This is a genomic window from Streptomyces sp. DH41, assembly GCF_029813785.1.
In the GTDB taxonomy this organism is placed as follows: Bacteria; Actinomycetota; Actinomycetes; order Streptomycetales; family Streptomycetaceae; genus Streptomyces.
The window spans coordinates 1-56,923 of record NZ_JARVKY010000033.1 but is presented as its reverse complement, the minus strand read 5'-3'; the positions used below and the strand labels follow the sequence as shown (position 1 = coordinate 56,923).

The window sequence follows — 56,923 nt, the reverse complement described above, 5'->3', positions numbered from 1 at the left end:
TTCAGCTTCACGCGGGGGATGCCCTGCTCCACCCATCCGGTGAGCTGGTCGGCGAGGCGGTTCGGGGAGTAGTTGGTGAAGCCGCCGCTGCCGTAGACCGGTACCCGGTCGTGGTGGGCCGGCAGGAGGTGGACCAGCGGAAGCCCCAGCAGCCTCGCCTTGAGGTCCCACAGGGCCACGTCGACGGCGGACAGCGCCATGGCGCCGGCCCCGGGGCGGCCGGCGTTGCGCATCCGCTCCCCCATCCGCTCCCACGAGGCGGGCGGCGAGGAGACCGGCCCGCCCTCGATCACCGGTGCCAGTACGGAACTCACGCAGGACGCCACCGAGACGTCCCCGTAGGTGTAGCCGAGGCCGCTCCTGCCACCGGCGTGCACCCGCACGAGCACCAGGGTCGTGGAGTCCCACTCCAGGGTGCCGTCCTGTTCCCGGCCGTCGGGGCCGTCGGTGGGGACCTCGAAGGCGTGCACGTCGACGGCGTCGACCACGTACTCGTCCAGCGCCGTCGCGTCGAAGCCGGAGGCCGGCGTCATCGCGTTCTCCCTCGGGTCGTCCCGTGAGCGGTCAGTGCGCGCCGCCCTCCAGCATGATCACCGTCTTGATGTCGTCGGCGCTCCGCTCGAACGCCCGTGTCGCCCGTTCCAGCGGTTCGCGGCGGGTGAGGAGCCGGTGGAGCCAGTCCCGGTCGGCTCGTGCCAGGGCGTCGGCGGCCTGCCGGAAGTGGCGCAGGTTGGCGTTGACGGAACCCACGACGACGTCGTTCTCCAGCACGATGTCGCGGTTCACCGTGCCCGCGTCGACGGTCAGGCTCCGCCCGGCGGTCGAGACCCCGGTGAGGCAGACGATGCCGTACGCCGCCGTTCCGCGGATCGCGTCGAACACCACCCGGGCGGCACCGGTGGCCTCGACCACGACGTCCGGGCGTACGGCGGCGCACACGTCGTCGGCCGCACCGCTGTGGTACGTCGCCCCCAGGGCCCGCACGAGGTCCGGTTTGGGCCCGTCCGTGACCCGGTCCAGGACGTGCACGTCGAGGCCCCGCTGCCGGCCGAGGAGCGCGGCGAGGAGGCCGATGGGGCCGGCGCCGGTCACCAGTACGCTGCGGGGCTCGAACCAGGCCCTGGCGCCCACCCTCTCGATCTGCTCCCACGCCTTGGCGACGACACTGGCCGGCTCCATGAGCACGCCCGCGAGGCCCAGCCCCGCGTCGATCCGCACGGCGTAGCCGGTCTCCAGGCGCCACAGTTCGGCGCCGTACCCGTCGAGTTCCCTGATGCCGCGTTCGCGGTAGCGGCCGTTGCGGCACATGTCGAACTCTCCGTGCGCGCAGGCTCCGCAGGGCTCCGGGTCGGGGCGCCGCACCACGCCGGCCACCAGGTCACCGACGGCGAATCCGCTGCCGGGCGGCGCCTCGGCGACGCGCCCGAGGGACTCGTGGCCGAGGACGAGCCGGTCGCGGCCCGGCGCCGCCCTGCCGTACTCGCCCGAGGCGATCTCCCGGTCCGTGCCGCACACGCCCAGCGCCACCCCGCGGACCAGGAGTTCACCGGCGGCCGGCTCGGGGTCCGCGACCTCCTCCACCCCGAGCGAGCCTGGCCGGCCGGGACGGACGGTCAGTGCGCGCATGGTGCTCATCCTCTCGGCTCGCCCTCCCGGAGCCGGTTCCCCGCATCGCCCGGCCCATGCGGAGGCCGTCCGGAGGGGGCGGGCGGCGGCCGTCCGGGGGTGCGGGCGACCGTCCGGGTGCGCACGACCGCCGTCCGGGTGCGCGCGGCGGCCGTCCGGGTGGTGCCACGTTTGTCCGGCCCGTCGGCGGGTCACACAGTTCCGCGTCCGCGAGCCATCGAAGGGACCGCCCGAGGAGCACCCCGTGAACCGCTTCCGGCAGCCGTTCCACCGTGTGTGGGACCGGTTGGCCGCGTCCTCCCTCGTCCGGCGCGGCCGGGACCTGGAGCTGATGCACCGGGCCATGGGGTTCGCCACGCTCGCCCTGGTGACGCTGGCCCCGCTGCTGATCGTGGTGGCCGCCTTCGACCCCCTGGGACGTGGCGGTTTCGGGTCCTGGCTGGCGGACGGCATGGGGCTGTCCGGCCGCTCCGCCCGGGTGCTGACCGGCATCATCACTCCGCCGACCAAGATCGTCGGCACCACGAGTGTGTGGGGCGGTATCGCGCTCGCCGTGTTCGGTGTGTCCTTCGCGGCGAGCGTGCAGAACGGCTACGAGCGGATCTGGGAGCTGCCCTCCGGCCCGTGGCACCGCGTCTGGCGCCAGATGACCTGGGTGGTCGCGCTGACCGCGTACCTCTACCAGGAGGTGCAGACGCGGACGGCTGTGCACGGGTCGGTGCGGATCGTGCTGTCCACGGCGACGGGCGTGCTGTTCTTCTGGTGGGGCCAGCATTTCCTGCTGGGCAGCCAGGTCCGCTGGCGGGACCTCCTGCCGGGCGCGATCGCGACCATGGTGGGCCTGATCGGCCTGCGCGGATTCTCGTTCCTCGTCTTCACGCCCCTCATCCTCGACAACGCGATCAGTTACGGCACGGTCGGCATCGTGCTGGTGGTGGAGTCCTGGCTGATCGGGGTCGGGTTCGTGGTCTTCGGCGGCGCGATGGTCGGCCACTGGTTCTGCGAGCACCACTGGTGGACACGCACCATCGACCGTGAATGACCCGTCCGCCGCCGTCACAGCGGCGCGTGCGGTGCGGGGCACGATCCGGCGCTGTGACGATCACCACCGGGCCGGCGGCCCCGGGCGGCGGCCCTCGTCCGTTCCGGGGACTTTGTCCGCGGCCTTTGGCGGGGACGCCTTGGTCCACTTCACCGGGAGCGCCGGCGCACGCCGTCGGCCAGTGCCGCGGCGGCCGTTCCGGTCACGGCGGCGGCCAGCGCGAGCGGGCGGCGGTGGCGGGAGAGCCAGAACTGGAGGCTGCGCGCGTGGGACTCGTCGTCGAAGACACCGTGCGCGCCGTAGTCGGCCGGTGCGGTGTCGTCCGGGGGCTCGTAGAGGTTGACCGGGCGGGACGGGTCGACGGGCTCGTCCGTCTGCTGCCCGTCGTAGCCGGTCCGGGCCAGATAGCGGTCCAGCAGGCTCGGGGCGAGCTTCTGCCCGAGCAGGGTGGCGACGGTGGATCCGCCGACCCAGTACTCGCGCCGCCCGGGATGGTCGGCGGCGTACAGGACCGCCTCGGCGGCGACCTCGGGCTGGTAGACGGGAGCCACCGGGCGCGGATGCCTGGGCAGCCGGCTGAGGACCCAGCTGAACTGGGGCGTGTTGAGCCCGGGCATCTGGACCATGGTCACCCGCACCCCGCTGCGGTCGTGCAGCAGCTCGCAGCGCAGGGACTCGGTGAAACCCTGGATGGCGTGCTTGGCCCCGCAGTACACCGCCTGGAGCGGGACGCTGCGCCGGGCGAGGGCCGATCCCACCTGGACGATGGTGCCGCGATCGCGCGGCGTCATGTGCCGCAGGGCGGCCTGGGTGCCGTGGACGAAGCCGAAGTAGGTCACCTCGGTGGCCCGTTTCAGCTCCTCGGGCCTGACCTCCGGCACGGGCGCGAAGACGGTCGCGAACGCCGCGTTCACCCAGACGTCGATCGGGCCGAGCTCCGCCTCGGTCCGGGCGGCCGCCGCGTCGACGGCCTCCGGGTCGCAGACGTCCACCACCAGGGGCAGCGCGCGTCCGCCGGCCTCCCGGACCTCCTCGGCCGCCTGCCTCAGGGCGTACTCGCCGCGCGCGATCAGGGCCACGGAACTCCCGCGGGCGCCGAAGGCCCGGGCGACGGCCCGGCCGACGCCTCCGGTCGCCCCGGTGACGACCACGACTTCGGTGCCGCCCGCCCGGCGGTGCCGCCCGCCTCGCCGGGCCCCTCGTACGCCCCTCACTTCTTGCCCCGGCCGGGGAGGTGTCCGGCGTACTCGGTGAGTTTCCGGCGTACGCCCTTGGCGGCGATCCCGGTGAGCTCCGGGTCGTGCAGCGCGGCCTTGACGGCCTTCTTGCCCTGCTCCCTCATGATGTGCGGCGGGATCGGCGCGATCTCCGCGTCGACCTTGAACTCCAGGACCACCGGCCGGTCGGGATACGCGAACCGGACGCAGCACCCCACCTCGCCGGTGAACTCGGCGTGGGCGCAGGCCATGAACGCGGCCATCTCCTCGTGCCGGGCCTGGATGAACTCCGGGTCTCCGTCGGCCCGGTCGAAGGCGCCGAGGAGGCCGTTGACGCCGTCGCCCGGATAGCCGTACACCCGCTGGACGCCCCACTCGGACAGGCGCTGGAGCACATGGTCGGCGACTTCGGTCATGGAGCTCTCCTGGGCGTGGGGGACGGACGACTGCCGGCTTGTGGAGTTGCCTTCCCCGGCAGGCCGTAAACCGGGCGGTACCCATCCGTTCAGACAGGAATCACCGCGGTCGTCACGCTGAGTGAACGAGGGCGGGCCTTCCGCAGGACACACCTGTGGCTACGGCCGACCCGCCCTGGACCGTGGCTCCGGCCCCACCCCTGCCCCCTACTCCGGTGGTCCCGCCGTACTCGCCCGGGTCACCAGCCGGGTCGGCACGAGCGTCGTGCCGCGCTCCGGGCCGTTCTGGCGCATCTTGCGCAGCACGGCCGCCACGCAGAGCCGCCCGACCTCGGCGAAGTCCTGGTGGACGGTGGTCAGCGGGGGCAGGAAGGAGCCCGCCTCGGGGATGTCGTCGAAGCCGATGACGCTGACGTCCTCGGGAACGCGCCGGCCGTGTTCGTGCAGGGCGCGCATCAGGCCCAGGGCCATCTGGTCGTTGGCCGCGAAGACGGCCGTGCACTCCTTACGGGCGGCGAGTTCCAGGCCGGCCCGGTAGCCGGACTCCGCCGACCAGTCACCCCGGGTGAGGGGCGGCGGGGTGCGGCCGGCCTCGGCCAGCGTCCGCCGCCAGGCGTCGGTGCGGCGCTGGGCGGCGAAGGAGCCCTCGGGCCCGCCGAGGTGCCACACCGTGTCGTGCCCGAGGTCCAGCAGATGGCGGACGGCCGCGCGGGTGCCGCCGGCCTGGTCGGTGTCGACGACCGTGTAGTGGTCGCCGGCGTCGGAGTCGACCACGACCACCTGTACGTGGGGTGGCAGTCTGAGGGACGCCGCGTCCAGCAGGTGGACCTCCATGATGACGATCACCGCGTCGACGGCGAGTTCCTCCAGCCGGGAGAACGCGCCCCGCACCTCGTCCTGGGTCGGGACGGCGACCGGCAGCAGCGTCACCGCGTACCCCTCGCTCGCCGCGGAGGTGGCGATGGCCTCCAGGGTGCGTACGTTGCCCGTGGTGGCCAGCGAGAAGGTGATGACGCCGATGGTGCGGAACTCACCGCGCTTCAGCGCCCGGGCCGCGCTGTTCGGCCGGTAGCCCAGTTCCTTCATGGCCGCCAGCACCTGGTGCCGGGTCTCCTCGGTCACGCCGGCGTAGCCGTTGGAGACGCGGGAGACGGTCTGCGAGGAGACCCCCGCGAGCCGGGCCACGTCCGCCATGGACGCCGTCGGCACCCGGCCGCTGCGGCGGCGCCGCGTCCCCGCGTCCCGCGCGTCCGCGACTTCCTCAGCGGTGTCCACTGCCGTTCGCCACCTCTCCACAACTGTCCTGGCCCCGGCTCCGGAAGGACCCTTGACCGTCGTCCTCGGGGCAGTGTAGACATGCCGCCATCGAATGTTTACGTAAACATAACAGCCCCCTCGATCAGCGGAACTCCCCTTCCGCGCTGCTCGATGTTTACGCAAACACGCCGAGGCTCCAGGACTCTCAGGACGTGGACGAGCCGGACATGGACGAGCAGGACGTGGACGAGCGAGGAACGACATGACGACGCTGCAACCCCCGGTCGCCGCCGAACCGCGGCCCGCCCCACCGCCGGCGAGGCGGGAGCGCCGCTCCTGGACGGGGTGGGGCTTCCTCGGTCCCTTCGTGGCCGTCTTCGCCCTGGTGTTCCTCGCGCCGATCGCGTACTCGGTCTATCTCAGTCTCTTCCGCGACCAGCTCATCGGCGGGACGACCTTCGTCGGCCTGGACAACTACAGCCAGGCGCTCGGGGACGAACGGTTCTGGGCCTCGCTCGGCCGGGTCTCGCTCTTCCTCGCCGTGCAGGTGCCGATCATGCTCGGCATCGCGCTGCTGGTGGCGCTGGCGCTGGACAGCGGACGCCTCTACGGCCGGGACTTCTTCCGCGTCTCGATCTTCCTGCCGTACGCCGTGCCCGCGGTGGTGGCCACCCTGATGTGGGGCTTCATGTACGGCACCCGCTTCGGCCTGCTCGGCGACATCAACAGCGCGCTGGGCGTGTCCCTGCCCGACCCGCTCTCCCCCGACCTGGTGCTGGCCTCCATCGGCAACATCGTGACCTGGGAGTTCGTCGGCTACAACATGCTGATCTTCTACTCGGCGCTGCGCGTCGTACCGAACTCGCTGTACGAGGCGGCCCAGATCGACGGCGCGGGCCAGATCCGCGTGATCACGGCCATCAAGCTCCCCGCCATCCGCGGTGCCCTGGTGATCGCGACGATCTTCTCGATCATCGGCAGCTTCCAGCTCTTCAACGAGCCGAGCATCCTGCAGCCGCTGGCCCCCAACGCCATCACGACCGACTACACGCCGAACTACTACACGTACTCGCTGTCCTTCAACGGCCAGCAGCACAACTACTCCGCGACGGTCGCCATCGTCATGGGGCTGATCACCATGGTCATCGCCTACGTCGTCCAGCTGCGCGGCATGCGCAAGGGAGTGTGAGCAGCGTTGACCAGTCCTGTCGTCACCGCCTCCGACCGTTCCGCGACCGCCCCGTCCAACACCACGGGGCCGGTGCCCCGGCTGCGTACCTCCCGGCGCCGGCACTCACCCGGCAAGCCCCGGCGCAGCGTGCTGCTGACCGTACTCACCGGGCTGGTGCTGCTGTACAGCCTGGTGCCGCTGATCTGGCTGGTCATCAGCGCGACCAAGACGCAGGAGGGGCTGTCCCGTTCCTTCGGCCTGTGGTTCGACGGCGACTTCGCCCTGTGGGACAACATCGGTCAGACCTTCACCTACGACGACGGCGTCTTCACCCGCTGGCTGCTGAACACCCTGCTGTACGTGGGACTGGGCGCGGGCGGTGCCACCTTCCTGGCCGTCCTCGGCGGCTACGCGCTCGCCAAGTTCGACTTCCCCGGCCGCCGTGCCGTCTTCGCCGTCGTCATCGGCGCGGTGGCCGTGCCGGGTACGGCGCTGGCGGTGCCCACCTTCCTGATGTTCAGCGAGATGGGACTCACCAACACCCCCTGGGCGGTGATCGTCCCGTCCCTGATCTCGCCGTTCGGCCTGTACCTGATGTGGGTGTTCGCCACCGACGCCATCCCGACCGAGCTGATGGAGGCAGCCCGCATCGACGGCGCCGGCGAGGTGCGCACCTTCTTCCAGGTCGCCCTGCCGCTGCTGGCGCCCGGCGTCGTCACCGTCCTGCTCTTCACCATGGTCGCGACCTGGAACAACTTCTTCCTGCCGCTGGTCATGCTCAAGGACCCCGACTGGTATCCGCTGACCCTCGGCCTGAACAGCTGGAACGCCCAGGCCGCGACCGCCGGCGGCGAGGCCGTCTTCAACCTGGTCGTCACCGGTTCGCTCATCACCATCCTGCCGCTGATCGCCGCGTTCCTGCTGCTCCAGAAGTACTGGCGGTCCGGACTCGCCGCCGGAAGCGTCAAGGAGTAGTGCCGAACCCGGACACCCCCGAACAGCCCGCCCCGCTCCCCCGACGTCCCTCCGACCCTCAACGGTGCCGGTTCCGGCCACGAAGAAGTGGAAGCAATCCCATGCCCAAGCACTCGCGCCGCCTCCTGCGCGGCATCGGCCTCGTCTGCGCCCTCGCCCTGGGGACGACCGCCTGCGGCGACTCCGACGACGGGGGATCGAGCCAGAAGGCGGTCTCCGAGGCGGACATCCAGGCGGCCCTCGAGAAGGGCGGCACCGTCACCGTCTGGGCATGGGAGCCCACGCTGAAGCAGGTGGCCGCCGACTTCGAGAAGGAACATCCCGGCGTCGAGGTGGACCTCGTCAACGCGGGCACCAACAACGACCAGTACACCGCGCTGCAGAACGCCATCTCGGCGAAGAAGGGCGTCCCGGACGTCGCCCAGATCGAGTACTACGCGATGGGTCAGTACGCCCTGACCGAGCAGCTCACCGACCTCAAGGCCTTCGGCGCCGACAAGCTCTCCGCCAAGTTCTCCCCGGGCCCGTGGAACGGTGTGAAGGCCGGCTCGGACGGCGTCTACGCGCTGCCCATGGACTCCGGTCCGATGGCGCTGTTCTACAACAAGAAGGTCTTCGACAAGTACGGCATCGAGGTGCCCACCACCTGGGCCGAGTACCTGGACGCCGCGCGCGACCTGCGCAAGGCCGACCCGAAGGCCTACATCACCGCAGACACCGGCGACGCCGGGTTCGCCACCAGCATGCTCTGGCAGGCCGGTTCGCGTCCCTACACGGTGAACGGCACCAAGGTGAAGGTCGACTTCTCCGACGAGGGCGCCAGGACGTTCACCGCCACCTGGCAGAAGCTCATCGACGAGAAGCTGCTCGCCCCCGCCACCAACTGGACCGACGAGTGGTACAAGGGCCTCGGCGACGGCACCATCGCCACCCTCGCCACCGGCGCCTGGATGCCCGCCAACCTCGCCTCCGGCGTGAAGGACGCCGCCGGTGACTGGCGCGTCGCCCCGCTGCCGCAGTGGACGGCGGGCGGCAAGGCCAGCGCGGAGAACGGCGGCAGCGCGCTCGCGCTGCCGGAACTCGGCAAGAACGAGGCGTTGGCGTACGCCTTCGTCGAGTACGCGAACGCGGGCGACGGCGTGCGGACCCGCCTGGACAGCGGCGCCTTCCCGGCGACCACCGCGGATCTGGAGTCCACGGAGTTCCAGGACACCGCGTTCCCCTACTTCGGCGGCCAGAAGGCCAACAAGATCTTCGCCGAGTCGGCCGCGAACGTCGCCGACGACTGGTCGTACCTGCCCTACCAGGTGTACGCGAACTCGGTCTTCAACGACACCGTCGGCAAGGCCTACGTCTCCGGCACCACCCTGGCCGAGGGCCTGAAGTCCTGGCAGGAGGCGTCCGTCAAGTACGGCACCGAGCAGGGCTTCACCGTCGAGAAGTAGCCGTCGGGCAGCAGTACCGGCAGCACACGACGCGGCGGCCCGCGGGGCGGCGGCGCGACTCACCGACCGCCGCTCCCGACCGCACGCACCCCACCGGAAGGACCGCCATGATCTCCACCCTTCTGTCCCGCCTGCGGCGCGGGCCGGACGGTGCCCCCGCCCCCCGTCTCGCCTTCGGCGCCGACTACAACCCCGAGCAGTGGCCCCGGGAGGTGTGGGAGGAGGACGTACGGCTGATGGGCGAGGCCGGCGTCAACGTCGTGTCGCTGGCCATCTTCTCCTGGGCCCGCGTCCAGCCCGGCGCGGACACCTGGGACTTCGCCTGGCTCGACGAGGTCATGGACCTGCTGTACGAGAACGGCGTCGGTGTCGACCTGGCCACCGCCACCGCCTCCCCGCCGCCCTGGCTGACCACCGCGCACCCGGAGATCCTCCCGGTCACCGACCGTGGCGAGACCCTGTCGCCGGGCGCGCGCCAGCACTGGCGCCCGACCTCGCCCGTCTTCCGCGAGCACGCCCTGCGCCTGGTCAGGGAGATGGCGACCCGCTACGCCGACCACCCGGCCCTGGTCGCCTGGCACGTCAACAACGAGCTGGGCTGCCACAACGTCTACGACTACTCCGACGACGCGGCCCGCGCCTTCCGCGACTGGCTGCGCGCCCGGTACACCACGCTGGACGCCCTCAACCACGCCTGGGGTACGGCGTTCTGGTCGCAGCGCTACAGCGACTGGGAGCAGATCCTGCCGCCGCGGCTGGCCGCCTCGCACCCGAATCCGACCCAGCAGCTGGACTTCAAGCGGTTCTCGTCGGACGCGCTCAAGGACCACCTGCGCGCGGAGCGCGCGGTCCTGCGCGAGGTCACGCCCGACGTACCCGTCACCACCAACTTCATGGTGATGCCCGGCACCAAGGGCATGAACTACGCGGACTGGGCGGACGAGGTGGACTTCGTCGCCAACGACCACTACGTCGTGCCGAGCCCCCAGGCCCGCGACGAGCTGTCGTTCTCGGCGAACCTCACCAGCGGCATCGCCGGCGGCCGCCCCTGGTTCCTGATGGAGCACTCCACGAGTGCCGTGAACTGGCAGCCCGTGAATCTGGCCAAGCGGCCGGGTGAGATGGCCCGGGACTCGCTGACGCACGTGGCGCACGGCGCCGACGCGGTCTGCTTCTTCCAGTGGCGCCAGTCGGCGGCCGGCGCCGAGAAGTACCACTCGGCGATGGTCCCGCACGCCGGCGCCGACAGCGACCTGTTCCGCGCGGTCACCGCGCTCGGCGACACCCTGAAGACGCTGGCACCGGTGGCCGGGAGCGAGCGGGAGCCCGCCGGGGTCGGCATCCTCTTCGACTGGGAGTCGTGGTGGGCGAGCGAGCAGGACTCGCACCCGACCTCGCTGCTCGACTACCACCAGGAGGCGCTCGACTGGTACTCGGCGCTGCTCTCCCTCGGTATCCGCGCCGACGTCGTCACCAGCGCAGCCGACCTGAGCCGGCACCGGGTGCTGATCGCGCCCGTGCTGCACCTGGTCCCGGCCGAGCTCGCCAAGGTCCTCACCCGGTACACCGAGCAGGGCGGGCACCTGGTCACCACGTACTTCTCCGGTGTCGTCGACGAGAACGACCACGTCTGGCTCGGCGGCTACCCGGGCGCCCTGCGGGACCTGCTCGGCATCCGCGTCGAGGAGTTCGGCCCGCTGCCCGCCGGACAGCGTGTGGAGCTGGACGACGCGAGTACGGGTGGCCTGTGGACCGACCACATCACCGTCACCGCACCCGGGACGGAGGTCCTGGCCCGCTACCGCACCGGTGCGTACGCGGACCGTCCGGCCGTCACCCGGCGTCCGACGGGCGACGGTTCGGCCGCCTACGTCTCGACCCGGCTCGGCGCGGACGGGCTCGCCTCGCTGCTGCCGCGGCTGCTGGAGCCGGCCGGCGTGGTGAGTGAGCTTCCCGCCGCGGTACGTGGATCGGTCGAGACCACCGTGCGCCGCGGTCCCGGCGGCCGGTTCCTGTTCCTGGTCAACCGGACCGACGAGACGGTGACCGTCCCGGGCGTCACCGGAGAGGTCCTGGTGGGCGGCAGCGACGCGGACGGCGCGGTCGTCCTCGCGCCCCGGGGCGTCGCCGTCCTGCGCACACCCACCGACTGAGCCATCCCGGCAGCACACTCACGACTCCCCGGAGCGGCACGCACGCTCCGGGGCCACCCCCTTCCGCCCGGACCGGGCGAAGGGGCCACCGCAGCGACCACATCTTTCAGTTGGGAGCACACGATGGCACGCCGTACCCGCAGCAGACGCCTCCTCACAGGCGCCGTCCTGACCGCCCTGGCCACGGGGGCCGCTCTGCTCGGCGTCCCCGCGCAGGCCGGACCGGCCACGGCGGCCGCCGCCTCCGTCACCGTACGGCCGGACCCGTCGTACCAGCAGGAGGAGTTCAAGGGCTGGGGCACCAGCCTGGTCTGGTTCGCCAACGCCACCGGCGACTACCCGCCCGAGATCCGCGAGAAGCTGGCCCGGCTCCTCTTCGGCGACGACGGCCTGGGGCTGAACATCGCGCGCTACAACATCGGCGGCGGCAACGCACCGGACGTCAAGGACTACCTGCGTGCCGGCGGCGCGGTCGAGGGCTGGTGGCGGGCCCCCGCGGGCACCACCCGCGAGGACACCGACTGGTGGAGCGCCGACGACCCGGCCGACTGGAACGAGGACGCCGACGCCACCCAGCGCTGGTGGGTCGAGCGCATCAAGGACGACATCGACCACTGGGAGACGTTCAGCAACTCCCCGCCCTGGTTCATGACCGTCAGCGGCTATGTCTCCGGCGGCTTCGACTCCTCCGCCGACCAGTTGAGGTCCGAGTCGGTCGAGGACTTCGCCGCCTACGTGGCGGGTGCGACGAAGCGGCTGGAAAGGGCCGAGGGCATCAAGGTCGACACCGTCGACCCGTTCAACGAGCCCAACACCCCCTACTGGGGAACACGACTGGGCGCGGACGGCGAACCCGTCGGCGGCCGGCAGGAAGGGGCCCACATGGGTCCCGAACTCCAGCGCGAGGTCCTGCGGGCCCTGGCCCCCGCGCTGAGGAAGGCGAAGGTCAAGGCGGACATCTCGGCGATGGACGAGACCAACCCCGGTACCTTCGCGACGAACTGGAACGCCTACTCCCGGGCCGACCGCTACCTCGTCGACCAGATGAACGTCCACACCTACGGCACCGGGCAGCGCACCACCGTGCGGGACCTGTCCAAGGCCGCGGACAAACCGCTGTGGATGAGCGAGGTCGGCGGCGACTGGGGCGACGGACAGGACTTCGAGGACATGCGGCCCGGCCTCGGCCTCGCCCAGCAGATCGTCGACGACCTGCGCGAACTGGAGCCCCGCGCCTGGGTGTTCTGGCAGCCCGTCGAGGATTACGACAACATGAAGCCCGGCGGCGAGTCCGCCGAGGGCGGCAACTGGGGCAGCATCCAGCTCCCGTTCGACTGCACCGCCGAGGACACCCTCGAGACGTGCCCGATCCGGACCAACACCAAGTTCGACACCGCCCGCAACTTCACCCACTTCATCCAGCCCGGCGACCGGCTGATCGGCACGGACGACACCTCCAGCGCCGCCGCCGTCACCCGTGACGGCAAGGGCGCCTCGCTCGTCCACGTCAACCGCACCACCGCGCCCCGCACGGTCACGATCGACCTCTCGAAGTTCCGCGACGTACGCCGGAGCGCCACCGTCACCCCGGTCGTAACCGACGCCGACGGCAAGCTCGAACGGCAGGCCCCGATCAGGGTGAGTGACCGCGCGGCCACCTTCACCGTGCCCGCCGAGTCCGTGACCTCCTTCGAGATCAAGGGCGTCCACGGCGTCGCGAGGGACGCCGCTCCGCTGCGCAAGGGCCACACCTACACGCTGACCGGCGTGCAGAGCGGCAAGGCCGTCACCGTCGCGGCCGGCGGTGCGAGCCTGGTCCTCGGCAGCGAGGCCGGCGCCAGTGCCCAGCGCTGGCGGCTCAGCGCGGTGCGCCACGACAGCGGCGTACGCGACCGCTACGTCTTCACCGATCCCGCCGGTGGCACGCGGCTGGCCGTACGCGACGACGTCCCGGTGGCCGAGCCCGACACCGGCAAGCGCGACAAGGCCGCCGAGTGGCTCATGTCGACCACCGGTGACGGCACCTGGACGCTGGTCAACGCGGCAACCGGGCGCCTGCTCGAAGTAGGCGGCCAGGCGACGCACGAGGGCGCGGCGGTCACGACGTGGCCGCCCAACTCCGGCTCCAACCAGCGCTGGACGGTGACGGACGTGTCCGCCGCGAGCACCGGCTGACGGCCGCCACGGCATCCACGGGTCGCGCCCGCACCGCACCGGCCCCGGGGCGGTGCGGGCCGGCCCCCCACACGCGTTGGCTGAAGGAGGCCATATGACGACCGACCCGCGCGAGACCGAGGTCCGCCGCAGGATGGCGGCGCGGGAGCTCTACTCGGACGGCGCGCCGGGCCTGGAGGGCCTGGCGGAGGAACGGCTGCGGGGCAAGGAGCTGGCCGACGCCTACAACCGGACCGGAGCCCGGGACGAGGAGGGCCGCCGGACGATCCTGAAGGAGATGTTCGCCTCACTGGGCACCGGGGTGTGGATCGAGCCTCCGCTGCACGTGGCCTACGGCAACCGTGTGCACCTGGGCGACGACGTGTACGCCAACTTCGGCCTCACCCTCGTCGACGACGTCGAGGTCTTCGTCGGGGACCGGGTGATGTTCGCCCCGCACGTGACCGTCAGCACCACCGGACACCCCGTCCACCCGGAGCTGCGCGGGGACGGTACGCAGTTCTCGGCGCCGGTGCGCGTCGAGGACGACGTGTGGATCGGGGCCGGCGCGCTGATCATGCCGGGGGTCACCATCGGCCGGGGCTCGGTGGTCGGCGCGGGCAGCGTGGTGACGGCGCACGTGCCGCCCATGGTGGTCGTCGCCGGGACTCCGGCGCGGATCGTACGCGAGATCACCGACGCCGACCGGGAGTGGACCTACCGCCCGCCCGGCACCCTGCGCCCGGATGCCGGGTGACCCTCGCGGAACGACCGGCAACTCCCTTATGTCGCCCGGTACATGGCACGGTCCGCAGGACAGTACGATGATCGGAAATTGCGGCGGAGCGTCACCTCCCGGAGCACGGAGCCTGCCATGACGACGGACCATTCCCAGCCTCCCCACATCGACACCGGCCGGGCCCACCCGGCACGTGTCTACGACTGGCTGCTGGGCGGCAAGGACAACTACCCCGTCGACGAGGCGGTGGGCGAGACGCTGCCGCCCCAGGCGCGGGACGCGGCGCGGCAGAACCGCGCGTTCATGAACCGTGCGGTGGCGTCTCTCGCCGCTCGGGGCATCGACCAGTTCCTGGACATCGGCACCGGTATCCCGACCGAGCCCAACCTCCACCGGATCGTCCAGCGGACGGTACCGGCGGCCAGGGTCGTCTACGCGGACAACGATCCGATCGTCCTGCGCCACGCGGAGGCCCTGCTGGTCAGCAGTCCCGAGGGGGCCACGGACTACATCCAGGCCGATGTCCGGGAGCCGGACGGGATCGTGCGGCACGCCCGGGAGATCCTGGACTTCGACCGGCCGATCGCCCTGTCGCTGATCGCCCTGATGCACTTCGTCACGGACGAGCAGGACGCCCACGGCATCGTCCGCCACCTGGTCGGGGCTCTCCCGTCGGGCAGCCACCTGGTCCTCTCGCACGCCGCGATCGACCTCTTCCCGGAGCTGGCCGAGCAGGTGATCGCCCAGTACGCCAAGGGCGGCATCCGGCTCGGCTTCCGCACCCGGGACGAGGTCGCGCGCTTCTTCGAGGGACTGGAGCCGATGCCGCCCGGCCTGGTCACGGCCACCGAGTGGTACGGCGCGGACCAGGAGCCGCCCGCGCCCGAGGAGAGCGGTATCTACGCGGGCGTGGCGCGTATCCCCTGACCGGGAGGGGCCCGGGGGCGGCGGCTCAGCGGCGGCGTCCGCGCGACGCCCAGCCACTGCCGATGCCGGCTACGTGCAGGGCCAGCAGGGCGAGGCCGATGAGCATGACGTTGGTGGAGGTGAAGATGTCGTTGGTCGAGATCTCCGCCGCGTTGATCAGCCAGGCGATGAGGAACAGGACCGCCGCGATGATGGCGAGCACGGTGTACATCCCTTCGGATCGGGGGCACCGGACCGGTGCCGTGTCACGCGTATGCCCCCGACGGGGTGCGTGACACGGCGGAAGACACCGCGCGCTTCGTACAGTGGAGGGACGGGACCGTCCGCGGCGCGTCGAAGCCGATTCCGGTCCGCCGCGCACTCTCGTACCGGAGCCCTCATGCACGACCCGTCCACCGCACCAGACGACGGCTCCGGCACCCTCTTCGGCCTCGACGCCCTGGCGCCCGGGCCGCCGGCCCCGCGGCCGGTCGCCGGACCGCTCTTCCGGGACTCCGCCGCCGCCCGCCGTCTGCTGCCGGTGCGGGAGATCCACGCCGAGCCGGCGGCGGCCGCCTCCGAGCGCGGCCGGCAGGTGATCGCCCGGTTCCCCGAGGCCCGCGTCGTCGAGGTGGACTCCCACTGGCGCATCCCCGGCCTGCACGGCAACGAGGGCAACGTCGATCGCTGGGTGCGCGTCAAGGGCGAGACGCTCGTCCTCGGTGAGCGGAAGACGCTGACCATCCGCCCCAACGGCCGGTCCGCGGACTGGATCGCCCGCGGCGCCTCCAACGGCTGCGCCATGGCGTGCGCCTACTGCTACGTGCCGCGCCGCAAGGGATACGCCAATCCGGTCACCGTCTTCACCAACATGGACCGGATCATCGCCCACCTGGGCCGGCACATCGCCCGGCAGGGGCCCAAGCCCGAACCCAACCAGTGCGACCCCAAGGCCTGGGTCTACGACGTCGGCGAGAACGGCGACTGCTCGGTGGACGCCCTGATCTGCGACAACACCGCGGACCTGGTACACGCCTTTCGCCAGTGGCCGACGGCCAAGGCCTCCTTCGCCACCAAGTTCGTCAACCCCGACCTGCTCGCCCTCGACCCGCGCGGCCGGACCCGGATCCGCTTCTCCGTGATGCCGCCGGACGACTCCCGGCTGCTGGACGTACGCACCTCCCCGGTCGCCGAGCGCGTCGCCGCGGCCGCCGACTTCCTGGACGCCGGTTACGAGGTCCACTTCAACCTCTCCCCCGTGGTGGTGCGGCCGGGCTGGGAGGAGGCCTGGGCGGAGCTGCTGCGGCACCTCGACGACGTCCTGCCGGACCGGGTCAAGCGGCAGGCCGCCGCCGAGGTGATCATGCTGACCCACAACCGGGACCTGCACGAGGTGAACCTGGGCTGGCACCCGCGCGCCGAGGAGGTGCTGTGGCGGCCGGAGCTCCAGCAGGCCAAGCGCTCGGAGAACGGCGCGCTGAACGCGCGCTACCGCAACGCCGTCAAGGCCGCGGCGGTCGAGCGGCTCCGTGGGCTCGTCGCCGCCCACGCACCCTGGCTGCGTATCCGGTACGCCTTCTGAGGCCTCGCACCGCCGCCCGAGCTCCGTGTCCCCTCGGGCGGCGGGTAAGGCGGACCTAACGCCAGATAATGTGCCAGGTACAACCATCCGCCGGAAGCCCGCACTTCCGACAAGCACCTACCTGGGGAGCCGGCCTTGCCGCACACGATCGACGCGACCGGAGACCGGCCGGACGCCGTCACCGACGAGGGCTGGGTCGAACTCGGCTCGCGCGCGGAACTGCGCGAACTGCTGGGCGAGCCCTGGCCCGTCGTCATAGACAAGGTCCATGGCCGGCTCACGGACGAGGACCGGGACATCCTGGCCCGCTCCTCCTTCTGCCTGCTGGCCACCTCCGACGCGCGGGGCAACTGCGACGTCTCGCCGCGTGGCGACGCCCCGGGATTCACCCACGTGCTCGGCCCCGGCACCGTCGCCCTGCCGGACCGGCCGGGCAACCGGCGGGGGGACAGCTTCCACAACATCCTGGACAATCCGCACGCCGGACTGCTCTACCTGATCCCCGGCGGCAAGGAGGTGCTGCGGATCAACGGCCGGGCCCGTCTCCTCACGGACGCCCCCTTCTTCGACGCGATGGCCCGGGACGGCCGCCGTCCGGACCTGGCGCTGCTGCTGGAAATCGACGAGATCTATCTTCACTGCCCGCAGTCCCTGAACCGTGCGGGACTGTGGAAATCCCAGCCCCGGAAAGCGAGTTGAGAGCGCGTGCCGCTTCGGGACCGACGGGGCGGGGCGGTCGCCCCGAGCGCCGTGTGAGCCCCGTCTCTACCAGCGCTTTTTAGGTTAGGCTAACCTTCGCCACGTGAGATTCGGTGAAGACGCAGCCGGTACGCCGCGCCTGCGCGGTCATGAGCTGTCGGCTACGGGTGTGACCGTGTCGTACGACGGTGTCGATGTCGTGCACGGTGCCGCGGTCAGGCTCAGGCCCGGTGAAGTGACCGTCCTGGTGGGTCCGAACGGCAGCGGGAAGTCGACGCTGCTGCGGACCGTCGCCAGGCTGCAGCGTGCCCGCAGCGCCGCGCTGAGGATCGACGGGGACACCGACGGCCTGGCGCTGACGTCCCGTGAGTTCTCGCGGTACGTCGCCCTGCTGACACAGGGGCGCCCGACGCCGGGCGGGCTGACCGTGCGGGACGTCGTCGAGTTCGGCCGCTATCCGTACCGGGGCCGCTGGGGGCGGCCGGATCCGGACGGTCCGGCCGCCGTCGACCGGGCGCTCGCGCTCACCGGCGTCGACGGCCTCGCCGACCGCGGCGCCGACCACCTGTCCGGCGGGCAGTTGCAGCGGGTCTGGCTCGCGAGCTGCCTCGCCCAGGAGACCGGCGTACTGCTGCTGGACGAACCGACCACCTACCTCGACCTGCGCTACCAGGTCGAACTCCTCGACCTCATCCGCGACCTGGCGGACGACCACGGGATCGCCGTCGGTGTCGTCCTGCACGACCTCGACCAGGCGGCGGCCGTCGCCGACCGGATCACGCTGCTCGAAGCGGGCCGGATCGTCGCCGACGGCCTGCCCGAGGACGTACTGACACCGGAACGCCTCAGTGCCGTCTACGGCATCCGGATCGACGTCGACACCGACCCCCTGACCGGCCGGCTGCGCACCCGCCCGATCGGCCGCCACCACATACGAACCGAAAGGCTCGGCACCACCTCATGAGACGCCTCCTGCTCACCGCGGCCACCGCCACCGCCGCGGCGCTCACCCTTGCCGCCTGCGGCACCACCGAGCCCGCCGCCGACAAGTCCGAGAAGAAGGCGGCCTCGGAAGCCATCACCCTCAAGGACGGCAAGGGCACCGAGGTGAAGCTCGACGGCCCGGCCACCAAGGTCGTCGCCACCGAGTGGAACGTCGTCGAGAGCCTCGTCTCGCTGGGTGTCGACCCGGTCGGCGTCGCGGACGTCAAGGGCTACAAGACGTGGGACACCTCGGTCCCGCTGAAGAACGACCCCAAGGACATCGGTACCCGCGGCGAGCCGAGCATGGACACCGTCGCCTCCCTCGCCCCCGACCTCATCGTCGCCACCACGGACCTGCCGCCCGCCGCCGTCAAGCAGCTGCGCGAGATCGCCCCGGTGCTGGAGGTGAAGTCCGCCGACGGCACCGACCAGATCGGGCAGATGCTCGACAACGTCGACCTCATCGCCAAGGCCACCGGCACCACGGACAAGGCGAAGACGGTCCGCACGGACTTCGAGGCGAAGGTCGCCGAGGGCAAGAAGGCCCTGGCCGACGCCGGGATGGCCGACAAGGAGATCGCCTTCGCCGACGGCTACGTGACCTCCAACCAGGTCTCGATCCGCCCCTACACGGCGACCTCGCTGATCGGTGAGGTCAACGAGGCGATCGGTCTGAAGAACGCCTGGAAGGTGAAGGGCGACGAGGCCTACGGTCTCGGCTCCACCGACGTCGAGAGCCTGACCGCCCTGCCCAAGGACGTCCAGTTCGCCTACATCGGCAACGACGAGGACCCGGCCGCGACCCCCTTCACCGGCGCGCTGGCGAAGAACTCGGTGTGGAAGTCCCTGCCGTTCGTGAAGGCCGGCGACGTCCACCGGCTGGACGACGGCATCTGGATGTTCGGTGGTCCCGGGTCGATGAAGGCGTACATCGACTCCGTCGTCGGCGCGCTGACGAAGTAGCGGGGTCATGGCCGTCACCGCAACCGAACCCGCCGTCCGTCCGTCGACGGCTCCCACGTCCCGGTCGGGCGCGGCCGCGGTGACGGCCGGGCTCGTCCTGCTCGTCGCCGTCCTGGCCGTCGTCGACATCACCCAGGGCACCGCCGCCGTCGGCCCTTCCGAGGTGTTCAAGGCACTGACCGGGCAGGCCGCCGCCGACGACGCGTCCGTCGTGATCGCGTCCCGGCTGCCCCGGATGACCGCCGGCCTCCTGGTCGGCGCCGCCCTCGGCATGGCCGGCGCGGCGCTCCAGGCCGTCAGCCGCAACGTGCTCGCCTCCCCCGACACCCTGGCGGTGAACGCGGGTTCCTACCTGGCGCTCGGACTGGCCACAGTCACCGGCGTCTCGCTGCCGATGATCGCCTCCTCCGGGGTCGCCTTCGCCGGGGGTCTGGCGGCGGCTGCCGTCGTGCTGGGCCTGTCCGGCCTGGGCACGGGCACCGTACGGCTGGTGCTCGCCGGCACCGCGCTGATGCTGGGACTGACCTCCATGACGGAGGGGCTGCTCCTGCTCTTCCCCGAGCAGACGGGCGGCCTCTACCAGTGGAACCAGGGCAGCATCGCCCAGAACGGCTTCGACGGCGTCCTGCAGATGCTGCCCGTCGCCGTCGTCGGGCTGGCCGGGCTGCTGCTGATGGCCCGCCGGGTGGACGCCCTCGCGCTCGGTGACGACGCCGCACGCGGGCTGGGCGTCCCGGTCCGGGCCACCCGGGTCACGGTCGTCGTCCTTGCGGCGCTGCTGTCCGCCGCCGCCGTCACGCTCGCCGGGCCGATCGGATTCGTCGGCCTGTGCGCGCCCGCCCTCGTCCGCCCGCTGGCCCGCCGCTTCCGCGGCTTCGCACGTTCCCGCGCCTCCATGCCGGCGGCCGCGCTCACCGGCGCGTCCCTCGTCCTCGGTTCGGACGTGCTGCTGCGGACGCTCATCACCGACGACCTCTCGGTGTCCGTGCCCACGGGTGTCGTCACCAGCCTGGTCGGCGCCGTGTTCCTGGTCGTGATGGCGTTGCGGCTGAAGGACACGGCCGGCGCCGGCGCGCCGGACCGGCTGCGCATCCCGAGCCGGACGGTGTTCCTGGTCACCGTGGCCGTCCTGGTCGCCGTCCTGATCGGCCTCGTGATCGCCGCCGTGCTGGTGGGCGACAGCAAGCTGCTGCTCGGTGACGTCGTCAACTGGGCGCAGGGGCGGGCCGGACGGGCCGTCTCCTTCGTCCTGGACACGCGGGTGCCCCGGGTGCTCGCCGCGCTCTGCGCGGGCGCGGCGCTCGCCCTGTCCGGCACGCTGGTGCAGGCCGTGACCCGCAACCCGCTCGCGGAGCCCGCCGTCCTGGGCGTCTCCGGCGGTGGCGCGCTGGGCGCCGTACTGCTGGTGACCACCGTGCCGGCCGCCGGAACGTGGGGAATCGCCGGGGCGGCGTTCGCGGGCTCCGCGGTCACCGCGGTGCTCGTCTTCGGGCTCGCCGCCCGGGGCGGTTTCCAGCAGAACCGGCTGGTCCTGGTCGGCATCGGCGTCGCCTCCGCGACGACGGCACTGATCAGCCTGCTGATCGTGCTCACCGACCCGTTCAACGCGACGAAGGCGCTGACCTGGCTGTCGGGTTCCACCTACGGGCGGACCATGCCGGACGTCGTGCCGGTCGCGCTGGCGCTAATCGTCGGTATCGGTGTGGCCGTCGCCCGGCGCACCGAGCTGGACCTGGTCTCGCTGGACGAGGACACCCCGCGGCTGCTCGGCCTGCGGGTGGCTCGGGGCCGCCTCGGGTTCCTGGTGCTGAGCGTCGTACTCAGCTCGGCGGCCGTGGCCTGTGCGGGCACCATCGCCTTCGTGGGGCTCGTCGCCCCGCACGCGGCCCGCGCTCTCGTGGGCCGGCGGCACGTACGGGTCGTGCCGGTCGCGATCCTCCTCGGCGCCACGCTCGTGTGCACGGCCGACCTGATCGGCCGCACGGTGATCGCCCCGGCCCAGCTCGGCGCGGGGCTCATGACGGCGGTCATCGGTACGCCGTACTTCCTGTACCTGCTGATCCGCAGCCGCCGGTAGGCGCACCGGGCCGAAAGCCGGGTGACGGTGACCGTGTGCTCGCCGTGGTGGACCTCGACGCCCGGGAGCGGGTGGGCCGGCACCGTGTCATGGTGCGGCCCGGCCGCTCCCGGGTCGGCGCGTTCCGCACCGACCTGACGGGCATCACCAACGCGAAGGCGGTCGTCGCGCAGGCCCACGGGCTGCGCGGGAGGCCGGGCATGGCGCGGGCACCCCGGCCGGCCGGGGCGTCTGACCCGTCCCCTGACGGAGCGGCAGGCTCTGCCGGTCACCGGTGTCGCGTCGGAAGCCGCCTGGTTCTCCCGCGTGATCCTTGTTAGACAGCGCGTCAAGTTACTGAACCGTAACAAGCATGGCGCTACCCACGGTAACCCCTGTCCGGTTACGGTCCCGTGACCCCACAGGAGCAGCGCGACCACGGCCCTGACCCCACCGGGCCGCGGTTCCCCAGGAGGTTCGCCATGCCCTCACGCCCACGCACGCTCGCCGCGGCCGTCACGGTCGCGCTCGCCCTCGGCGCGCAGGCCGTCCCGGCCGCCGCGGCCACCGGTTCGGCCACGGAGGTCTCCCGCGGTGTCGAGATACCCGCCTTCTACACTCCGCCGGCGACGCTGCCCGGCGCCGACGGCGCGCTGATCCGCAGCGAACCCCTGCGTCTCGCGCTGAGCCTGCCCAGTCTCGGCGGCCCCCTTCCGGGGCGCGCGACCCGGCTGATGTACAAGTCCACCGACGCAGGCGGCGAACCGGTGGCCGTGACCGGCGCCTACATCGAGCCGACCGCGAAATGGCGCGGCGACGGGCCGCGGCCCCTGGTCGCCCTCGCACCCGGCACCATGGGCCAGGGCGACCAGTGCGCCGCCTCGATGGCCCTGGAGCATCCGCTGACGCTCAACGGCGAGACGGTGTCGGTGGGATACGAGGACCTGTCGGTCTACCGGCTGCTGCTGCGCGGCGTCGCGGTCGTCGTCACCGACTACGTGGGCCTCGGCACCACCGACCGGCTGCACACCTACGTCAACCGGGTCGACGGAGCCCACGCCGTACTGGACGCCGTACGCGCCGCCCGCTTGCTCGACTCGGCGTCGGTCACCCCGGACTCCCGGGTCGGCCTCTTCGGGTACAGCCAGGGCGGCGGGGCGACGGCCGCCGCGGCCGAACTCCAGCCGTCCTACGCCCCGGACGTCGAGCTGGCGGGCACCTACTCCGGCGCCCCGCCCGCCGACCTGACCGAGGTAACCGAGGCGATCGACGGCGGCGACCTGGCGGGCGCGCTGGGCTGGTCGCTCAACGGCTTCCTGCAGACCGAGCCGTCGCTGCGGCCCATCGCCGAGCGGTACATCAGCACGGCCGGTGAGGAGGCGCTGAAGGACCTGTCGACCATGTGCGTCGGGGACGCGCTCTTCGGGTACGGAGGCGACAGCAGCACCGAGTGGACGAAGACCGGGCAGTCGATCAGTGACGTCATCGGGGCCGAGCCGACGCTGCGGGCCTTCCTCGAAGAGCAGCGCATCGGCAAGCTCGAGCCCGGCAGCCCGGTCCGCGTGGCCACGGGTGTCAGCGACGACCTGGTCCCCCACGAGCAGTCCCGCCGGCTGGCCGTGGACTGGTGCCGCAAGGGAGCGGAGGTCACCTACGACCCGGTCGTCCTGCCGGGCGTCGGCAGCGGCCTGCTCAACCACTTCGCCCCGCTCCTCGCCGACCAGGGCAAGGCCATCTCCTGGCTGACCGACCGCCTCTCCGGGAAGCCGGCCGGCTCCAACTGCTGGAGCATGCCCGCACAGCCCTGAGCCGTACCGGACACGGGCGCGGGGCCCTCGGCGGACGTCCGCCGAGGGCTCCCGTGTGTCACCCGCGTGGCCCCGGGCAGCGGCTCCGGCATGCGCCGGACGATCATTGCGGCACAGAATTCACTCAGGGGAAGCGTGGTGCGGGCGACAGAAAGGCGGCAGCGCGGTGAACGCGAAGCCTGACGGCGGGTCCGGGCCCCTGAGCCGGGTGAAGATGCCGAGTACGGTCGCGCACCTGCCGCGACAGGTGCGCGAGGAACTGACCCGCAGGCTCCGCCGCAACAAGCGCGCCTTCGGCGAGGACGACGTCCAGATCGTCGAGGGACCGCTGCTCAAGCGCGCGGTCGGGGCCTCGGCGCTCGGCAACTGCATGGAGTGGTTCGACTTCGGCGTCTACAGCTACCTGGCCGCCACCATCGGCAAGGTGTTCTTCCCCGGTGCCTCGCCGACCGCCCAGGTCATCTCCTCCTTCGCCACCTTCGCCGCGGCCTTCGTCGTACGCCCGCTCGGCGGCCTCGTCTTCGGCCCGCTCGGGGACCGCGTCGGCCGGCAGAAGGTGCTCGCCACCACGATGATCCTGATGGCGGTCGGCACCTTCTCCATCGGCCTCATCCCGAGCTACGCCAGCATCGGCATCGCCGCCCCGATCCTGCTGCTGCTCGCCCGCATGCTCCAGGGCTTCTCCACCGGCGGCGAGTACGGCGGCGCCACCACCTTCGTCGCCGAGTACTCACCCGACCGGCGGCGCGGGTTCCTCTCCAGTTGGCTCGACTTCGGCACCTTCGTCGGCTACGCGCTCGGCTCGGCGCTGGTCACCGTGCTGAACCTGGCGCTGACCGACGGCCAGATGCTCGACTGGGGCTGGCGCGTGCCGTTCCTGATCGCCGGCCCGCTGGGCCTCATCGGCCTGTACATGCGGCTCAAGCTGGAGGAGTCCCCGGCCTTCCAGCAGCAGCTCGACGAGCACGAGAAGAGCCTCGCCCAGGAGTCGGTGGGCAGCGAGTTCAAGACCATCATCCGAAAGCACTGGCGTCCACTGCTGATCTGCATGGGCCTGGTGCTGCTCTACAACGTCACCAACTACATGGTCACCGGCTATCTGCCCACCTACCAGACGGAGACCCTCGGCCGCTCCAGCGGCTTCGCCGACGTGCTGGTGCTGATCGGCATGGTGTGGATCGTGCTGCTGATCACCTTCCTCGGGCGGCTGAGCGACCACGTCGGGCGCCGCCCGCTGTACGCGGTCGGCGCCATCGCGATGATCGTCCTCGCCGTGCCGGCCTTCCTGCTGCTGAAGGCGGACGGCACCTGGGCGCCGGTCGCCGGGGTGCTGCTCCTCGCCACCCTGCTGGCCTGCTTCGCCGCGCCGAGCGCCGCCACCTTGCCCGCGCTGTTCCCGACCGCGGTGCGCTACGCGGCCATGGGCATCGGCTTCAACTTCGCCGTCGCGGCCTTCGGCGGCACCACGCCGCTGCTCACCGAGGCGCTGGTGAGCGTCACCGGCGACGACATGATGCCCGCCTACTACCTGATGGTGGCCGGGGTCATCGGTCTGGTGACCGTGCGGTTCCTGCCGGAGAGCGCCCAGGTGCCGCTGAACGGTTCGCAGCCCATGGTCGGCTCCCGGCAGGAGCAGGCGGAGCTCATCACCACCTCGAAGGACCTCTACAGCTTCTCCAAGGATCGCTCCGGGACCCGCTGACGCGTCCCGGGGACACGGCCCCGGCGCGCGAACCACACCGACGCGGCGCCCGACCCCACGGCGACCCCGGCGCAGACCAGGGCGCTGCCCACGGCCTGCGCGGCGCCGTAGGAGCCGGCGCCGACGAGCGGGGCCGTGCAGGCGGCGGCGACCGGGATCAGTCCGGAGAACAGGGTGGCGCGCTCGGCCCCGATCCGCTGCATGCCCATGTACCAGCACACGAACCCGATGACGGTGACCACCACCGCCTGCCACAGCAGCGCGCCGGTCTCGACCGCGTCCGGCCGCGGCAGCCACCCGTCGCCGTCGACCAGCAGGCCGATCAGCGCCGACTGGGCCGCCGCGATCCCGCAGACCACCGTGGACAGCAGCCAGGGCCCCAGGGGGCGCAGTACGGGCACGGCGAGGACGGCGAAACCGACCTCGCCGATCAGGGCGCACACGGAGAAGGCGATACCCGCGCCGTCGGTGCGCCCCCAGCCCTGGACCGTGAAGGCACCGACGGCCACGAACAACGACCCGTACAGCACGACGCGTTGCGGCCGGCGCCCCTCCAGGAGGGGTACGAGGACGGCGACGACCACGGGAGCGCAGCCCACGAAGACGCCGGGGACCGCCGGTTCCGCGGTGCGTTCCGCGGCGAGGACGGCCAGGTTGAAGCCGACCATGCCGACGGCCGCGAGGACCGCGAGGCGCATCCACCGGGCGGCACCGAGCGCGCGCAGGCGGGTCGTCGCGCCGGGGCCGGCGAGCGGGATGAGCAACAGGAAGGCCAGCCCGTAGCGCAGGAACTGGCCACCCGCGTACGGGTAGTCGCCGAGCAGGCTGTTGGCGGTGAAGGAGCCTCCGACAAGGACACAGGCGAGCGCGGCGAGCAAGGCCCCGCGCGTGGTGGTGGCGTTCATGCCCACGACACTAGAAAGCACGGCGGCCCGTCACGGGGTCCACTTCGCAGGCGCCGTCGGGGACCAATCGGGGACGACGGCCCTCACACGGACGTCACGGCTTCTCCATCACGTGCATGCCGGGGGAATCCGGGTAGTCGGAACGTCCCGGTGCCAACACATCGGGAAACCAAGGGATTTGACGGATCCGACGGTAATGGACCTCTATGGGAAAGGACTTCCAGTGCGCACCAGCAAAGTGGCAACCGCTGTGGCGGCCGCGAGCGTCTCGGTCGCTTTACTGGCCGGCTGCGGCGGCGATTCCGGTGCCGGCTCCGGCGACGACGGCAAGCCGTTCGAGGGGCAGAGCGCCGACGACATCGCCGCGAAGGCAGTCGAGGCCACCCGGCAGGCGAAGTCCATGCACGTGAAGGGCGACACACGTCTGGAGGACGGCGGCACCGTCACCATCGACGTCTCGGTCGACCAGGAGAAGAACTGCCAGGGCACCATCGGCACCGGCGAGGCCGAGGCGGACGTGCGGCACACCGACGCGAACCTCTACCTCCGCGGCGACGAACAGTACTGGCGCAGCGCCCTGAAGCAGCAGCCCGGCGCGGCGCGGGAGATGGCACCGAAGCTGCAGGACAAGTGGGTGAAGATGCCGGCGAACGACGCCACGACCGCCGGTGTCTGCGACAAGCAGGGCTTCATCGCCGCCATGGACGAGGACAAGTCCGAGCGCCAGGGCATGAAGCGCGGCTCCACGACGGAGGTGAACGGTGAGGACGCCCTGAAGCTGACCAAGGAGGCCGCGGGCGGCGAGACACTCACCCTGTACGTCGCCACGGAGGGCGAGCCGTACATCCTGAAGTCCACGTCCGAGGGCGGCAAGAACCCCGGCAGCGTCACGTTCAGCGAGTACGGCGAGCCGGTGAGGGCCGAACAGCCGCCGTCCGACCAGACGGTCGACCTGAAGGAACTCGCGGGCGAGCAGCGGGCCTGACCGGCCCGGACTAGGAGGTGCCGCTTCCCGCCTCCCCGCTCTCACGGTCCGAGGCCGGCCACACGTAGGGCAGGTCGTCCGGGACCCCGGGAAACAGCTCGGCGTACACCTCCGGTTCCTTGCGCACCAGCGCCGACCGGTGGCTGCGGTGGAAGGCGTCGTCCCCGAGCCAGGGCGGCAGCTCCTCGGCGTGCGCCAGCTCCGGCTGGTCCCGCACCGGCTCGCCCGGACGGCACACGGCGAGTCCGGAGACGAGTGACGCGGCGCAGCTGTCCTGGTGGCCCCGCTCGCGCCAGACCCGGCAGACCTCCAGGCCGTACCGGACGAGTGCCTCCTCGTAGCCCGCCCACATCCGCACCGCCGGATGCCGGCGCCAGCCGTAACCGGGCACGGTCAGGCCGCGCAGCACCTGGAGCGCCTCGACCCGCTGTTTGCCCAGCCGACGGCGGTCCAGGGTCAGTGCCGACTCCCGGAAGCCGGGATGGGGCAGGAAGGTCTGCATGCTGTCCTCTCCGGTCAGCCGGGGAACCGGCCGAGGTCGCGCAGGTGCCTGCGGCGTTCGGCGTAGGCGAGGTCGTCGCGCCACAGACGGCCCGCGGCGGCGCGCATCAGCGGCCGCAGGGCCGGTGCCAGGCGGCGAGCCACGGGGAAGCCCGGCCGGTCCGAGGTGGCCAGCACCGCCTCGACGACCGCGGTGCGCGGCCGGCCGCTCCCGCCCGGGCCCAGCGGCGTGGCGTGGCTCTCCACGACGGACCCGGTGCCCTCGCCGTCGGTGATGCGCATGACGACGGTGCGGGGCTCCGGCGCGGTGAACTCGGCCCGTACGGGCACGACGAGCCGGCCGGTGAGCCGGAAGGACACGTCCACGACGAAACGGTCGTCGTCCTCGCCCGCGTACGGCGTCCCGGCGTGCGCCTCGCCGGGCGTCTCGCCGGGCGTCTCGCCGGGCCTCTCGCCGGGCCTCTCGCCTGATGTTCCGCCTGGTGTTTCGACGACGGTGAGGTCCACGAAGGAGTACGGGTGGAACCAGGCGCCGTGCCACGGGTCGAGCCGGTTGGCGACGACGTCCTCGGGTTCGCAGACCCCGACTCCGCGCCAGACGGACGTCAGGGCCGTCGCCCGCGGTGGCCTGGCGGGTACGACGGGCGCCGGGGTCGGTGGCTCCTCCCCCGCCGCGTCCAGCCGCACCCACACCAGTACGCCGTCGTCGTGGACCGGCCAGGGCTCCCACCCGGCGAACGGGGCGCCGTCCAGGGCGAGTCCGTGCCAGTGGCACACGAGTGTCCCGCACCGTACCGGGCTGTCGGCCAGCGGGGCGCCGAGGTGGGGGCATGCGCCGGGGCCGCCCACCAGGCGCCCGCGCGCGTCCCGCCAGACGACGACCTCGACGCCCGTGATCGTGCCCGACAGTGGGCGGTCGGGCCGTACGTCGGTGCTCGCGCCGAGGACGTACCAGTTGCCCGAGGGGCGTGCCAGGGCGCGCTCGAGGGCACCGGCGATGACGGCGGGCCGGGCCTCGCGCCAGGTGGGCCGCTGCCGCTGCCAGGGGACGGGGCGGCGGCGCAGCCGCAGGGGGAAGCGGCCCCGGCGGGGGCGGGGGGCCGTACTCATCCGGCCTCCTTCGCTGAGCGGGAGCAGACGTCGGCCGGGCTCGGCACGGGCGGGGTCCGGTGCGCGGTGGAGCCACGCGCCTTCAGCCGGGCGGCCAGCACCCTCGCCAGTCCGTCGGCCGCGACGACCGCACGCCGGCGGCGGCGCACCACCGCGCGCCGGTGCAGTACCGCGTACCCGTCGGCCGCGATGGCGTCGAGGATGGTCCGGTAGAGGACGTACGCGGTACGGATGCACGGTCGCGCGACCGGGTCCAGCATGGCCAGTCCGGGCGCGGCCTCGCGGTAGACGGCGCGGGTGAGGGCCTCGGCGGCCCGCAGCGCGGCGGTGATGCGGGGATCGTGGCGGCCGGTGCGCCTGCTCCACAGCAGCAGGTCCCGCTGGACGCCGTGCGCGGCCAGCAGGTCCGCCGGGAGGTAGATCCGGCCCCGGTCCAGGTCCTCGCCCACGTCGCGCAGGAAGTTGGTCAGCTGGAAGGCGACGCCCAGCGCGGCGGCGTGCGGCGCGGCCCGGGCGCGGGCGGTCACGGTGCCGAGCACGGGCAGCATCTGGAGGCCGATGACGGCGGCCGAGCCGTGCATGTAGGCGCGCAGGTCGTCGTAGGTGGCGTAGTCGGTGACCGTGAGGTCGCTGCGCATCGAGGCCATGAAGTCGGTGAAGTACGCCGGGTCGATGGCGTACCGGGCGGCGGTGTCCGCCAGGGCGAGTACGACGGGTTCCCCGGTGGGCCGGGCACCGGTCAGCGCCTGCCGCAGCCGCTCTTCGAGGCGGGCCAGGGTGGCCGCCCGTTCGGCGGCGGTCGCGTCCGTGCCCATGTCGTCGACGATGTCGTCCGCCCACCGTGCGAACCCGTACAGGGCGTGCACGGCCGGCCTGCGGTCGGCGGGCAGCAGGCGGGTCGCCAGGAAGTAGGTGCGTCCGTGACGGGCGTTGAGGAGCCGGCACCGGTCGTAGGCGGCGCGCAGGGCCGGGTCGGTGATGCCCGCGGCGTCCAGTTCGCGGTGGGTCATCGGCGCCCGCCCCTCGCCGCCGTGGCGCGCGCCGGTGTTCCGGTGATGCGGGCGGCGGCCAGCTTCCCGGAGATCAGTACGGTCGGCACGCCGACGCCCGGGGTCGTCCCGCAGCCCGCGAGGACCGCGTTGTCCGTGCCGCGCACCAGGTTGCGGGGACGGAAGGGCCCCGTCTGGGCGAAGGTGTGGGCGACGGAGAAGGGCGTGCCCGCGGCATGCCCCTGGGTGGTCCAGTCGGCGGGCGTCACCAGGCACTCCTCCTCGATGGCGGCGGCGATGCCGGTCAGTCCCCGGCGTTCCAGGGTGGTGAGCAGGCGGTCGCGGTAGCGGGGAGCGAGGTCGGTCCAGTCCCGGGCGCCCGGTCCGATGTCGGTGTTGGGGCAGGGCGCGAGGACGTAGTGGAGGTGGCGGCCCTCGGGAGCCAGGGAGGGGTCGCCGGCGGTGGGCCGGGTGATCAGCAGCGACGGGTCGGTCATGAGGGTGCCGGTCCTGGTCAGTTCGTCGAAGGTCCGGTGCCACGCGGCGCCGAAGGAGAGCGTGTGGTGGGCGAGGTGCGGCCAGGTGCGGGTGGTGCCGGCGTGCAGGACGACGGCGGAGGGCGCGTGCCGCAGCCCGACCGGGCGGCGCGGGCGGCGGCCCAGCAGCCGGTGGACGACGGGCAGGTCGGGGGTGAGGACGACGGCGTCGCACGGGATGCGCTCGTGGGCGGTGACGACGGCGGTGACGCGGTTGCCGGAGCGTTCCAGACGGGTGACGTCCCGGCCGAGGCGCAGGTCGGCCCCGGCTCCCGAGGCGGCGGCGGCCATGGCGCGGGGCAGCGCGTGCATGCCGCCGCGCGGGAAGTACACGCCGGCCACGGTGTCCATGTAGGCGATGACGGCGTAGGCGGCCAGCGCCCGGGCCGGTGCGACACCGGCGTACAGGGCCTGGAAGGAGAAGACGCGCTTGAGCCGCTCGTCCGTCAGGAACCGTCCGATGCGCGCGTCCAGCCGTCCGAAGCCGCCGAGGGCGGCGAGCCGGGCCAGGTCGGGGGTGAGCAGGTCGAGCGGTGAGTCGAAGTTGGCGTCGATGAACCGGCGCATCTGCACGTCGTGGAGCTGCCGCAGCCAGGTGCGCAGCCGCCGGTAGCCGGCCGCCTCCCGGGCCCCGGCGAACCGTTCGACCTCGGCCTCCATGGCTAGGGCGTCGGTGTGGACGTCCAGGGTGCCGCCGTCGGCGAAGCACGCCCGGTAGGCGGGGTGCAGGGGCAGGAGTTCGACGCGGTCGGCCAGCCGGTCGCCGACGGCGGCGAAAGCCTCGTCGGCCAGATGGGGCATCGTCAGGACGGTCGGGCCCGTGTCGAGCCGGTAGCCGCCGAGTGCGCGCCGTCCGGCACGGCCGCCGGGCAGCGGGTCGCGTTCCACGATCGTCACCCGCCGTCCGGAGCCCAGGAGGTGCAGGGCGGCGGACAGGCCCGCGAGCCCCGCCCCGACGACCACGACGTGGTCGGTGCGGCCGGTCACGGTCCGTGTCATCGCGGGCCCTTGCACACGGGCGACCGGTGACGCGGCTGGTCCCTGCTCTCGTCGGATGTGCTGGAGCGCATCCCGGGTCCTCTCGTCGTCGGCTGCGGCGGTGAGCCGTGTCGGGCACCTCGGCTGTTGCCGCTACTTCCGCCGGGCGGCACTCTGCGGATGCACCGTCCGGGTCCGGCCACGGCCACAGGCAGGTGGGGTGACTCGGCGTCATGCCTTCCCCCGTCGCTTACGGCGCGATGCCGCGCCGGCCCGTTCACGCCCGGTAGTCACCCGCTCGGCGGGTACCCGCCCTCGGTGCGTCCAGCGCGCCGTGCATCCACGGACGGCGGGGGACCGGAATACTCCGCCGAAAGCCGAAAGCCGGACAGGCGGGGGACTTCGGACCTCGGACCTCGGACAGGCGGAAGGGAGGTGCACCGTGGTCGACGCGGACATCGTCGTCGTGGGTGCCGGCGCGGCGGGTCTCTCCCTGGTGCACAGGCTCCCGGTGGGAACTCCGCGTGCCGCGGCACCCTCCGTGGTCCTGGTCGATCCGCCGCCCGGTCCGCTGCGGGCCCCGCGCCGCACCTGGTGCTTCTGGGAGTCGGACCCCGGCCGCTTCGACGCGGCGACGACGGCGTCGTGGGAGTGGCTGCGGGTGCGCGGCCGGGACGGGGCGGTCGTCCTGCGGCACATCGCCCCCGCGCGGTACAAGATGATCCGCTCGGACGACTTCGAGGCGCTGGTGGACCGCGACCTGAAGGACCGGCCGGGGCTGCGGCGTCTGGAGGCGACCGCCGGAACGGTCACCACCCTGCCGGACGGGTCCGCATGCGTGCCGGTCACGGACGCGAGCGGAGCCCACCTCGGCCTGCGCGCCCGCTGGGTCTTCGACTCCCGCCCACCGGACCGCCTGCCGCCGGCCCGCACCCGCCTCCTCCAGCACTTCCGCGGCTGGTTCGTCCGCACCGAACGGCCGGTCTTCGATCCGGGGGTGGTCGACCTGATGGACTTCCGCACCGGGCAGCCGGCGCGTGGCCTGTCCTTCGGCTACGTCCTCCCGACCGGGCGGCACACCGCGCTGGTCGAGTACACCGAGTTCGGACCGGCGCCGCTGACCTCCGACGCGTACGACAGCGCGCTGGAGGACTACACGCGCCGCGTCCTGCGCACCGGCGCCACGGAGGTCCTGTCGACGGAGCAGGGGGTGATCCCGATGACCGACGCCGTGTTCGAGCGGCGGGCCGAGGGCTCCGGGGCCGTCTTCCGTATCGGGGTCGCGGGCGGGGCGACGCGTGCCTCCACCGGGTACACGTTCGCCGCAGTGCAGCGGCAGTCCGACGCCATCGCCCGCGCCGTGCGCGACGGCCGCCGCCCGGTGCCGCCGCCTCCGCACCCGGCGCGGGCCCGGCTGATGGACGCGGTGCTGCTGCGCGCGCTGGACGCCGGCCGGGTGGACGGCCCCGACCTCTTCTTCCGGCTGTTCGACCGCGTACCCGCCGGGCGGCTGCTGCGCTTCCTCGACGGGCGGTCCCGGCTGTACGAGGACCTAGCGGTCGGAGTACGCACCCCCGTCCTGCCGATGCTGCGTACGGCGGCGGAGCTGCCGTGGCTGCCGCGCCGGGACATCCCCGCCCGTTGAGCAGCACCCGCCCCAGAGCCACCCGTCCGAGAACCACCCGTCCTCAGGGAGCCCCGATGCCGCCCTTGCTGCGCGACTCCGCGCTGACCGCCGCCTTCGACCACGGCGCCGGCCGCTACGACCGCCTGGTCGCGCTCAACCCGGGATACCACGCCCAGTTGCGCCGCTCCGCCCGCCGGCTCGGCCTCACGGACGGCGGTGCCGGGCGCCGGGTACTGGACCTGGGCTGCGGCACGGGAGCGTCGACGGCGGCGCTGGCCGCGGCCTTCCCCGCCGCGGAGATCGTCGGGGTGGACGCCTCGGCGGGCATGCTGGAGCGGGCCCGGGCCAAGCGGTGGCCGTCGCGGGTGAGTTTCGTGCACGCCCCGGCGGAGGAACTGCACCGGGCCGAGGTGGGCGGACCCTTCGACGCGGTCCTCGCCGGCTACCTGTTCCGGAACCTGACCGACCCCGACGCCGTCCTGCGCACGGTGCACGGGCTGCTGACTCCCGGTGGCAGGCTGGCGGTGCACGAGTACGCGCTCGGCGGGCGGCGTGTGGACCGACTGGTGTGGGACGCGGTGTGCCGGGGCGTCATCCTGCCGCTGGGCACGGCCACGGGCGACCGAGACCTGTACCGGCATCTGTGGCGCAGCGTCTCGGCGTTCGACACGGCGCCGGCGTTCGGGGCGAGGCTGGGCCGGGCCGGGTTCGAGAGGATCCGGGTCCTGCCGCTGCCGGGCTGGCAGACGGGCATCACCCACACCTTCGTCGGCCGCCGCGCCGACGCGAAGCCGGACGGGGCAGAGGCAGGCGGGGCAGAGGCAGGCGGGGCAGAGGCGGACGTCGCGCGGTCGGGACGGGCGCGGTCGGGTGGCCTGGGGGAAGGCGGTGCCCGGTGAGACGGCGGGGCAGGACGGGGCTGCCGGGGCGGGACCGGCGGGCGCGGGCCGTCGTTCCCCGGGCGGGACGGGAGCGCGTGACCGGTGATCCGCCGTCCGTGGCGGTGGTCGGAGGCGGCATCGCGGGGCTGGCGGCGGCGACCGTTCTGGCGGAGCGGGGAGTCCGCGTCGTGCTGCACGAGCGCGAACCCGTGCTCGGCGGCCGGGTGTCCGGCTGGCCGGTCGGCCTGCCCGACGGCACGTCCGCCACGATGAGCCGCGGCTTCCACGCCTTCTTCCGCCAGTACTACAACCTGCGGAGCCTGCTGCGCCGGTCCGATCCCGACCTGGGGATGCTGACCGGCCTGCCGGACTATCCGCTGCGGCACAGCAGCGGGCTGCGCGACGGTTTCCGCCGGGTGCCGCGCACTCCCCCGTTCAGCGCCCTCGGTTTCGTCGCCCTGAGTCCCAGCTTCGGGCCGCGCGACCTGCCGGCCCTGCGGCCCGCCGCGGCCCTGCCGCTCCTGGACATCCGTACGCGCCGTGTCCATGAGCGGCTGGACGACGTCAGCGCCCACGACTTCCTCGACGCCATGGGCTTCCCCGCGGCCGCACGGCATCTGGCCTTCGAGGTGTTTTCACGCAGCTTCTTCGCCGACCCGCGGGAGCTGTCGGCCGCGGAGATGGCGCTGATGTTCCACATCTACTTCCTCGGCTCCAGCGAGGGACTGCTGTTCGACGTCCCCGGTGAGCCGTTCCCGCAGGCGCTGTGGGATCCGCTCGCGGGTCATCTGGGACGGCACGGGGCCGAGGTGCGGACGAGCACGTCCGTCGAGGCCGTCCGGCCCGGTCCGTCCGGCGGTCACCTGGTGGTCGACGCCGCCGGTGCCCGGCCGTACGACGCGGTCGTGCTCGCTCTGGACACCGGCGGCCTGCGGGAGGTGGTGGGCCGCTCACCGGGTCTGGGCGACGCCGGGTGGCGTGAGCGGGTGGCGCGGCTGCGGAACGCTCCGCCGTTCCTGGTCTCCCGGCTGTGGCTGGACCGTCCGGTCGCGTCCGGCCGGCCCGGCTTCCTCGGCACCAGCGGCTACGGCTCGCTGGACAACGTCAGCGTGCTGTCCCACTGGGAGGGCGAGGCGGCGCGCTGGGCGGCGCGCACCGGCGGGTCGGTCGTAGAACTCCACGCCTACGCCCTGCCGTCGACGGCCGTCCGGGAGGTCGAGGAGAAGCGCCTCGTCGACCAGTTGCACCAGGTGTATCCGGAGACCCGTCAGGCCCGTGTCGTCGGTGCGCGGCACGAGTGGCGGGCGGACTGCCCGCTGTTCACCGTCGGCGGCTACCGCGACCGTCCGACGGTCCGCACGTGCGACCCGTCCGTCGTGGTCGCCGGGGACCTGGTCCGTACGGATCTGCCGGTGGCCCTGATGGAACGCGCCGCCACCTCCGGGTTCCTCGCGGCCAACGCACTGCTCGAGCGGTGGGGCGTACGGGGGGAGACGCTGTGGACGGTGCCGGACCAGGGACGTTCGGCACTGCTGCGGGCCGTGGCGCGACGGTTCGGGGCGCGCTGACCACGGTCCTCGTGGCGCTACGCCCCCGTCCCCTCGGCCGCGCGGTCGGCCCGCCCGCCCGCGCCGAGCGGACCGGTCGGGTCCATGGCGCCCTCGGCCTCCAGCCGGGGCAGTTCGCGGCGGGACAGCCGCAGGACCATCGGCGGCAGGGTGCTGCGCCCGACCTGGGCCAGGCGCAGCCAGCCGGGCACGTACACGGCCGTACGACGGCGCTCCACGGCGCGGACCAGCCGGGCGGCGACATGGTCCGCCGGGTAGGTGCGGCGGGCCGGAGGCGGCATGTGCCCCCGCAGCTCGCGCAGGACCGCGTACCGGTCGGCGTCGCGGATCATGTCGGTGTCGATCCAGTTGAGGTAGGCGATGCCCACGGCGACCCCGTGATGGGCCACCTCGGCGCGCAGCGAGTGGTTGAAGGCCTCCACGCCCGCCTTGGCGGCGCAGTACGCGCTCATCATGGGGGCGGCGCCGAGCGAGGCCAGCGAGGCGATCTGGAGGTGGTATCCCGCGGTGCGGAGCAGGTCCGGCAGGAAGGCCCGGGCCGTGTGGGCGCTGCCGGTCAGGTTCACGTCGACGACGCGCCGCCACTTGGCGGGATCCGAGGTGGCGAACGGGCCGCCCTCCGCGATGCCGGCGTTCGCCACCACGACCGACGGCGGCCCCAGACGGCCGCGGACCTCGGTGGCCGCCTCCTCCAGCGCGGCGGGGTCGGTGACGTCGACCTCGACGGCGATCGCCGGGGCCGGCAGGTGGTGCGCCACGGCGTCCAGTCGCGGCTTCTCGTGGCCGAGCAGCGCGAGCCGGGCACCCCGGCGGGCGCACGCGAGGGCCAGGGCGGCGCCCAGTCCGCGGGCGGCGCCGGTCACCACGACGGTGCGGTTCTGAAGGGGGCTGCCTGTCACCGTTGGGCCCTTTCCTCGGGAACACGGGGGCGGTCGGGGGAGCTGGGCGGTTGGACGGTCACACGCCGGTGTCTCAGCGTTTGTCGCCCACGCGGTCGCGGCGGGTGAGAGCGCGCTGCACCCGCGTGAGGCCGGCGAACCGGTGCTGACGCAGGGCGGCACGCGCGGCGTTGGACCCGGGCGCCCCGTGCACTCCGCCTCCCGGGTGGGTGCCCGCGGAGGCGAGGAAGAGGCCGGCCACCGGGGTCTCCGGCCGCCCGGTACCCGGCACGGGCCTGAAGACGAGTTGCTGGTGCATGGCGGCGGTCCCGCCGTTGATGGCGCCGCCCTCCAGGTTGGCGTTCATGGCCTGGAGCGTCGGCGGGGCCAGCACCCGGCGGGCCCGGATCAGCGCGCGGAAGCCGGGCGCGAAGCGTTCCACCTGGCGCTCGACGCGGTCGGCCATGAGTTCCCGCTCCTTGGTGTCCCAGCTGCCGGTGATGCCCTCCTCGCCCGCGTCGGCCCGGATGTCGTGCGGGACGTGGGTGTAGGCCCACGCGGACTCGGTGCCGCCCGGTGAGCGGGTCGGGTCCGTGGTCGTCATCTGGCCGAAGAGCGAGAAGGGACGGTCGGGGACCTGCCGCATGGCGATCTGGGCGGCGAACCGGGTCAGTTCGTCGAGACCGTCGGCCAGATGCACGGTCCCGGCCCGGGCCGCGTCCTCGCACCGCCAGGGCACGGGGCCGTCCAGCGCCCAGTCCACCTTGAAGGTGGCGAAGTCCCACTGGAAGCGCCGCAGATCGGCGAGGACCTGGTCCGGCAGGTGCTCCGGGGCGACGAGATCGCCGTAGAGCGCGGGCACGGAGACGTCCGCGAGGACGGCCCGCCGTGCGGCGACCGTCTCCCCGCCGGCCGTGCGGACGCCCACCGCGCGCCGGTCGCGTACCTGGACGTGCTCGACGCGCTGTCCGCAGCGCAGGGTGCCGCCGCGGGCCCGCAACCGGTGGACCAGGGCCGCGGTGAGGGCACCGGAGCCGCCGACCGGCACGGGAAAGCCGTATGTCTGCCCGAGCATCGACATCAGCCAGCCGAAGCCACCGCTGCCAGCCGCCTCGGGCGCGAGGTCGGCGTGCAGGGCGTTGCCGGCCAGGAGCAGTTTGCCGCCCTCTCCCCTGAACTCCTCCTCTCCCAGGCGGCGCACCGGCAGCACCAGGGTGCGCGCCAGCCGGAGCCCGCCGCCGCCGCGCAGCCGCAGCGCGAGCCGGGCGCCGGCCCGGACCGGGGGGAAGGGCGTGAAGAGGGCGTCCAGGATGTCGGCCCGGTAGCGGTCCCACACCTCGTGCAGGCGGTCCCAGGCGGCGCCGTCCCCGGGCGCGAAGGCATCGAGGGAGGCGGCCGTGGTGCCGACGTCGCGGTCGAGGACCGCGCACGTGCCGTCGGTCAGGGGATGGGCGAGTACGTGGGGGGCGTGGCCCCAGCGCAGCCCGTGGTCCTCCAACCGCAGTCCGGCCAGGACCGGGGACGCGGCGGCGAGCGGATAGAAGGAACTGAACAGGTCGTTGACGAAGCCGGGGGCGACCTCGCTGTCGTGGCGCACCGCGCCGCCCGGCTCGGGCTGCTCCTCCAGTACCTCCACGCTCCAGCCGGCGTCCACCAGCAGGTTCGCCGCGACCAGCCCGTTGGGGCCGGCCCCGATCACGACGGCGTCAGGCACGGCCGGCCTCCGAACCGAACTCCACGGACCCGGCCTGCTCCGCGGGGTCGGGCCGGCACTGGTCACCGGCCTCGGCCTCGCACAGCTCGGCGAGCCGGGCGAGCATCGCGCGGTGCCGCACCTGGATGAGGGCCTCGACGCCCGCGTTGTGCAGCAGGCCCCCGGGACCGCGCAGCGGGTGTTCGTCCACGAGCACCAGGCACTGCTCGCCCCAGGGGCGCAGTTCGATGGCGATCCGGGCCGTGCCGAGCCTGCCCGCCTTCGCCTCCAGCTCCAGCACGGAGCCCTCCACGCAGTGTCTGACCACCGACTCGTTGTTCAGCCGCAGCGGCCCGACCCGCACCTCGTAGGCGATCGTCGCGCCGACCCGAGGCCACTGTCCGGCCTTGGGGGTGACCTCGGACGGGCCCACCACCCACTTCACGTACTGGTCGCCGTCCGCGAGCACGTCCCACACCGCCTGCGGGCTCGCCTGGATCAACCGATGCCGAACCGCCACGCGTGCCTCCCACGTCCAGAAGCCGTCACTACTGCAAGGACGCAGCACTGAGTGCCCCGTCCACGACCGGCCAACCGGCTCTTCCGTCTCTCCGCGCCCCGCGCGCGTCGCGCGCGGTCCCCGGAACGGCCCGACGAAAGGTCCTGCATTGGCATGGACCTGACCTTGCGCTCTGGCTAAGCTCGGACCAACCCAGATGAGAGCGCTCTCAGACCGCGGCTGTTCCACCCATCTGTTCCACCCCACCTTGTTGGAACGACGAAGGGCAACTCCCGTGAGACGCAGCAGAATCAGGCACCTCGGCCTGGCCGGCCTCCTCGTGCTCGGCAGCCTGACCGCCGTCGGCACGCTGCCGGCCTCGGCGGCCGACTCCCCCATCGACTCCGCCACCTCCGCCACTTCCGCCGCTTCTTCCACTTCTTCCGAGGAACCGGCCTCCGCCGGTCTTCTGGACGCCATGCAGCGCGACTTCGGCCTCACCCGGGCCGAGGCGGAGGACCGGCTCGCGGCCGAGCGCCGCGCCACCGACCTGGCGCCCACGGCCCGCCGGGCCGCCAAGGACGCCTTCGGCGGCTCCTGGTTCGACGCCGATCGCGGGCGGCTCACCGTGGCCGTCACCTCGGACGCCGCCCCCGCGACGGTCCGGGCCGTCGGCGCGACCGGCGCGCACGTCCGCGCCGTCGAGCACAGCGCACGTCAGCTCGACGCGGCCAAGACCCGCATCGACCGCCTGGACGCACCCGCCGGTGTCAGCGGCTGGCACGTCGACCCGGCCGCCAACTCGGTGGTCGTCAGCGTGGTGGAGGGCGAGCGCGACGACAACGATGTCCGGCGTTTCGTGGGCCTGGCCCGCGAGGCCGGCCCCGTCACGGTGCGTACGGTCCCGTCGGCCCCGCGGACCCTCGCGGCGGGCACCGTCGGCGGCGACCCGTACTACACCGGCAACGTACGCTGCTCCATCGGCTTCTCGGTGCACGGCGGGTTCGTCACCGCGGGGCACTGCGGCGGTGCGGGAGGGGCGGTCCGCGGCTGGGACGGCTCGCACATCGGAACGTTCCAGGGCTCGTCGTTCCCGGGCAACGACTACGCCTGGGTCAGCGTGGGCAGCGGCTGGTGGACGGTGCCGGTCGTGCTCGGCTGGGGCGCCATTCCCGACCGGCTGGTGCGCGGCTCGAACGAGGCACCCGTCGGCGCCTCGATCTGCCGCTCCGGCTCCACCACCCACTGGCACTGCGGCACCGTCCTGGCCAAGAACGAGACGGTCAACTACAGCCAGGGCGCGGTGCACCAGATGACCAAGACCAGCGTCTGCGCCGAGGGCGGCGACTCCGGCGGCTCCTTCATCAGCGGTGACCAGGCGCAGGGCGTCACCTCGGGCGGCTGGGGCAACTGCTCCAGCGGCGGGGAGACCTGGTTCCAGCCCCTCAACGAGATCCTGAACCGCTACGGGCTGACGCTGCACACCGCCTGACCCGGGGCGGCGGGGAGGGCTTCGCCGGGTGCCCGGCGGGGCCCTCCCCGCTGACCGCCGGACGCGTGGGCCGGTCGGACGCCGGTCAGAAGTCGCCCGGCCGGGCACCCGGCTCCGGTGCGTCGGGGCCGGTCGCCGTGGTCAGCCGGCGGTAGGCGGCCCGCGCGTGGACCAGGCGGGCCAGTGCCGTGCCGACGAGGGCCGCGCCGAGCAGACAGCCCAGCCAGACCGCGTCCCGCCGGCCGGCCCACGTCAGCGTGCCGGCCGGCGGGATGGCGAAGCCGTTGAGGGACAGCCAGCACAGGACGGCCGTTCCGGGGGCGGCCGTGAAGCGGGCACAGAGCCCGAGCAGGGCCGCCAGCAGGGAGAGCACGGCCAGCGCGAGTCCCGGCCGGCCCGAGCCCACGGTGCCGTTGAGGAGCGCCACCAGGGCGAGGGCGCCGCCGAAGGCTCCCGCCCACACCAGGGGATCCGAGACCGGCCGGGGGACGGGCCTGGCTCCGCTGCCCAGGGGCACCCACTCGATCATGCTGACGGCTCCTTCCGGTCCCGGACGGTTCCGACCACGGCATCGGACACCGACCCTGCGGGCAGATTGTCCCACCGGGGCACCGAGTGGCGTACCGGCCGGGGACCTGACCGGGGCTCACCGAAGACCTCCCGTACCGGCTGTACCGGACGTACCGGCCGCCGTCCGCGACCGCTCCCGTACCGTCGGGCCCCCTCCCCGGCCCTACCGCTCGGCGTCCGCGGGCTCCGAAGCCGAGGACGAAGCCGCAGCCGAGGACGAAGCCCGGGACGCGGTGGCGGCCGACGGTTCGCCCGCCACCGCGTCCCCGTCGGGCCGGCCGGCCGGCGCCGTGGCGGGCTTCCCCGCCCCGGGGAGCAGCTTCCCGGCGGCCCGCAGGGCACCTCCGAGCACGTGCGCCTGTCCCGCGACGATGGGACCGAGGACGGCGAGGACGAGGACGTATCCGGCGATGAAGGGAGCGAGCCTCCCGTCTAGTCCCGCGCCCGCGGCCATGGCGGCCAGGATCAGCGCGAACTCCCCGCGGGCCACCAGGGTGGTGGCGATCTCCGCGGCCTGCTCGGAGCCGTAGCGGTAGACCCGGGCGACGCACAGCCCGGCGATGACGTTCATGACGACGGTCAGGGCCGCCGCCGCGGCGACCGGGCCGGCGACGGAGGCGATGTCGCCGGGGTCGATGGCGAGTCCGAAGGCGAAGAAGAAGATCGCCGCGAAGGCGTCCCGCAGCGGGTGCACCAGTTCGCGGATCCGTGGTCCGGAGGGGGTGCCCGCGAGGATCAGCCCGACCATGAAGGCACCGATGGCGTCGGCGACGCCGAGGACCTCGGAGACACCGGCGACGAGCACCGCGGCCCCGAGGAAGCTGATGACGAGCAGTTCGTTGTCCCGGGTCGCGATCAGGCGGCCCACGAGCCGGGTGCCGTAGCGGGCGGCGGCGGCCAGCACCAGCAGGAAGCCGAAGGCCTTGCCGGCCTGCAGGGCGATGTCCCAGGCGCCGTGGGCGCCCGAGATGATCGGCTGGAGGGCGGCGAGATACAGCGCGAGGAAGATGTCCTCCACGACGATGACACCGAGGATCAGACGGGTCTCCGGGCGGCCGATCCGGCCCAGGTCGATGAGGATCTTGGTGACGATCGCGGAGGAGGAGATGCCGAGCACGCCGGCGAGTACCAGTGCCTCCCGCACGCCCCAGCCGAGGACGAACCCGAAGGCGAGCCCGGCGCCGACGTTGAGCAGCAGGTAGACGCCTCCCGCGGTCAGCAGCCGTTTGCCGCCGGCCTTCAGGTCGTCGAGGTGGAACTCCAGGCCCAGGTAGAAGAGCAGCAGCACCAGTCCGAGCGCGGAGAGCATCTCGAAGTCGTGCGCGTCCTCCACCAGGACGAAGCCGGGGGTGTGCGGGCCGAGCAGGATGCCGGCGAGCATGAACAGGGGGATGGTCGGAAGTCCGATTCTGCCGCCGAGGCGGGCGAGGAACGCGGCGGCCAGAAAGGCGCCGCCCATGGCGAGCAGGGTGTCAGCGTGTCCCACGGGTCACCGCCTTCGACCGCGCGGAGGGTCGGGTGGGCTTCACTGGCCAGGGATGGATGCGCATTCTCCTTCGTCTGTGACACGTCATCTGTCGTACGACCGGACGCCTTCGACCGGCCGGTGCCATGACACCGCTCCCGGACCGGAGCGCGGAGCGGGGCCGCGGAGTGCACGGGCGGGCGCCCGGACCGGACCGCGGAGCGCGCGGACGGACAGCAGCCCGGAACCGGGCCGCGTCCACGGCACTACGCCACGATGACCACCGGCCGCCTCGGCACTCGGGGTGCGGACAGCACACCCGGAACAGACCACGCGGCAACGCCCGCGCAGCGGGCGAGATGGGGCTTCCTGCAACGATCCCCGGCCCTCGAAAAGCCCCCGGGGCGCGGCGTCACTCCAGGGTCACACGCCGGGCCGGTGCGGGGATATCGGGGACGACACCCATAGTCTCCGGTGGCCGACACCCATCATCGGCCAGGGACGCGCGCCGCTCCGCGGCCGAGAAGTACCGCTGTACGGCGAGGAAGGTCCCCGCTCCACGGCGAAGAAAGTACCCGCCGCCGCACGGCGCGGAAGGCCCCCGCCGCACGGCGAGGAAGGGCGCGCCGCGGCGCCCGCCGACCGCCCCACGTCGTCCGCCCCGCCGCGGGATGCGACGGGGCGGACGACCTCGCGGACGGTCCGTCAGCACGGCGTGGCTGCCATCAACTTCTCGAACGAAGCCATGCAGTCCGGGCAGTGACGTGCCCGTTCGCCGTCGGATGCCTCAATACGTTCGCGGAGTCGCTGTCCGCACAGGGTGGCCGCGGCCTGTTTGGCCATCACATGCCACACCAACGCTCCGCCCGCCTTCTCCGGGCCCACGCACATTTCGTACATGATCGGCCTCCCAGCCTGGACGCCGCTGACACTCTCCAGGAGACACCGGATCGGCCGTCACCAGTAGCGTGCGGGGGCCATTCGGGTGACGGCCGCTTCGTCCCTCCGAGGAGACGACGCACCCGGACGGATAGAAACGATCAGCCAACCGGCCCTACCTGGGTGGGCGCGTGACGTGGCGTCGGCGCGGGCGGCCGGGGTTCGGGTGCTCTGGTCGGATGGCGACACAGACCGAACCGATCACGTCCCTCCCGGCGGCGGAACGCCGCGGCTGGGGGCGGGTGATCGTCTCCTGGCTGACCACGACCGATCACAAGCGGATCGGCCATCTGTACCTCATCACGTCGTTCGGATTCTTCCTGATCGCCGGGGTGCTGGCGATGCTGATCCGGGCGGAGCTGGCCCGCCCCGGGCTGCAGGTGCTCTCCAACGAGCAGTACAACCAGGCCTTCACGATGCACGGCACGATCATGCTGCTGCTGTTCGCCACCCCGACCTTCGCCGGGTTCGCGAACGCCGTCATGCCGTTGCAGATCGGCGCCCCGGACGTGGCCTTCCCGCGGCTGAACATGCTGTCGTACTGGCTGTTCCTCTTCGGCGGGCTGATCGTGCTCGCCGGCTTCCTCACCCCGCAGGGCGCCGCGGACTTCGGCTGGACCGCCTACACACCGCTGAGCGGCCCGCTCCACGCGCCCTACCTCGGTGGTGACCTGTGGATCATGGGGCTGGCGCTGGCCGGGTTCGGCACCATCCTCGGGTCGGTCAACTTCATCACCACGATCATCTGCATGCGCGCACCCGGCCTGACCATCTTCCGCATGCCGATCTTCGTCTGGAACGTGCTGCTCACCTCGGTCCTCGTACTGCTGGCCTTCCCGGTGCTGGCCGCGGCACTGCTGGTACTGGAGGCGGACCGGCACTTCGGCTCACTGGTGTTCGCCCCGGAGAACGGCGGGGCGATCCTGTGGCAGCACCTGTTCTGGTTCTTCGGCCACCCCGAGGTGTACATCCTCGCGCTGCCGTTCTTCGGGGTGGTCACCGAGATCATCCCGGTCTTCGCCCGTAAGCCGGTCTTCGGCTACATGGGGCTGGTCGGTGCCACCATCGCCATCGCCGGGCTGTCGGCCACCGTCTGGGCGCACCACATGTTCGCCACCGGTGCCGTGCTGCTGCCGTTCTTCTCGTTCCTGACGTATCTCATCGCCGTCCCCACCGGCGTGAAGTTCTTCAACTGGATCGGCACGATGTGGAAGGGGTCCCTCTCCTTCGAGCCGCCGATGCTGTGGGCGGCCGGCTTCCTGGTGACCTTCCTCTTCGGCGGTCTGACCGGGGTGATCCTCGGTTCGCCGCCGCTGGACTGGCACGTCACCGACTCGTACTTCGTCGTGGCGCACTTCCACTACGTCCTGTTCGGCACGATCGTGTTCGCGATGTTCGGCGGATTCAGCTTCTGGTGGCCGAAGATGACGGGCCGCATGCTCGACCACCGGCTGGAGAAGGCGCACTTCTGGACGCTGTTCGTGGGCTTCCACACCACGTTCCTGGTGCAGCACTGGCTCGGTGTGGAGGGCATGCCGCGCCGGTACGCCGACTACCTGGCCGTCGACGGCTTCACGGCCCTCAACACCCTTTCCTCCGTCGGCGCGTTCCTGCTGGGGCTGTCCACGCTGCCGTTCCTGTACAACGTGTGGAAGACCGCCAGGTACGGCCGGCCGGTAGGGGTCGACGACCCGTGGGGGTACGGGCGTTCACTGGAGTGGGCGACCTCCTGCCCCCCGCCGCGCCACAACTTCCACGCGCTGCCGCGTGTGCGCTCCGAGTCGCCGGCCTTCGACCTCAACCACCCCGAACTCGTCCGGTTCGACCAGGCGGAGCAGACGGGGCGGCGGGACGCCGTGGAGCCGGGGCGGGGGCAGGGACACAAGGGCGACCGTTAGTACCGGCCGGCACCGGCTGGTAGCGGCCCGCGTCAGGGTGCGTGTACGCCGGTGACGGCGAAGCCGCTGCGCGGGCGGGTCGGGATGCGGCGCAGCGGGATGCGCAGGTCCTGCTCGGGGACCGTGTACTCCAGGCGGGCCAGCCGCACGGCAAGGGACTCCAGCAGGCCCACGGTGACGCGCTCGCCGGGGCAGCGGTGTCCGGTGGCCGGGTCGCCGCCGCCCTGCGGGATCAGCTCGTCGGGGTCGGCGGGCCGCTCCAGGAACCGCTCCGGCCGGAAGGTGTACGGGTCGCCCCAGAGCTTCTCGTCGTGGTTCTGGCCGTAGACGTCGAGCAGCAGGATCCCGCCGGCCGGGACGGACTCGCCGTGCCAGGTCAGCTCCGTGACGGTCCGGCCGCCGAGGAACGGGGCGAACGGGTAGAAGCGCCGGACCTCGTGGGCGAAGGCCGTGGCGAACGCGCCGTCACCGGCGCGCAGCCGCTCCCGGTGGGCCGGCCACCGGTGCAGGGCGTGGGCGGCGAAGGCCACGAACCAGCTCACGGCGGCCGTGGGGCGCAGCACGTTCAGCAGTTCCACCGCCGCGGTCCGGGCGTCCAGCGGTTCGTCCGGGTCGTCGTGGTGCCGGCAGACCCGGTCGAGCACCGAGTCCGCGGGGGCGGAGACCTTTCCGCGCCGCACGTCCTCGATCAGGCGTGCCATGCGCGCCTCCTGCCGGGCACGGGCGCGGCGGGCCCGCAAATGGCGCGGTCCCGGGGTGGCGAAGCCGTCGACCATCGCGATCAGGTCCCGCGCCAGGGGCTCCGCGTCGACGACCTGGTGCGGGAGTCCGGCCCAGCGGCAGACTCCGCGGGTGAGCACCACGCCGGCCTCGTCGAACAGCACGACGCGGGGGCGCTCGCTCCAGGAGCGTACGGCCTCGTCCCAGGCCGCGGTGACGTGCTCGGTGAGGCCGGCCACGCGATCGGGGTCGAGCAGCGGCAGGAACAGTTCCTTGCGGATGCGGTGGGCGTCCCCGTCGAGGGTGTGGACCGCGCCCTGGCCGAACAGGGTGTCGAGCACGGGCGCGGGGATGGCGCCGTGGCGGTGGACGTGTCCCTCGTCGTAGAAGAAGCGCACGGCCTCCGGACCGCGCACGGCCAGCGCGGGCCTGCCGAGCAGCCGGGTGCGCAGCACGGCGTCGGCGCTGTCGCGCATGCGGTCGGGCAGCCAGGCGTACCCCTCGGTGAGCAGCGGCAACGTGCGGTCCATCAGGGGGCGTCGGTGTGCGTCCATGGCCGCCGAGTGCCCTGGGCCGCCGCGCGGACACCCGGGCCTGTCCCGCCTGGTCGGGCGGGACGGGCTCGGCGCCGTCGACGCCCCGTCGCCGTCCCGTCGTCCCCACGTCGTCGTCGCCCCGTCGTCGGGGATCCGTCGTCGGGGTGAGGCTTCATGGGCGGGGTACTCCGTCCTCCCGTGAGGGTCCGCCCCGAGCGGCCGGGCCCGACTCCCCGTGCTCCCGGACAGGATCGGACCGCCCTTATGCCCCCGTCTCCGTCCCCGTCTCCGTCCCCGTCTCCCTCCTCGTCCCCCTCCCCGGACGACTCCCTGCGGATCCACTTCGTCGGCAACGCGACCGTGCTGCTCCAGTACCGGGGGCTGAGCCTGCTCACCGATCCGAACTTCCTCCACCGCGGCGAGCGCGCCTACCTCGGGCACGGCCTGGTGAGCCGCCGCCTGACCGAGCCCGCGCTCGAACCCGGCGAGCTGCCGGAGCTCGACGCCGTGCTGCTGTCGCATCTGCACGGCGACCACTGGGACCGCAGGGCCCGGCGGCAGCTGCCACGGTCGCTGCCGATCGTCACCACCCCGCACGCCTCCCGCAGACTGCAGGGCCTGTACGGGTTCCACCGGGCCGTGGGGCTGCGCACCTGGCAGGTGGAGACCGTGCGGCACGCGGACGCGCAGGCGCGCGTCACGGCGCTGCCCGGCCGGCACGCCGGACATCCCGCCCTGCGGCGCCTGCTGCCGCCGGTGATGGGCAGCCTGCTGGAGTTCGGCCCGGCCGACGGCCCTGCGCGGCTCCGGCTCTACGTGTCCGGTGACACGCTGCTCTTCGACGGCCTGGACGAGATCGCCCGGCGCTTTCCCGGACTGGACCTGGCCGTGCTGCATCTCGGCGGCACGACGCTGCCGGGCGGTTTCGTGGTGACCATGGACGGGTGCCAGGGCGCGGAACTGGCCCGGCGCCTCGACCCCCGGCTGATCCTCCCGGTGCACTACGACGACTACACCGTCTTCCGCTCCCCGCTCGACGCCTTCCTGGCCGAGGCCGACCGGAAGGGGCTCGCGGACCGGATCGTGCACTGCCGGCACGGTCAGCGAGCCGTCTTCCACCCGGACGGCGGGCCACCCGTCGTGACGTAGCCGGCGCCTGCCCGCCTGTCGTTATGCGGCGGACGCCGCCGAGGATGCGCCCGACGGGTCAGTACAGCTTGTTGACGGCCTTGACCGTGGTGGCCCTGAAGTCGGCCACCTGAGCGTGCGCGAAGGTGCCCATCTGCCCCCACAGCACGACGGTCACGGTCCTGCCGTCCCGGCCCACGGAGAACAGGCCGATGTCGGAGGCGCCCCACTCGGCGACCGTGTGGACGCCGTAGACGTGCGCGCCCTCCTCCACGTTCAGCCGGCCGTAGTACTTCTGTGTGGCGGTGATGTCGGGGTACCGCTCCATCATCTTCCGCGCGCAGCCGGCGAGGCCGTCACGGAGCAGCGCGGCCAGCTTCCCGGCCCGTCGCGGGCTGCGCTCGACGACCGTGACCTGGAGGGCGCCGGTGTCGTACTCGGTCCAGTACCGGCGGTGGGAGGCGGTGGACGGCAGCGCCTCGCCGACGCACATCGGCAGCGGGTCCGGCTGCCCGGCGGTGACCGGTCCGGCGTGCCAGTCGGACGTGGCGTGCGGTGGCAGTTCGGCCGGCTCCAGGAAGGCGGGCGGGCCGGGGCGCGGCGTCGCCGCGGTCGCCGGGACCGTGGCCGCGGCGATCGCGGCGCCGACCGCCAGCGCGGTCACCGTGGCGCGGGCCCCTCGGTTGTGGACGTACATGTTTCCCCCATGCCGGTTCGTCGGTATCGGTCGTCCTTTTCCCCGTACGACCTGTACGACCCGACATGAGGGCGAAGGGTTGCCCTTGTCCCCGCGAATTCACCCGGCCGCGTTGTCGGTGCGCATCCGCACCTGCTCCTCCAGGCGCCGCAGGCTGCCGTCGAGGGCGTCGGCCACCGCCTGCTGCCCCGGGTCGTGTCCCTCGTCGAAGAACGACAGGTGCACCGTCACCTCACTGGCCCCGCTGTCGAGTCCGGCGACCTGCAGCCAGCCCGCGTAGCTGCCCTGGTCGCGGGTGCCCCATTCGAGCCGCATCTGTTCGGGCCGGGCGCTCAGCAGCGCGGAGGTGTCCTGGTCGGTGCGGTCCTCGTGCACGGTGACGGCGGGCGGGTCCTCGGGCTCCACGTGCAGGTCCCGGGGCAGCCAGGTGTCCAGCTGTCCGACGTTCGCGGCCTGGTCGAAGACCTGCTCGGGATGGGCGGGCATGGTGCGGGAACGCTCGTACTCGGTCATGCGGCACCACTCCTTCGCGCTCGGTGTCGTACGACGTGACGCGTGCCCTGTCTGCCCGGACCGAAGCGCCCGGCGAGAGATCCGCTCCACGGGCGAGGCTCGGCGGGCGAGGCTCGGCGGGCGGTGCCAGACTGCTGCGCAACGTGTCCCGTCCCGACGGGTTTCTCGACGAGGGGAGACGAGGTGTCGACGCCAGAGACGAGCGACGCGCTGCTGTACGAGTTCCTCGCCGATCCCGCCCATCTGACGCTGGACCTGGCGGCAGCCCTGGACCGGTGCACCAAGGCGCTGGGTCTTGAGCACGCCGCGGTCTACCTGGTCGATCTGCAGCAGCGGCATCTAGTGCCGCAGACCGACGTGGCGTCGGTCATCCCCGTCGACGGTTCGCTGGCGGGCTGGGCCTACCGGACGCAGGCGCTGCGCGTAGAGGAGTCCGACTCGGGCGGCGTCACGGCGTGGCTGCCCCTGGTGGACGGTGCCGAGCGGCTCGGGGTTCTGGCGCTGCACTCGTCCGCGCTCACCTCCGCCATCCTGATCCGCGGGCGGGCGCTGGCCTCGCTGCTGGCCATGATGATCACCTCGAAGCGGGCCTTCGAGGACTCCTTCGTGCGGCACACCCGCACCGAGCCCATGCACCTCCCCTCCGAGATGCTCCGCGCGTTCCTGCCGCCGCGCACCATCGGCAACGATCACGTCGTGTCGACGGCCGTCCTCGAACCGGCCTACGAGCTCGGCGGCGACGCCTTCGACCACTCGCTCACCCGAACGACACTGCACGTCTCGGTCATCGACTCCATGGGTCACGACCTCGCCTCGGGTCTGACCAGCGCGGTGGCGCTGGCCGCCTGCCGCAACGCCCGGCGCAACGGTGCCGATCTCCCCACGCTCGTGGAGGTCGTCGACGAGGCGCTCGCCCGCTGGCTGCCGGATCAGTACTGCACCTCTGTACTCGCCCAGCTGGAGTTCGAGACCGGCCTGCTGCGCTGGAGCAACTGCGGCCATCCCGCGCCGCTGCTCATCCGCGGCGAGCAGTTGATGGTCGATGCCCTGGAGCGGGAAGCCGATCCGCCGATGGGCGCGCCTGCCTATCTCTCCCCCGAGCCGCGCCGGACGCACGAGACCCGGCTGGAGCCCGGTGACCGGGTGCTGATGTACACCGACGGGGTCACCGAGGCGCGCACCCGGGAGGAGAAGCTGTTCGGGCTCAAACGGTTCGCGGACTACGTCATCCGGGCAACGGCCGGCGGCGAGCTGGCCCCGGAGACGCTGCGGCGCCTGATCCACTCGATTCTGGACTCGCAGGCCGGCGGGCAGCTGCGGGACGACGCGACGATCCTGATGTTCGAGTGGCAGCCGCCGGTCCACTGACGTCCCCGTCGCTCGGTCGACGCCCCGTCGGGGGCGGGCGGATCAGATCCGGTGCCCCCGCGCACGCAGCCAGTCGTGCACGATGTCCCTGTCCGACGGGGTGATCCGGACGGGGCCCGCCACGTAGGGGCCCTCGTCCTCGGTGAATCCGGTGTCCGTGATCCTCGCGGTGACCCAGGTGGCCAGGTCCTGGGCGGCCCGCTCGGACAGGGCGCCCCGTTCCCAGCCGGTGCGGGCCTCGTGGGCCGCGTCCCGGTCGTGGTGCCCGGTCTCCGCCAGCCAAGCCGCCACCAGCCGTTCCACGGTCTCAGCCCGGTGGTCCCCGGGCTGAGACCGGCGATCCTCGGGCTGAGACCGGCGATCCCCGGGCTCGGTCGGGTGATCCACGGGCTCCCCCGGGTGACCCCCCGGCCCGGTCCGCTGCCGCTCCTGCTTGTCGTTCATGCCGTCCGAGTGCCCGGAATCCTCCCCGCGCCTCGCCTTCCTCCCCTTCGGAGCGGCCTTCGTGTCGGCGGTACCGCGCCGGGTACCCGGAACTCCAGGGGAGGACCGGCCCGACACGATCGCTCCGGTTCTCGTCGGACCGATCGAAGGGGACAGCCCGGGAAGGGGACAGCGATGACGCAGCCCGCCGACGACCGCGCTCTCGAGCAGCGCGCCGGCGTTTCCGAGCTCCGTCTGGCAGCGGGGGACCCCCGACTCGTCCCCCAGAACGACGCGCGCCACGAAGACCTCCCGCTCGACCGCAATCAGGCGATCCTGCAGGCGGCCAAGCAGGTGGGTTCGATCCTGAAGAAGGAGGAGCACCCATTCGCGCTGGCCGGCAGCGTCGCCGTGTACGCGCACGGCGGCACCCAGAACCTCCAGCACGACGTCGACTTCTGCATCCGGCCCGAGGACGCGGAGGCCGTCGCCTCGACGCTGCGCGACGCGGGCCTGGCGGTGTACACGCCTCCAGAGGACTGGCTGCTGAAGGCGAACTGCCTGGGACAGCAGGTCGACCTCATCTTCGAGCTGGCGCACGAGCCCGTCACGGAGCAGCTGCTGGCACGGGCCCAGGATCTCTCGGTCGACTCGGTGCTCATGCCGGTCCTGTCACCGACCGACCTGCTGCGCGGTCTGCTGGCCGCCTTCTCGGAGCACCACTGCGACTTCGGGGCGGTACTGCCGATCGCCCGCACGTTGCGGGAGAAGATCGACTGGGACGAGCTGCGCCGCGACTGCGGGGACGCCCCGATGCCCGCCGCGTTCTTCTTCATCCTCGAACGGCTGGAGATCATCTCCCCGGCCCCTCCGGAGAACTCCGCGAACTCCATGAACTCCGCGAACTCCGCGAACTCCGTCAAGGAGGAGCAGTGATGAGCGACCCCGTCGCACACCAGGGCCCCGCGGCGAGCGACACCGCTTCCGCGGCCGGGAACGTCGAGTACCGCGTGGCCCACCTGCACGACCGGCTCGCCGCGGAGGAGCTCGGCGAGCTCGGCGTACGGGCCGAGATCCGGGCCGGCGCCATCGTGATCACCGGCACGGTGCCCTCCGCCCAGTGCCGCGAGACCCTCCTGCGCGTCGCCCACGAGGAGCTGGCCGGGCTCACCGTGCACACCGACGTCCTGGTGGCGGAGACGACCGGACCCGACCACGCGGAGGAGCTGTGATGATCCGTGTCGCCGCCGTCGGAGACATCCACATGGGGCCCGACAGCCAGGGACTTCTGCGGCCCGCCTTCGAGACCCTGCCCGACTGTGCCGACCTGCTGCTGCTCGCCGGAGACCTCACCCGGCACGGCACCCCGGAGGAGGCGCGGGTGGTGGCGCGGGAAGTGCGTGACCTGCCGGTGCCGGTGGTGGCCGTCCTCGGCAACCACGACCACCACGACGAGCAGCCCGAGAAGGTCACCGCCCTCCTCCAGGACGCCGGGGTGAGAGTCCTGGAGGGCGAGGGGACCGTCGTGGAATGCGCCGGGACCCGGGTGGGCATCGCCGGGACCAAGGGGTTCGGCGGCGGCTTCGTCGGGCGCAGCGCGGGCGAGTTCGGCGAGCCGATCATGAAGGAGTTCGTGCGCACCACCCGCCGCTCGGCGGACAGCCTGCACGCGGCGCTGAAGGAGCTGAGCGACGAGGGCTGCGCGGCCCGGGTGGCGCTGACGCACTTCTCCCCCGTCGCCGACACGCTCGCCGGGGAGCCGTTGGAGATCCACCCGTTCCTCGGCAGCTATCTGCTGGCCGAGGCGATCGACACGGCCGGCGCGGACCTCGCCGTCCACGGCCACGCCCACCTGGGTTCGGAGCACGGAATGACGGCGGGCGGCGTCCGGGTGCGCAACGTGGCCCAGCCCGTCATACGCCGGGCCTTCAACGTCTACCGGCTGGGCGCCGCCTGACCGCCGCCCCGTGCGTCACGTCCGGCCGGTGTCCTCCGTGGTACGTCCGAGGCAGGTGACGTCCGCGGGGTCCAGGCCCGCCGCCTCGATCTCGTGGAAGCCCAGACGGTCGTAGAAGGCCCTGGCCGGTGTGTTGGCCGTGGCCATGACCAGGTGGACGGACGGCACGCCGCGTTCACGCAGCGCCTGCCAGAACGCGCGCATCAGCACCCGGCCGTGTCCGCAGCCCTGCCACTCGGGCAGCAGGTCGATGTGCAGATGGGCCGGGTACGCGGCCAGTTCGGGGACGATCATCCGCTCCGGGTCGTGCAGCAGTTTCGCCATGACCTCGTCCGGGGTGCCGGGCGGGCCGTCCGGCGCCGGGTAGCGGTCCGCGAAACGCGGCAGCCACTTGGCACGGAACTCCTCCGCGAAGCGCGGGGTGTCGGCCGTGCCGAGGATGTAGCCGACCGCCCGGCCGTCTCCGTCGTCCAGCACGAAGGCCAGGTCCGGATCCAGGTGGACGTAGGGAGCGGCGAAGATGGCGGGCAGGACGGCGGGGTCGGCGTACACGGGCCGGCTGTCCCGGCCGTTGTGCGCGGTGCGGACGCAGATGTCGTCGAGGGCCGGGGCGTCGGCGGGGCGGTACGGGCGTACGGCGGCAGTCGGGTTCACCTCGACATCCTGCCCCGCTGGGAGCGCTCCCACAAGTGGCCCGCGTCGATCCGCGGCGCCCGGGTACCCGGCGGCCGGCAGTGTGACGCACGTTGGTGGGAGGCCGGCAATGCAGGATTCCGCGGACCGGATCGCGCGGCCGTGGGGCGCGAGGGTGCCCTACGGCCGGCACGAGACCTGGCCGGCCCGGGTGGACACGTTCCTCGCGGACGGGGTGGAGCCCGAGGCGGTGGAGCGATGGGTGCAGTCGGCGTCGATCCTGCACTCCGACGGCGACGCCATGGACATCGCGGTGGCCGACGGCCGGATGGTGGGCGTACGGGGCCGGGACGTCGACCGGGTGAACCGGGGCCGGCTCGGTCCGAAGGACCTGTTCGGGTGGCAGGCGAACGCCTCCCGGGACCGGCTCACCCGGCCTCTGGTGCGGCGGGACGGGCGGCTGGTGGAGACGGACTGGGACACGGCGATGGACCTGGTGACCGCCCGCTCGCGCGAGCTCCTCGACGAGCGGGGCCCGGGCTCGATCGGCTTCTACACCTCCGGCCAGCTCTTCCTCGAGGAGTACTACACCCTCGCGGTCCTCGCCCGGGCCGGTATCGGCACCAACCACCTCGACGGCAACACCCGGCTGTGCACGTCGACGGCCGCGGAGGCGCTGAAGGAGACCTTCGGCTGCGACGGGCAGCCCGGCAGCTACGACGACTTCGACCACGCCGACGTGATCGCGCTGTTCGGCCACAACATCGCCGAGACCCAGCCCGTGCAGTGGATGCGCCTGCTGGACCGGCTGGAGGGGGCCGATCCACCCCGCCTGTTGTGCGTCGACCCCCGCCCCACGCGGGTCGCCCAGCACGCCGCCGTGCATCTCGCGCCCCGGGGCGGCACCAACGTCGCCCTGCTCAACGCGCTGCTGCACGAGACGATCCGGCACGAGAGGATCGACCGCGACTTCATCGCCGCGCACACCGTCGGCTTCGAGGAGCTGGCCGACCGCGTCGCCGACTGCACGCCCGAGTGGGCCGCCGACATCTGTGACGTCCCTGCCGCCCGGATCGAGGAGGCGGCCGAACTCGTCGGTATCACCGACGCGTTGGTCTCCACCGTCCTCCAGGGCGTCTACCAGTCCCACCAGGCCACCGCCGCCGCGGTGCAGATCAACAACCTGCACCTGATCCGCGGCATGCTGGGCCGCCCGGGCGCCGGCCTGCTTCAGATGAACGGCCAGCCCACCGCCCAGAACACCCGCGAGTGCGGTGCCAACGGCGACCTGCCAGGCTTTCGCAACTGGCAGAACGACGCCCATGTCGCCGACCTCGCGAAGGTGTGGAACGTCGAGCCGGAGACCATCCCGCACTTCGCGCCGCCCACGCACGCGATGCAGATGTACCGGTACGCCGAGCAGGGCTCGATCCGGATGCTGTGGATCAGCGGCACCAACCCCGCCGTCTCCCTGCCCGAACTCTCCCGCATCCGCTCGATCCTGACGCAGGAGCGGCTGTTCACAGTGGTGCAGGACATCTTCCTCACGGAGACGGCGCAACTGGCCGACGTGGTGCTGCCGGCCGCGACCTGGGGCGAGAAGACCGGCGCGCTCACCAACGCCGACCGCACGGTGCACCTGTCGGAGAAGGCGGTCGAACCACCCGGCGAGGCCAAACCCGACCTGGACATCTTCCTGGACTACGCGCGGCGCATGGACTTCCGGGACAAGGACGGCGGCCCGCTGATCACCTGGGACGATCCCGAGTCGGGGTTCGAGGCGTGGAAGCGGTGCAGCGCGGGCCGCCCCTGTGACTACACCGGCCTGTCCTACGCCAAGCTGCGCGACACCAGCGGCATCCAGTGGCCCTGCGACGAGTCGGCCCCCGAGGGCACGGCGCGGCTCTACACGGACGGCATCAGCTGGGCCCACCCGGACCTGTGCGAGAGCTACGGCAAGGATCTGGAGACCGGGGCGTCGCAGGAGGTCGTCGAGTACCGCTCCCTCAACCCCGACGGCAAGGCGGTACTGAAGGCCTCCGCCTACCGGCCGCCGCACGAGGAGCCGGACGAGGAGTACCCGTTCCAGCTCACCACGGGCCGGACGATCTACCACTTCCACACCCGTACGAAGACCGGGCGGGCGCCCCAGCTCCGCGACGCCGCCCCGGACGTGTGGGTGGAGATCTCCACCGCGGACGCGGACCGGCTCGGCCTCGGCGAGGGCGACCTGGTCGACGTGGCCGGCAAGCGCGGTGCACTGCGGGGGCGGCTGCGGGTGACCGGTATCCGGCCGGGGCTGCTGTTCGTGCCGTTCCACTACGGCTACTGGGACACCGAGGGCGGATCCGGTCCGGGTCCGGACGCTCCCGGGCGGGCTGCGAACGAGGCGACCGTCACGGACTGGGACCCGGCTTCCAAGCAGCCGTTGTTCAAGACGGCCACGGCCGCGCTCACCCTGGTCGAGCGCGGCGACGGCCGGCCGTCCCCGGCACCGACCACCACCGCGTCGGCACCGGCCGTCGCCGGCGTCGCGCGGCCCACCGCGGGCGGCTCGGCGGCGCACACGGCACAGACACCGACGGAGTTTCCGCACGGCCGTGAGGAAGGCGCCCGGTGAACGGCATCACCCTGACCCTGCGCACACTGCACCGAGGCGAACGGCGCCTGGCGCACGACCTGGTGACCGCCGCCGAGCGGCACCGCACCGAGCACGAGGTCCACCACGTCGCCACCGACCTCGCCGTCTGGTCGCGCGAACACGTCCGGCGGCTGGCGGAGGCCGCCACCCACCACGACGTGAAGCTGGGGGACCCGTCGGACCCCTCCTCGGACGGCGTCTTCGCGACGCTGCGGAAGAAGGCGTCCCAGGCGGTGGTGCACCGGCCCGAGGCGGGTCTGCTGCTCCTGCGCGACCTGCGGGAACTGCATGTCGCCGCCGCGGAGAACTCGCTGCACTGGGAGATGCTGGCCCAGGCCGCCCAGGCGTCCAGGGACAGCGAACTGCTGGGGCTCGTCTCCTCCTGCCATCCGCAGACGCTGCGCCAGATGCGCTGGACCAACACCATGATCAAGAACCTGTCGCCGCAGCTTCTGAACAGCCTGTGACCTGCGTGGAGCCCGCGCGACGCGGTACCCGCGAGCGTGGGTGCCGCGCCGGGCGCCGAATGGCGCGGCCCGGTGAGGGCACTCGATGATCCCAGTGGGCATCACGCCCCTGGCAACCCCCGCCCGTCCTCCGGTACCCCATGGAGAGCAGCGAGAGAGCGAGAGAACGTCATGAGTCTTTTGCGTATGGCCGGCCGTCCGATGCTCGCGTCGATGTTCGTCGCGGGCGGTCTCCAGTCCCTGCGCAGGCCCGAGGACGTGGCCCCGGCGGCGGAGCCGATCGTGCGGCCGGTGACCGACCGCGTGGCGGTGCTGCCGGACCGCACCGAACAACTCGTACGGCTCAACGGCGCCGTACAGGTGGCCGGCGGGATCATGCTCGGGCTGGGCCGCTGTCCGCGGCTGGCCGCGCTGGCCCTCGCGGCGACGCTGGTCCCCACCACGCTGGCGGCGCACCGCTACTGGGAGGCCGCGGACCCGTCCGACCGAGCCCAGCAGCGCATCCACTTCCTGAAGAACCTGTCCATGATGGGCGGGCTGCTGATCGCCGCCGACGACACCGGCAGTGCCCCCTCGCTGCTGTGGCGCGGCCGGCACGCCGCGCAGGACCTGCGGCACGACGCCCACTTGGTGCACCGCTCGGCCCGGGCCGCGGCCCGCCCCGCGGCGGCCGCGGGTGGCATCCGGGCCAAGCTGGGCAGCTGCTGAAGGGGGCGTTGGCCCACTGAGTGCGGGGGGGACCCGACGCTCGTGGCGGGTCGGTCCCGTAACCGCCACGACCTTTGAGGAGGTGGAGCATGGGACACGGAGGAAACGTCATCGACGAGCTGACGACCGATCACCGTGAGGTCGAGGAGCTCTTCGGCAGGATCGAGGCACTGCCGTCAGGTCACAAGGACCGCAAGCTGTACGCCGATCAGGCCACGATCGAGCTGATCCGGCATTCGGTGGCGGAGGAGGCGTATCTCTACCCGGCCGTCCGTGAGCACGTGGCGAACGGGGGCGCCCTCGCGGACAAGGAACTCGAGGACCACGCCGAGGCCGAGCAGATCATGAAGGACCTGGAGGGCTGTGCGTCGGACGACGCGGAGTTCGACCGTCTGATCGGCATGCTGATGAGTGAGATTCGCGAGCACGTCGCCGACGAGGAGGACAACCTCTTCCCGAGGCTCCGGGAGGCCTGCCCGCCGGACGCCCTGGACCAGTTGGGCGACAAGGTCCGTCAGGCGAAGAAGACGGCACCGACGCGACCGCACCCGTCCGCCCCGGACAAGCCCCCGATGAACAAGCTTCTGGCCCCCGGCGCGGGCATGGTCGACCGGGTGCGGGACGCTATGTCGGGGCGGGGCAAGCCCGGCTGAACGCGCCGCCGTCGACACCCCGGCCTCGCGTGAGGGGCCCGCCACCATGGCTGGTGGCGGGCCCCTCACG

General features: G+C 72.7%; 50 protein-coding genes and 1 pseudogene (1 of these 51 cut by a window edge). 30 read left to right on the top strand and 21 right to left on the bottom strand.

The features are described 5' to 3' along the window. On the bottom strand, positions 1 to 533 hold the beginning of the coding sequence (locus QC283_RS35465; RefSeq protein ID WP_279565892.1) for an enolase C-terminal domain-like protein. The gene continues 622 nt to the left of window position 1, outside the view; 533 of the gene's 1,155 nt are visible here — the first part of the coding sequence; its start codon is at positions 531 to 533; the stop codon falls past the left edge of the window. Positions 534 to 564: 31 nt separating this feature from the next. Beyond that, the gene (locus QC283_RS35460) at positions 565 to 1,626 is read right to left on the bottom strand and encodes a glucose 1-dehydrogenase (protein WP_279565891.1); all 1,062 of its coding nucleotides are present in this window, start codon (positions 1,624 to 1,626) and stop codon (positions 565 to 567) included. A gap of 244 nt (positions 1,627 to 1,870) precedes the next feature. On the opposite strand from QC283_RS35460, the gene QC283_RS35455 reads away from it, so the two are divergent. Next, complete coding sequence (locus QC283_RS35455) at positions 1,871 to 2,668, top strand: ribonuclease BN (RefSeq protein WP_279565890.1); 798 nt, start codon at positions 1,871 to 1,873, stop codon at positions 2,666 to 2,668. A gap of 149 nt (positions 2,669 to 2,817) precedes the next feature. Here the strand turns inward: QC283_RS35455 and QC283_RS35450 are convergent, their stop codons facing one another. The 3 genes and pseudogenes from QC283_RS35450 to QC283_RS35440 form a co-directional block, all read right to left on the bottom strand. Beyond that, a complete protein-coding gene (locus QC283_RS35450; protein ID WP_279565889.1) occupies positions 2,818 to 3,882 on the bottom strand; it encodes an SDR family oxidoreductase in 1,065 nt (354 codons plus the stop codon). A gap of 149 nt (positions 3,883 to 4,031) precedes the next feature. Beyond that, positions 4,032 to 4,301 (bottom strand): annotated as a pseudogene (locus tag QC283_RS35445) (thiamine pyrophosphate-binding protein); the annotation flags it as partial. A 207-nt stretch (positions 4,302 to 4,508) separates the two neighbouring features. Further along, positions 4,509 to 5,495: a LacI family DNA-binding transcriptional regulator gene (locus tag QC283_RS35440; RefSeq protein WP_336620684.1), complete on the bottom strand. Its 987-nt coding sequence runs from the start codon at positions 5,493 to 5,495 to the stop codon at positions 4,509 to 4,511. Between the two features lie 325 nt (positions 5,496 to 5,820). Here QC283_RS35440 and QC283_RS35435 point away from each other — a divergent pair, with 325 nt between their 5' ends. The 7 genes from QC283_RS35435 (at position 5,821) to QC283_RS35405 (ending at position 15,122) form a co-directional block, all read left to right on the top strand. Then, complete coding sequence (locus tag QC283_RS35435) at positions 5,821 to 6,747, top strand: carbohydrate ABC transporter permease (RefSeq protein ID WP_279565887.1); 927 nt, start codon at positions 5,821 to 5,823, stop codon at positions 6,745 to 6,747. Between the two features lie 6 nt (positions 6,748 to 6,753). Next, positions 6,754 to 7,704 carry a carbohydrate ABC transporter permease gene (locus QC283_RS35430; RefSeq protein WP_279565886.1) on the top strand — a complete coding sequence of 317 codons (951 nt, stop codon included), beginning with the start codon at positions 6,754 to 6,756 and terminating at the stop codon, positions 7,702 to 7,704. A gap of 101 nt (positions 7,705 to 7,805) precedes the next feature. Next, entirely contained in the window at positions 7,806 to 9,149 is a 1,344-nt protein-coding gene (locus QC283_RS35425) for an ABC transporter substrate-binding protein (RefSeq protein ID WP_279565885.1), read from the top strand. Between the two features lie 107 nt (positions 9,150 to 9,256). Then, on the top strand, positions 9,257 to 11,302 hold the full coding sequence (locus QC283_RS35420; RefSeq protein ID WP_279565884.1) for a beta-galactosidase: 2,046 nt from the start codon (positions 9,257 to 9,259) through the stop codon (positions 11,300 to 11,302). Positions 11,303 to 11,425: 123 nt separating this feature from the next. Continuing rightward, a complete protein-coding gene (locus QC283_RS35415) occupies positions 11,426 to 13,477 on the top strand; it encodes a glycoside hydrolase (protein ID WP_279565883.1) in 2,052 nt (683 codons plus the stop codon). A gap of 94 nt (positions 13,478 to 13,571) precedes the next feature. Beyond that, complete coding sequence (locus QC283_RS35410) at positions 13,572 to 14,213, top strand: sugar O-acetyltransferase (protein ID WP_279565882.1); 642 nt, start codon at positions 13,572 to 13,574, stop codon at positions 14,211 to 14,213. A 117-nt stretch (positions 14,214 to 14,330) separates the two neighbouring features. Beyond that, positions 14,331 to 15,122: an SAM-dependent methyltransferase gene (locus tag QC283_RS35405; protein ID WP_279565881.1), complete on the top strand. Its 792-nt coding sequence runs from the start codon at positions 14,331 to 14,333 to the stop codon at positions 15,120 to 15,122. A 25-nt stretch (positions 15,123 to 15,147) separates the two neighbouring features. On the opposite strand, the gene QC283_RS35400 is transcribed toward QC283_RS35405, so the two are convergent. Continuing rightward, positions 15,148 to 15,333, bottom strand: a complete 186-nt coding sequence (locus QC283_RS35400) for a hypothetical protein (RefSeq protein ID WP_279565880.1) — start codon at positions 15,331 to 15,333, stop codon at positions 15,148 to 15,150. Between the two features lie 168 nt (positions 15,334 to 15,501). On the opposite strand from QC283_RS35400, the gene QC283_RS35395 reads away from it, so the two are divergent. The 7 genes from QC283_RS35395 (at position 15,502) to proP (ending at position 24,895) form a co-directional block, all read left to right on the top strand. Further along, the gene (locus QC283_RS35395; protein WP_279565879.1) at positions 15,502 to 16,683 is read left to right on the top strand and encodes a spore photoproduct lyase family protein; all 1,182 of its coding nucleotides are present in this window, start codon (positions 15,502 to 15,504) and stop codon (positions 16,681 to 16,683) included. A gap of 135 nt (positions 16,684 to 16,818) precedes the next feature. After that, complete coding sequence (locus tag QC283_RS35390) at positions 16,819 to 17,382, top strand: MSMEG_1061 family FMN-dependent PPOX-type flavoprotein (protein WP_279565878.1); 564 nt, start codon at positions 16,819 to 16,821, stop codon at positions 17,380 to 17,382. A 103-nt stretch (positions 17,383 to 17,485) separates the two neighbouring features. Continuing rightward, the gene (gene cdtA, locus QC283_RS35385) at positions 17,486 to 18,346 is read left to right on the top strand and encodes a siderophore ABC transporter ATP-binding protein CdtA (RefSeq protein ID WP_279565877.1); all 861 of its coding nucleotides are present in this window, start codon (positions 17,486 to 17,488) and stop codon (positions 18,344 to 18,346) included. Continuing rightward, a complete protein-coding gene (locus tag QC283_RS35380) occupies positions 18,343 to 19,329 on the top strand; it encodes an iron-siderophore ABC transporter substrate-binding protein (RefSeq protein WP_279565876.1) in 987 nt (328 codons plus the stop codon). The genes cdtA and QC283_RS35380 overlap by 4 nt, the downstream gene beginning before the upstream one ends. 7 nt (positions 19,330 to 19,336) lie before the next feature. Then, positions 19,337 to 21,406: an iron ABC transporter permease gene (locus QC283_RS35375; RefSeq protein ID WP_279565875.1), complete on the top strand. Its 2,070-nt coding sequence runs from the start codon at positions 19,337 to 19,339 to the stop codon at positions 21,404 to 21,406. A 461-nt stretch (positions 21,407 to 21,867) separates the two neighbouring features. Next, positions 21,868 to 23,193: a lipase family protein gene (locus tag QC283_RS35370; protein ID WP_279565874.1), complete on the top strand. Its 1,326-nt coding sequence runs from the start codon at positions 21,868 to 21,870 to the stop codon at positions 23,191 to 23,193. A gap of 214 nt (positions 23,194 to 23,407) precedes the next feature. After that, a complete protein-coding gene (gene proP, locus QC283_RS35365) occupies positions 23,408 to 24,895 on the top strand; it encodes a glycine betaine/L-proline transporter ProP (protein ID WP_279565912.1) in 1,488 nt (495 codons plus the stop codon). Here proP and QC283_RS35360 read toward each other — a convergent pair. Continuing rightward, positions 24,859 to 25,800: a DMT family transporter gene (locus QC283_RS35360; RefSeq protein WP_279565873.1), complete on the bottom strand. Its 942-nt coding sequence runs from the start codon at positions 25,798 to 25,800 to the stop codon at positions 24,859 to 24,861. The genes proP and QC283_RS35360 overlap by 37 nt on opposite strands. Before the next feature lie 223 nt (positions 25,801 to 26,023). Here QC283_RS35360 and QC283_RS35355 point away from each other — a divergent pair, with 223 nt between their 5' ends. After that, positions 26,024 to 26,785: a hypothetical protein gene (locus tag QC283_RS35355; protein WP_279565872.1), complete on the top strand. Its 762-nt coding sequence runs from the start codon at positions 26,024 to 26,026 to the stop codon at positions 26,783 to 26,785. Between the two features lie 10 nt (positions 26,786 to 26,795). Here QC283_RS35355 and QC283_RS35350 read toward each other — a convergent pair whose 3' ends face one another. From QC283_RS35350 to crtI, 4 genes are read right to left on the bottom strand one after another with little or no spacing between them, the layout of a single operon-like run. Then, a complete protein-coding gene (locus tag QC283_RS35350) occupies positions 26,796 to 27,287 on the bottom strand; it encodes an MSMEG_6728 family protein (protein WP_279565871.1) in 492 nt (163 codons plus the stop codon). Between the two features lie 14 nt (positions 27,288 to 27,301). Beyond that, a complete protein-coding gene (locus QC283_RS35345) occupies positions 27,302 to 28,396 on the bottom strand; it encodes a DUF5914 domain-containing protein (RefSeq protein WP_279565870.1) in 1,095 nt (364 codons plus the stop codon). After that, positions 28,393 to 29,406, bottom strand: a complete 1,014-nt coding sequence (locus QC283_RS35340) for a phytoene/squalene synthase family protein (protein WP_279565869.1) — start codon at positions 29,404 to 29,406, stop codon at positions 28,393 to 28,395. The genes QC283_RS35345 and QC283_RS35340 overlap by 4 nt, the downstream gene beginning before the upstream one ends. Beyond that, entirely contained in the window at positions 29,403 to 30,920 is a 1,518-nt protein-coding gene (crtI, locus tag QC283_RS35335; protein ID WP_279565868.1) for a phytoene desaturase family protein, read from the bottom strand. Before crtI ends, QC283_RS35340 begins: the two co-directional genes overlap by 4 nt. A 421-nt stretch (positions 30,921 to 31,341) precedes the next feature. Between crtI and QC283_RS35330 the strand changes: the two genes are divergently transcribed. From QC283_RS35330 to QC283_RS35320, 3 genes are read left to right on the top strand one after another with little or no spacing between them, the layout of a single operon-like run. Then, positions 31,342 to 32,544: a lycopene cyclase family protein gene (locus QC283_RS35330; RefSeq protein WP_279565867.1), complete on the top strand. Its 1,203-nt coding sequence runs from the start codon at positions 31,342 to 31,344 to the stop codon at positions 32,542 to 32,544. A 56-nt stretch (positions 32,545 to 32,600) separates the two neighbouring features. Then, positions 32,601 to 33,425 carry a methyltransferase domain-containing protein gene (locus tag QC283_RS35325; protein WP_279565866.1) on the top strand — a complete coding sequence of 275 codons (825 nt, stop codon included), beginning with the start codon at positions 32,601 to 32,603 and terminating at the stop codon, positions 33,423 to 33,425. Beyond that, positions 33,422 to 34,975, top strand: a complete 1,554-nt coding sequence (locus QC283_RS35320; protein ID WP_383528833.1) for an FAD-dependent oxidoreductase — start codon at positions 33,422 to 33,424, stop codon at positions 34,973 to 34,975. The genes QC283_RS35325 and QC283_RS35320 overlap by 4 nt, the downstream gene beginning before the upstream one ends. 17 nt (positions 34,976 to 34,992) lie before the next feature. Here QC283_RS35320 and QC283_RS35315 read toward each other — a convergent pair whose 3' ends face one another. The 3 genes from QC283_RS35315 to QC283_RS35305 form a co-directional block, all read right to left on the bottom strand. After that, positions 34,993 to 35,874: an SDR family oxidoreductase gene (locus tag QC283_RS35315; RefSeq protein ID WP_279565864.1), complete on the bottom strand. Its 882-nt coding sequence runs from the start codon at positions 35,872 to 35,874 to the stop codon at positions 34,993 to 34,995. A 73-nt stretch (positions 35,875 to 35,947) separates the two neighbouring features. Further along, a complete protein-coding gene (locus QC283_RS35310; RefSeq protein WP_279565863.1) occupies positions 35,948 to 37,567 on the bottom strand; it encodes a phytoene desaturase family protein in 1,620 nt (539 codons plus the stop codon). After that, entirely contained in the window at positions 37,560 to 38,066 is a 507-nt protein-coding gene (locus QC283_RS35305) for an SRPBCC family protein (protein WP_279565862.1), read from the bottom strand. Before QC283_RS35305 ends, QC283_RS35310 begins: the two co-directional genes overlap by 8 nt. Positions 38,067 to 38,340: 274 nt before the next feature. Here QC283_RS35305 and QC283_RS35300 point away from each other — a divergent pair, with 274 nt between their 5' ends. Then, positions 38,341 to 39,537 (top strand): S1 family peptidase, encoded by a 1,197-nt coding sequence (locus QC283_RS35300; RefSeq protein ID WP_279565861.1) that lies wholly within the window; start codon positions 38,341 to 38,343, stop codon positions 39,535 to 39,537. An 85-nt stretch (positions 39,538 to 39,622) separates the two neighbouring features. On the opposite strand, the gene QC283_RS35295 is transcribed toward QC283_RS35300, so the two are convergent. Beyond that, the gene (locus tag QC283_RS35295) at positions 39,623 to 40,066 is read right to left on the bottom strand and encodes a hypothetical protein (RefSeq protein ID WP_279565860.1); all 444 of its coding nucleotides are present in this window, start codon (positions 40,064 to 40,066) and stop codon (positions 39,623 to 39,625) included. Between the two features lie 204 nt (positions 40,067 to 40,270). Beyond that, positions 40,271 to 41,593, bottom strand: a complete 1,323-nt coding sequence (locus QC283_RS35290; protein WP_279565859.1) for a cation:proton antiporter — start codon at positions 41,591 to 41,593, stop codon at positions 40,271 to 40,273. A gap of 1,097 nt (positions 41,594 to 42,690) precedes the next feature. Between QC283_RS35290 and ctaD the strand changes: the two genes are divergently transcribed. Further along, positions 42,691 to 44,409 carry an aa3-type cytochrome oxidase subunit I gene (gene ctaD / locus QC283_RS35285; RefSeq protein ID WP_279565858.1) on the top strand — a complete coding sequence of 573 codons (1,719 nt, stop codon included), beginning with the start codon at positions 42,691 to 42,693 and terminating at the stop codon, positions 44,407 to 44,409. A 32-nt stretch (positions 44,410 to 44,441) separates the two neighbouring features. Here ctaD and QC283_RS35280 read toward each other — a convergent pair whose 3' ends face one another. Next, a complete protein-coding gene (locus tag QC283_RS35280; RefSeq protein WP_279565857.1) occupies positions 44,442 to 45,683 on the bottom strand; it encodes a cytochrome P450 in 1,242 nt (413 codons plus the stop codon). 246 nt (positions 45,684 to 45,929) lie between these two features. Here QC283_RS35280 and QC283_RS35275 point away from each other — a divergent pair, with 246 nt between their 5' ends. Next, positions 45,930 to 46,814: an MBL fold metallo-hydrolase gene (locus QC283_RS35275; protein ID WP_279565856.1), complete on the top strand. Its 885-nt coding sequence runs from the start codon at positions 45,930 to 45,932 to the stop codon at positions 46,812 to 46,814. Positions 46,815 to 46,872: 58 nt separating this feature from the next. On the opposite strand, the gene QC283_RS35270 is transcribed toward QC283_RS35275, so the two are convergent. Together QC283_RS35270 and QC283_RS35265 are read right to left on the bottom strand one after the other, a co-directional pair. Further along, positions 46,873 to 47,490: a hypothetical protein gene (locus tag QC283_RS35270; protein WP_279565855.1), complete on the bottom strand. Its 618-nt coding sequence runs from the start codon at positions 47,488 to 47,490 to the stop codon at positions 46,873 to 46,875. 99 nt (positions 47,491 to 47,589) lie between these two features. Beyond that, positions 47,590 to 48,003 (bottom strand): SRPBCC family protein, encoded by a 414-nt coding sequence (locus QC283_RS35265; protein ID WP_279565854.1) that lies wholly within the window; start codon positions 48,001 to 48,003, stop codon positions 47,590 to 47,592. Between the two features lie 183 nt (positions 48,004 to 48,186). Here QC283_RS35265 and QC283_RS35260 point away from each other — a divergent pair, with 183 nt between their 5' ends. Then, entirely contained in the window at positions 48,187 to 49,371 is a 1,185-nt protein-coding gene (locus QC283_RS35260; protein ID WP_279565853.1) for a PP2C family protein-serine/threonine phosphatase, read from the top strand. A 42-nt stretch (positions 49,372 to 49,413) separates the two neighbouring features. Here the strand turns inward: QC283_RS35260 and QC283_RS35255 are convergent, their stop codons facing one another. Beyond that, positions 49,414 to 49,662, bottom strand: a complete 249-nt coding sequence (locus QC283_RS35255; RefSeq protein ID WP_279565852.1) for a hypothetical protein — start codon at positions 49,660 to 49,662, stop codon at positions 49,414 to 49,416. A 327-nt stretch (positions 49,663 to 49,989) separates the two neighbouring features. Between QC283_RS35255 and QC283_RS35250 the strand changes: the two genes are divergently transcribed. Genes QC283_RS35250 through QC283_RS35240 form a run of 3 tightly spaced genes read left to right on the top strand, consistent with a single transcriptional unit; the run spans position 49,990 to position 51,751 of the window. Beyond that, the gene (locus QC283_RS35250) at positions 49,990 to 50,730 is read left to right on the top strand and encodes a nucleotidyltransferase family protein (protein WP_279565851.1); all 741 of its coding nucleotides are present in this window, start codon (positions 49,990 to 49,992) and stop codon (positions 50,728 to 50,730) included. Then, entirely contained in the window at positions 50,730 to 51,026 is a 297-nt protein-coding gene (locus QC283_RS35245; protein WP_279565850.1) for a BON domain-containing protein, read from the top strand. The genes QC283_RS35250 and QC283_RS35245 overlap by 1 nt, the downstream gene beginning before the upstream one ends. Further along, entirely contained in the window at positions 51,026 to 51,751 is a 726-nt protein-coding gene (locus QC283_RS35240) for a metallophosphoesterase family protein (RefSeq protein WP_279565849.1), read from the top strand. The genes QC283_RS35245 and QC283_RS35240 overlap by 1 nt, the downstream gene beginning before the upstream one ends. A gap of 15 nt (positions 51,752 to 51,766) precedes the next feature. Here QC283_RS35240 and QC283_RS35235 read toward each other — a convergent pair whose 3' ends face one another. Further along, positions 51,767 to 52,405 (bottom strand): GNAT family N-acetyltransferase, encoded by a 639-nt coding sequence (locus tag QC283_RS35235; RefSeq protein ID WP_279565848.1) that lies wholly within the window; start codon positions 52,403 to 52,405, stop codon positions 51,767 to 51,769. A gap of 109 nt (positions 52,406 to 52,514) precedes the next feature. Between QC283_RS35235 and QC283_RS35230 the strand changes: the two genes are divergently transcribed. The 4 genes from QC283_RS35230 to QC283_RS35215 all read left to right on the top strand — a co-directional run bounded on the left by QC283_RS35230 (position 52,515) and on the right by QC283_RS35215 (position 56,853). Beyond that, positions 52,515 to 55,004: a molybdopterin oxidoreductase family protein gene (locus QC283_RS35230; RefSeq protein WP_279565847.1), complete on the top strand. Its 2,490-nt coding sequence runs from the start codon at positions 52,515 to 52,517 to the stop codon at positions 55,002 to 55,004. Beyond that, the gene (locus tag QC283_RS35225; RefSeq protein WP_279565846.1) at positions 55,001 to 55,492 is read left to right on the top strand and encodes a hypothetical protein; all 492 of its coding nucleotides are present in this window, start codon (positions 55,001 to 55,003) and stop codon (positions 55,490 to 55,492) included. The genes QC283_RS35230 and QC283_RS35225 overlap by 4 nt, the downstream gene beginning before the upstream one ends. Before the next feature lie 171 nt (positions 55,493 to 55,663). After that, on the top strand, positions 55,664 to 56,200 hold the full coding sequence (locus tag QC283_RS35220; protein ID WP_279565845.1) for a DoxX family protein: 537 nt from the start codon (positions 55,664 to 55,666) through the stop codon (positions 56,198 to 56,200). 89 nt (positions 56,201 to 56,289) lie between these two features. Further along, complete coding sequence (locus tag QC283_RS35215) at positions 56,290 to 56,853, top strand: hemerythrin domain-containing protein (RefSeq protein ID WP_279565844.1); 564 nt, start codon at positions 56,290 to 56,292, stop codon at positions 56,851 to 56,853. Positions 56,854 to 56,923: the final 70 nt, after the last annotated feature.

What these genes read in the sequence shown, in the direction of transcription:
- QC283_RS35460 (WP_279565891.1), bottom strand. Translation starts at nt 1,626, where the DNA reads ATGCGCGCACTGACCGTCCGTCCCGGCCGGCCAGGCTCGCTCGGGGTG.
- QC283_RS35440 (WP_336620684.1), bottom strand. Translation starts at nt 5,495, where the DNA reads ATGGCGGACGTGGCCCGGCTCGCGGGGGTCTCCTCGCAGACCGTCTCC.
- QC283_RS35435 (WP_279565887.1), top strand. Translation starts at nt 5,821, where the DNA reads ATGACGACGCTGCAACCCCCGGTCGCCGCCGAACCGCGGCCCGCCCCA.
- QC283_RS35425 (WP_279565885.1), top strand. Translation starts at nt 7,806, where the DNA reads ATGCCCAAGCACTCGCGCCGCCTCCTGCGCGGCATCGGCCTCGTCTGC.
- QC283_RS35420 (WP_279565884.1), top strand. Translation starts at nt 9,257, where the DNA reads ATGATCTCCACCCTTCTGTCCCGCCTGCGGCGCGGGCCGGACGGTGCC.
- QC283_RS35415 (WP_279565883.1), top strand. Translation starts at nt 11,426, where the DNA reads ATGGCACGCCGTACCCGCAGCAGACGCCTCCTCACAGGCGCCGTCCTG.
- QC283_RS35410 (WP_279565882.1), top strand. Translation starts at nt 13,572, where the DNA reads ATGACGACCGACCCGCGCGAGACCGAGGTCCGCCGCAGGATGGCGGCG.
- QC283_RS35405 (WP_279565881.1), top strand. Translation starts at nt 14,331, where the DNA reads ATGACGACGGACCATTCCCAGCCTCCCCACATCGACACCGGCCGGGCC.
- QC283_RS35400 (WP_279565880.1), bottom strand. Translation starts at nt 15,333, where the DNA reads ATGTACACCGTGCTCGCCATCATCGCGGCGGTCCTGTTCCTCATCGCC.
- QC283_RS35395 (WP_279565879.1), top strand. Translation starts at nt 15,502, where the DNA reads ATGCACGACCCGTCCACCGCACCAGACGACGGCTCCGGCACCCTCTTC.
- QC283_RS35380 (WP_279565876.1), top strand. Translation starts at nt 18,343, where the DNA reads ATGAGACGCCTCCTGCTCACCGCGGCCACCGCCACCGCCGCGGCGCTC.
- QC283_RS35375 (WP_279565875.1), top strand. Translation starts at nt 19,337, where the DNA reads ATGGCCGTCACCGCAACCGAACCCGCCGTCCGTCCGTCGACGGCTCCC.
- QC283_RS35370 (WP_279565874.1), top strand. Translation starts at nt 21,868, where the DNA reads ATGCCCTCACGCCCACGCACGCTCGCCGCGGCCGTCACGGTCGCGCTC.
- proP (WP_279565912.1), top strand. Translation starts at nt 23,408, where the DNA reads ATGCCGAGTACGGTCGCGCACCTGCCGCGACAGGTGCGCGAGGAACTG.
- QC283_RS35360 (WP_279565873.1), bottom strand. Translation starts at nt 25,800, where the DNA reads ATGAACGCCACCACCACGCGCGGGGCCTTGCTCGCCGCGCTCGCCTGT.
- QC283_RS35350 (WP_279565871.1), bottom strand. Translation starts at nt 27,287, where the DNA reads ATGCAGACCTTCCTGCCCCATCCCGGCTTCCGGGAGTCGGCACTGACC.
- QC283_RS35345 (WP_279565870.1), bottom strand. Translation starts at nt 28,396, where the DNA reads ATGAGTACGGCCCCCCGCCCCCGCCGGGGCCGCTTCCCCCTGCGGCTG.
- QC283_RS35340 (WP_279565869.1), bottom strand. Translation starts at nt 29,406, where the DNA reads ATGACCCACCGCGAACTGGACGCCGCGGGCATCACCGACCCGGCCCTG.
- crtI (WP_279565868.1), bottom strand. Translation starts at nt 30,920, where the DNA reads ATGACACGGACCGTGACCGGCCGCACCGACCACGTCGTGGTCGTCGGG.
- QC283_RS35325 (WP_279565866.1), top strand. Translation starts at nt 32,601, where the DNA reads ATGCCGCCCTTGCTGCGCGACTCCGCGCTGACCGCCGCCTTCGACCAC.
- QC283_RS35295 (WP_279565860.1), bottom strand. Translation starts at nt 40,066, where the DNA reads ATGATCGAGTGGGTGCCCCTGGGCAGCGGAGCCAGGCCCGTCCCCCGG.
- ctaD (WP_279565858.1), top strand. Translation starts at nt 42,691, where the DNA reads ATGGCGACACAGACCGAACCGATCACGTCCCTCCCGGCGGCGGAACGC.
- QC283_RS35280 (WP_279565857.1), bottom strand. Translation starts at nt 45,683, where the DNA reads ATGGACGCACACCGACGCCCCCTGATGGACCGCACGTTGCCGCTGCTC.
- QC283_RS35275 (WP_279565856.1), top strand. Translation starts at nt 45,930, where the DNA reads ATGCCCCCGTCTCCGTCCCCGTCTCCGTCCCCGTCTCCCTCCTCGTCC.
- QC283_RS35270 (WP_279565855.1), bottom strand. Translation starts at nt 47,490, where the DNA reads ATGTACGTCCACAACCGAGGGGCCCGCGCCACGGTGACCGCGCTGGCG.
- QC283_RS35265 (WP_279565854.1), bottom strand. Translation starts at nt 48,003, where the DNA reads ATGACCGAGTACGAGCGTTCCCGCACCATGCCCGCCCATCCCGAGCAG.
- QC283_RS35250 (WP_279565851.1), top strand. Translation starts at nt 49,990, where the DNA reads ATGACGCAGCCCGCCGACGACCGCGCTCTCGAGCAGCGCGCCGGCGTT.
- QC283_RS35245 (WP_279565850.1), top strand. Translation starts at nt 50,730, where the DNA reads ATGAGCGACCCCGTCGCACACCAGGGCCCCGCGGCGAGCGACACCGCT.
- QC283_RS35240 (WP_279565849.1), top strand. Translation starts at nt 51,026, where the DNA reads ATGATCCGTGTCGCCGCCGTCGGAGACATCCACATGGGGCCCGACAGC.
- QC283_RS35230 (WP_279565847.1), top strand. Translation starts at nt 52,515, where the DNA reads ATGCAGGATTCCGCGGACCGGATCGCGCGGCCGTGGGGCGCGAGGGTG.
- QC283_RS35220 (WP_279565845.1), top strand. Translation starts at nt 55,664, where the DNA reads ATGAGTCTTTTGCGTATGGCCGGCCGTCCGATGCTCGCGTCGATGTTC.
- QC283_RS35215 (WP_279565844.1), top strand. Translation starts at nt 56,290, where the DNA reads ATGGGACACGGAGGAAACGTCATCGACGAGCTGACGACCGATCACCGT.